Raw genomic sequence first — 57,156 nt, forward strand, 5'->3', positions numbered from 1 at the left:
GGACGGTTAGAACCGTCCTTACCACTCACGAGGTGGGCAGCCAGGTTTCCCCGATCTCCTCGGCGAGGGCCTCCCCGCCGGTGAGGTCGGCGAGCCAGGCGTGGAACGTGTCTCCCTGGTCGGGCGCGAGTCCGACGTCGAAGTGCGCGACGTCTTCGAAGCGGGTCGCGTGCAGGAGATACGGCGACGAGCGGATGTCGTTCTCCAGCCGTCCGGCCCGGTCGTAGTCGACGACGACCTCCACCAGCCGCAGCCGCCGGTACTCCCGGACACCGATGACGTCGACGGCCTCCGCGACGGCCTGCCCGTACGCGCGGATCAGCCCACCGGCGCCGAGCAGCACCCCGCCGAAGTACCGGGTCACCACCGCGACCGCGTCGGTCAGCTCCCGGCGACGGAGCACCTCGAGCATCGGGGTTCCCGCCGTGCCCGCGGGCTCGCCGTCGTCACTCGAACGTTGAGTCCTGCCGTCGGCGCCCAACACGAACGCGTGACAGTGGTGCCGTGCCGCCGGATCGGCCTTCTTCCTGGCGGCGATCACCTCGCGGGCGGCCTCTTCCGAGGTGACCGGAGCGAGCGCGCAGAGGAAGCGCGACCGCCGGATTTCGATCTCGTGGACCCCGGTGCCCGCCACGGTGAGATAACGATCCGCCATCGGCCAAGCCTCTCAAACCGGCCGGGTCACTCTGCCGTTCGGGCGATTCGACGGTCACCAGGGGCCACCGCAACACCGGCGAAACCCACTCTCCCACGCGACCCAGGTCACACTTCTGGACGAGCCTGTCAGCAATAAGCGCAGGTCAGCGCGCCAATGCTCCACTCAGTGGACATGTCATTCCAGCCAGTGGGCAGATGATGTTTGAAGTCAACGCCCGCGTGGCATTTCCCACCCCGACCAAGCGACGTATGTCGATAACAGCGATTTCACACTATCGTCATAAGACCGGCGAACCCGGGAGTAACACGTGTACCCGTCAGCCGCCCACCACAGTGGCCAGACGGCACCCACGTGCACAGCAGTACCGATATGCGCATCGGCCGCCCAGTGCAGTGCGGCTCTACGAGGCCTGCCCCCGTTTCCGCGGGCGGGATCGTTCCCTCTCGACTGACCATCGCGGTCCCGGACCACTCCGTTAACTGGTTCACGCACGAACCACCCGAACGGAGTGGTACCGGTCGCGCCGACGCCTTGGGAGGCGGCCAGCCGTGACCCACCATGCCAGCTACAAGGGCAGCAAGGCCCCCGAAGGCCTGTATGACCCGGAGTTCGAGCACGACGCCTGCGGTGTCGCGTTCGTCGCCGATCTCTCCGGTAAACGCGATCACGGCATCGTCGCCAAAGCGCTGATCGCGCTGCGGAACCTGGAACATCGCGGGGCCCGCGGCGCCGACCCGGAGACCGGCGACGGTGCCGGGATCCTCATCCAGGTCCCCGACGAGTTCTATCGCGAGGTCGTCGGCTTCGACCTTCCCGAGCCCGGCGCGTACGCCGTCGGCACGGCTTTCCTTCCGCAGGACGAAAACGCCCGTGGCCGGGTGATGACGACCATCGAGCGCGTCGCCGCCGAAGAGGGCATGCGCGTCCTCGGCTGGCGTGACCTTCCCGTCCACACCGAACACGTCGGCACCGGCGCGGCCGAGACCATGCCGTATTTCAGCCAGCTGTTCCTTGCCGGACAGGACGCGCTGGAGGGCCTCGCCCTGGAACGCGCCGCGTTCGTGGTGCGCAAACGCGCCGAGCACGCGCTCGTCGAGGACGACGTCTACTTCCCGAGCCTGTCTTCGCGCACGATCGTCTACAAAGGAATGCTCACCGAGCCGCAGGTCGAGAAGTTCTTCGCCGACCTCACCGACGAGCGCGTCACCAGCGCCATCGGCCTGGTGCACTCCCGCTTCTCCACCAACACCTTCCCGTCGTGGCCGCTGGCGCACCCGTACCGGTACGTCGCCCACAACGGCGAGATCAACACCCTGCGCGGCAACCGGAACTGGATGGACGCGCGTGAGGCGCTGCTCGAATCCGACCTGATCCCGGGGGACCTCAAGCGGATCTACCCGATCATCACCCGCGGCGCGAGCGACTCGGCGTCCTTCGACGAGGTGCTGGAGCTGCTCCACCTCGGCGGACGGCCGCTGCCGCACGCGGTGCTGATGATGATCCCGGAGGCCTGGGAGAACCATCAGGAGATGGACCCCGCGCGCCGCGCGTTCTACGAGTTCCACTCGACGCTGATGGAACCGTGGGACGGCCCGGCGCTGGTCTCCTTCACCGACGGCACCCAGATCGGCGCGGTGCTCGACCGCAACGGCCTGCGCCCCGCCCGGTACTGGGTCACCGAAGACGGCCTCGTCGTCCTCGCCAGCGAGGTCGGCGTGCTGGAGTTGGAGCAGTCCACGATCGTCCGGAAAGGACGGCTGGAGCCGGGCCGCATGTTCCTCGTGGACACGGCCGCCGGCCGGATCGTCGAGGACGAGGAGATCAAGGACCGGCTCGCCACCGAGCACCCGTACGACGAATGGGTCGAGGACGGGCTGCTCCCGCTCGACGGGCTTCCCGAACGTGAGCGCGAGATCCCGCCGCACGCCGCGCTCGTGCGCCGCCAGCAGGCTTTCGGCTACACCGAAGAAGAACTCGACGTCCTGCTCCAGCCGATGGCCCGCACCGGCGCGGAGCCGATCGGCTCGATGGGCAACGACTCCCCCATCGCGTCGCTGTCCAGCCGCCCGCGGTTGATCTTCGACTACTTCATCCAGCTCTTCGCCCAGGTGACCAACCCGCCGCTGGACGCGATCCGCGAGGAACTGGTCACCGCGCTCGGCACCCAGCTCGGCGCGCAGCCGAACCTGCTGACGGCCGACGCGTCGTCGTGCCGCCGGATCGTGCTGCCCTTCCCGGTGCTGGACAACGACGAGTTCGCCAAACTCGTGCACGTCAACGACGACGGCGATCTGCCCGAGTTCCAGGCCGTCACCGTGCACGGCACCTACGACGTCCACGGCGGCGGCGAGGCGCTCGTGCGGCGGCTCGACGAGATCCGGGCCGAGGTGTCCGCGGCCATCGCCGAGGGCGCGCGGCTGATCGTGCTCTCCGACCGCGGCATCGACGAGGACCACGCGGGTATCCCGTCGCTGCTGCTCACCGGCGCGGTGCACCACCACCTGGTGCGCGAGAAGACCCGCACGCAGGTCGGCCTCATCGTCGAGGCGGGCGACGCGCGCGAGGTGCACCACATCGCGCTGCTGATCGGCTACGGCGTCGCGGCGGTGAACCCCTATCTGGCGATGGCGACCGTCGAGGAGATGGCCGATCAGGGCCTGATCCCCGGCGTCACCGCGAAGCAGGCGACCGCGAATCTGATCAAGGCGCTGGGCAAGGGCGTCCGCAAGACGATGTCGAAAATGGGAGTGTCCACAGTGGCCTCCTACACCGGCGCGCAGATCTTCGAAGCGGTCGGGCTCGGCGACGAGGTCATCCAGAACTGCTTCACCGGCACCACTTCCCGGCTCGGCGGCGTCGGCTTCGACACACTCGCGCTGGAAGTCGCCGAGCGGCACCGCCGGGCGTTCCCGCGCGACGGTTTCCGCGCGAACCACCGCGAGCTGGAGACCGGCTCGGACTATCAGTGGCGCCGCGAGGGCGAGCCGCATCTGTTCAACCCGCAGACGGTGTTCAAGCTGCAGCACTCAACCCGTGCCGGGAAGTACGAGGTCTTCAAGGAGTACACGAAGGCCGTCGACGACCAGGCGCAGAAGCTGTACACGCTGCGCGGGCTGTTCGACTTCAAGATCGGGCAGCGGCCCGCCGTACCGATCGAGGAGGTCGAACCGGTCTCCGAGATCGTCAAGCGGTTCGCCACCGGCGCGATCTCCTACGGCTCGATTTCGGCGGAGATGCACGAAACCCTGGCCATCGCGATGAACCGCCTCGGTGGCAAGTCGAACACCGGTGAGGGCGGCGAGGATCCGGAGCGGCTCTACGACCCCGAGCGCCGCAGCGCGGTCAAGCAGGTCGCGAGCGGCCGGTTCGGCGTCACGAGCGAGTACCTGGTCAACGCCGACGACATCCAGATCAAGATGGCGCAGGGCGCGAAGCCCGGCGAAGGCGGCCAGCTGCCCGGCGCGAAGGTGTACCCGTGGATCGCGAAGACGCGGCACTCCACGGCGGGTGTCGGGCTGATCTCGCCGCCGCCGCACCACGACATCTACTCGATCGAGGATCTCGCCCAGCTGATCCACGACCTCAAGAACGCCAACCCGGCCGCGCGTATCCACGTGAAGCTCGTGTCCGAGGTCGGCGTCGGCACGGTCGCGGCCGGTGTGTCCAAGGCGCACGCGGACGTCGTGCTCATCTCCGGGCACGACGGCGGCACGGGTGCTTCCCCGCTGTCGTCGATCAAGCACGCGGGCGGCCCCTGGGAACTCGGGCTCGCCGAGACGCAGCAGACACTGCTGGCCAACCGGCTGCGCGACCGCATCGTCGTGCAGACCGACGGCCAGCTCAAGACCGGCCGTGACGTCGTCATCGCCGCGCTGCTCGGCGCCGAGGAGTTCGGTTTCGCGACCGCGCCGCTGGTGGTCTCCGGCTGCATCATGATGCGGGTGTGTCACCTCGACACCTGCCCGGTCGGTGTCGCGACGCAGAACCCCAAGCTGCGTGAGAAGTTCAGCGGCAAGGCGGAGTACGTGGTGAACTTCTTCGAGTTCATCGCCCAGGAGGTCCGGGAGTACCTGGCGGAGCTGGGTTTCCGGTCCATCGCCGAGGCCGTCGGCCACGCGGAGATGCTCGACAAGCGCAAGGCGATCGACCACTGGAAGGCCGCCGGGCTCGACCTGTCGCCGATCTTCCACGTGCCCGACATGGCCCCGGCCGGACTGCGGCACCAGCAGACGGTGCAGGACCACGGACTGGAGAAGGCGCTCGACAACACGCTGATCCAGCTCGCCGAGGGCGCGCTGTCCTCCGGGGACAAGGTGCGGCTGGAGTTGCCGGTCCGCAACGTGAACCGGACCGTGGGCACCATGCTCGGCCACGAGCTCACCAAGCGGTGGGGCGGCGAAGGCCTGCCGGACAACACGATCGACGTCACCTTCACCGGGACCGCCGGTCAGTCGTTCGGCGCGTTCGTGCCCAAGGGCATCACGCTGCGGCTCTACGGTGACGGCAACGACTACGTCGGCAAGGGCCTCTCCGGTGGACGGCTCATCGTGCGGCCGCCGAAGGTGGCGCGGTACAACGCCGAAGAGCACATCATCGCGGGCAACGTGATCGGCTACGGCGCGACCAGCGGCGAGATCTTCATCCGCGGCAAGGTCGGCGAGCGGTTCTGCGTGCGCAACTCGGGCGCGCTGGCCGTCGTCGAGGGCGTCGGCGACCACGGCTGCGAGTACATGACCGGCGGCCGTGTCGTCGTGCTCGGCAGCGTGGGCCGCAACTTCGCGGCCGGGATGTCGGGCGGCGTCGCCTACGTGCTGGACCTGCCCGCGCACCGGATCAACCCGGAGATGGTCGACGTCGACCCGCTGGATTCGTCCGATGTGGACTTCCTGCGCGAAGCGCTCGAAAAGCATTACGACGAAACGGAGTCCGCGGTCGCGCGTGCGCTGCTCGCCGATTGGGACGCCGCCGTCGACCGGTTCGGCAAGGTCATGCCGAAGGACTACAAACGCGTGCTCGCGGCGCAGGCTGAGGCCGAGCGCGACGGGCGTGACGTGAACGAGGCGATCATGGAGGCCGCACATGGCTGACCCCAAGGGCTTTCTGACCACCACTCGCGAGACGCCCAAGAGCCGTCCCGTCGACCTGCGCCTGATGGACTGGCGCGAGGTGTACGAGGACTTCGCGACGTCGAAGCTGCAGAAGCAGGCCGGACGCTGCATGGACTGCGGCATCCCGTTCTGTCACCAGGGCTGCCCGCTCGGGAACCTCATACCCGAGTGGAACACGCTGACCTGGCGTGACGATTGGCGCGACGCGGCCGAGCGGTTGCACGCGACCAACAATTTCCCGGAGTTCACCGGGACCCTCTGCCCGGCGCCGTGCGAGACGGCGTGTGTGCTCGGGATCAACGACGATCCCGTCACCATCAAGCGGGTCGAGATCTCGATCATCGACCGGGCCTTCGAAGAAGGCTGGGTCACGCCGGAATCGCCGGTCGTCAAGACCGGCAAGAAGGTCGCGGTGGTCGGATCCGGCCCGTCGGGACTCGCCGCGGCGCAGCAGCTCACGCGCGCGGGCCACAGCGTCGTGGTCTTCGAGCGGGCCGACAAGATCGGCGGGCTGCTGCGCTACGGCATCCCCGAATTCAAGATGGAGAAGCACCGCCTCGACCGGCGCCTCGACCAGATGCGGGCCGAGGGCACGGAGTTCCGGACTTCGGTGAACGTCGGCGTCGACCTCACCGTCGAGGAGCTCAAGTCGTCCTACGACGCCGTCGTCCTCGCCGGCGGCGCGACCGCGTGGCGCGACCTGCCGATCCCCGGCCGCGAGCACGCCGGTATCCACCAGGCGATGGAGTTCCTGCCGCACGCCAACCGGGTCGCCGCCGGAGAGCTGGACGTCTCGCCGATCAGCGCCGAGGGTCTCGACGTCGTGGTCATCGGCGGTGGCGACACCGGCGCGGACTGCGTCGGGACGTCGCACCGCCAGGGCGCGAAGTCGGTGACGCAGCTGGAGATCATGCCGAAGCCGCCGCTTTCGCGGTCGGACGCGCACCCGTGGCCGACGTACCCGATGATCTACCGCGTCTCGTCCGCGCACGAAGAGGGCGGCGAACGGCTGTACTCGGTCAACACCCAGGAGTTCCTGGCCGACGCCGGCGGGCGCGTGCGCGCGCTGAAGCTGGTCGAGGTGCGCAACGAGGGCGGCAAGTTCGTCCCGGTTCCCGGAACGGAACGCGAACTGCCCGCGCAGCTGGTGCTGCTCGCGATGGGCTTCGTCGGCCCGGAGCGGGAAGGCCTGCTGGAGTCGCTCGACGTCGAACTGGACCAGCGCGGCAACGTCGCCCGCGACAAGTCCTTCAAGACCAGCGTCGACAACGTGTTCGTGGCGGGCGACATGGGCCGCGGCCAGTCGCTCATCGTGTGGGCGATCGCCGAAGGCCGCTCCGCCGCGGCCGGGGTGGACGCTTTCCTCACCGGGCGGGACGTGCTGCCCGCGCCGATCGCGCCGACCGACCGGCCGCTCACCTAGGCGCCTTGAGCGCGTGAAGGCCCCCTTCCCTCGGCTGAGCCGAGAGAAGGGGGCNGTTGCTGGCCGACCGGGTGGGGGAGCGGAACGATCCCACACTGGGGGTGACCGGCGCCCGCCCATTTCGCTTTCTCCCCGGCGTCCCGAGCCTGCCCCTTTCGCGACGCGTAGTACTTTGTCCGGTGCGGTAAGCGACATCGGGCTTCGGGGAGGGAGCTGGGGATGAATCGGCATGAACGACTCACGGCATTATTGGACATGGTGGGCGAGCGGGAAAAAGTCGACGTCGAGGTTTCGGCGGGCGAACTCGGTGTCTCCCCCGCGACGATCCGCCGGGACCTCGATCACCTGGCCGGGCGCAATCTCGTGGTCCGCACCCGCGGCGGCGCCGTGGCGAGCAACGTCGCCTACGACCTTCCGTTGCGGCACAAGGCGGCGCGCAACGCGCCCGAACAGCAACGGATTTCCGCCGCCGCGGCCAGAATGGTCGACCCCGGCATGGTGGTCGGCCTCAACGGCGGCACCTCGAGCACCGAAGTGGGCCGCGCGCTCGCGACCCGGCCGGACATGGGCGAGCCGACCGGCGGGCCGTCGCTCACCGTGGTGACGAACGCGCTCAACATCGCCCACGAACTCGCCGTGCGGCCCAATATCAAGATCGTGGTGACCGGCGGGGTCGCACGGCAGCAGTCGTTCGACCTGTCCGGGCCGCTGTCGCACCTGTTCCTCGACCAGATCTCGCTCGATCTGGTGTTCCTCGGGGTGGACGCCTTCGACCCGGTGCACGGCGCGCAGGCGCATCACGAGGGCGACGCGAGCACGAACCGGCTGATGGCGGCCCGTGCCCGGCAGGTCGTCGTGCTCGCCGACAGCGGGAAACTCGGCGGTCACGCGTTCGCGAAGATCTGCGCGACCACCGACGTCGACGTTCTCGTCACCGATGGCCGCGCGGATCCGGAGCGGGTGCACGCCTTCGAGGAGCAAGGCGTGCGGGTGGTCAAGGCTTGAGCCCGATTGGCGAAGCTGAGAAGGACCCGCTATCGCGGTGGCAGGACGCCTTGCTCGCCATCGTGAGATGGCTGACCAGGCAGCGTCCTGCCGACGTCGATCGCGGACGCGGGTTCACCATCAGACACTGAGCCGGTCCAGCGCCAGCAGCGCCGCGCCGAGCCTGCCCGCCTCGTCGCCGAGCTGCGCGATCCGCAGTTCGGGCATCCGCTGAAATTGCAGGTTCGCCGCCAGCCACGCGCCTACGGGTTCGAGGACGTAGTCGCCCGCGGTGAACAGTCCGCCGCCGAGGACGACCACTTCGGGCGCCAACAGCGTGACCAAGGTCTTGATGCCGTGGCCGAGCCCTTCGAGCGCGTCGTTGACCACGGAGATCGCGGCCTCGTCGCCGTGCCGGGCGGCGTCGACCACCTGCTCGGCGCCGTCGGCGGGACGTCCGGTGTGCTCGCTGTAGCGGCGGGCGATGGCCGACGCGGAGGAGATCGCCTCGAGACATCCCGTCGCGCCGCACCCGCACGCCAGCCGGTGGCCGACGTCGATATGCCCGATCTCGCCGCCTTGCCCGCCCGCGGCGTACAGCTTCCCGTCGAGCTGGAGCGCGGCCGCGATCCCGGTGCCGACCGGGATGAAGGCGGCGTCGGTGCAGCCCTTGCCCGCGCCGACGCGGAACTCCGCGAGCCCGCCCGCGCGGACGTCGTGCCCGAACGCGAACGGCAGCCCCAGCCTGCGGTCGAGCATCTCGCCGAACGGCACGTTCCGGAAGTCGAGGTTCGCCGAGAACCGGGCCACTCGTGCGACTTCGTCGACGATGCCGGGGATGACCACGCCGACGGCGTCCGGCGTCCCGGTCCCCGCCTGCTTGCCCAGCGTTTCCACGATCCGCGCGACCTGATCGGCGAGCGCCTCGCCGTCCGCCCCGCGCGCCGTCGGCTCGCGCAGGCTGGCGAGGTCTTTCAGGTCCGCGTCGTACAAGGCCGCCTTGATGGACGTTCCGCCGACATCGAGTGCCGCCACCGCAGGTGTCATGGCTGGATTTTGGCATGCGCCCCACCGCGGACCGCAAGGATTCAGCCGTCGCCGCACCGTCAGCCGCGCGGTGTCAGATACCCCTGGGAGAACGCCGTGGCCACAGCGGCCGCCCGGTCGTTGACGCCGAGTTTCGCGTACACGTGCAGCAGGTGTGTCTTCACCGTCGCTTCACTGATGAACAGCCTCTTCGCTGCCTCGCGGTTCGTAGTGCCCTGGGCGATCAGTTCCAGGACTTCCCGTTCACGGTGTGAGAGCGGGCCTGAGGTCGGCTGCCGCATCTGCCCCATCAACCGGGTCGCGACGGAGGGAGAAAGCATCGCCTTGCCCTCCGCGGCCGCCTCCACCGCGCGGAACAGTTCGTCCCTCGGCGCGTCCTTCAGCAGGTATCCGGTGGCACCGGCTTGGATGGCAGGCAGCACATCGCTGTCCGTGTCGTAGGTGGTGAGCACGAGGATCCGCGAGGTCACCCCGCGTTTCGCCAGCTCCTCGATGGCGGTGACGCCGTCGATCCGGGGCATCCGCAGATCCATGAGGATCACGTCGGGCCGGAGTTTCACCCCGGCGGTGATGGCCTCCTCGCCGTCCCCGGCCTCACCGAGGACCTCGAAGCGCGGGTCGGCGCTGAACATGCCCCGCAGCCCGTCCCGTACCACGGGATGGTCGTCGGCGATCAGCAGCGAGATCACCGCTCGGCTCCGGCCGGGATCGCCGGCACGGACGCCGAGATCGCGGTGCCCCCGCCCGGCTCCGACTCGATGTCGAGGCGGCCGGCGAGGCGCCGCACGCGCTGCCGCATACCGGTCAGCCCGAACCCGCCGTCGGCAGAACCGTTGGCGCGCTGGGCGGTGGGCTCGAAGCCCACGCCGTCGTCACGCACGTCGAGCGTCACCAGATCCTCCATGTACGACAGGGTCAGGCCGACTCGGCCGGCCTTCGCGTGCTTGGCCACGTTGGCCAGTGCTTCTTGCGCGGCCCGGAGCAGCGTCACCTCGACGTCGGCGTGCATCGGCCGGGGGTCGCCGGTGGTGATCAGCACCGCCTCGATGTGGTTCACCTCCGACCAGCGTCTGGTCACCTCGCCGATCGCGTCCTGGAGCCTGCCCTCGGCGAGCGGCTCCGGCTGCACCGCGTGCACCGTCCGGCGTGCCTCCGTCAGGCTTTCCCTCGCGAGGTTCAACGCGTTCGTCACGTGCCGGTGCGGCACCGAGGGCTCGTCCAGGGTCTGCTCGGCGGCCTGGAGCTGGGTGAGGATGCCTGCCAGGCCCTGGGCCAGGGTGTCGTGGATGTCCCTGGCGATCCGCTGCCGCTCGTCGAGCACCCCGGCTTCCCTGGCCTGGACCAGCAGCTGGGCGTGCAGGCCGGCGTTCTCCTCCAGCGCCGCCTCCAGCCTGGTGTTCGCCTCGTGCAGTTCGGCGAGCGCCTGCTTCTGTTTGAGGTTGCGCTGGTCCGACTGCTCGGCGATCCGGGAGAAGGCCCCGGACAGCACGGTGATGATCACGCTGAGCGCCACCCAGCCCACCCACATGTTCTCGTCCTGGATCCCGGTCAGCCCACCCAGATACGCCACTGCCGAGATCACGGACGTGGCGGCGACCCCGACGTACCGCCAGCGGCCTTTCAGGTAGTGGAATGCCTGGGGGTAGCCGATGAAGGCGAACAGGCCGTACCACGGCGCGACCGCGACCAGGCAGGCCGTCAGCATCATCAGCCCCGTGTAGTACAGGCCCATCAGCGGGCCGTTCCGGTGCCATTCCGGGTGAAGCGTGTGGAACCAGAAAGACCAGGCCAGGATCCCGGCCGAAAGCGCGAGCACGGCCGGCAGGTGCACCGGCACCCGCCAGATCGGCAGCAGCACCGAGATGAGGACGTCGATCGCCAGCAGGACGTACGGAAGGACCTTGAAGACCGTCGTCTCGACCCGTTCCCAGTGGTCGGACTCCGCGCGCAGCTCCGCTTCGATGCCCACGACTCACTCCCAGCGGAAGTACCGGGCGGCCAGCCCGCCTGCCGCGATCGTCCACCCCAGCAAGACCGCCACCTGCAGTGGTTGCGGCCAGTGACCGGCGGCGGCGTCCTGCAATGATTGCACGCCCGCGCCCAGCGGGGTGAAGTCGCTGATCTTCCGCAGGACGTCGTTCATCTCGGCGCGCGGCACCCAGAGACCGGCGAAGAACAGGATCGGGAAGAACAGCAGGGTCCCGATCGCGCCCGCGCTCTTGCCGGTCGGCGCGACGGAGGCGACCAGCAGGCCGATCGCGAACATCGCGAGCGCCGTCAGCAGGTAGGCGATCAGGTACGCGGGCAGCTGCCGGGGCAGGCCCACGTCGTACATCACCCTGCCGATGGCCAGCAGGACCAGCATCGTCGCCACGGACATGATCGTGGACATCAGCAGCTGCGCGCCGAGCATGACGTGCGGTTTGACCGGGGTGGTCCGCATGCGCCGCAGCACACCCTTCTCCCGGTAGGTGGCGAGCAGCTGGGACACGCTGTTGAGCGCGAACATGGCGAGCCCCATCGTGACGATGATCGGCAGGTACAGGGTGATCGCCCTGGCGCCGCCGAGGTCCGTGCTGGGTTCTCGCAACGCGGGGAACGCGCCGAGGACGACGAGCAGGAGCGGCGGGAACGCGAGCACGAAGAACACGAGCATCGGCTCGCGGAAGAAGAGTCTGGTCTCGGCGACGGTGAGCCGGGCGAGGGCGGACATGGTGTTCTCCTCAGGAGTCGATGGTGCGGCCGGTGAGCGCGACGAACGCGTCGTCCAGCGACGCCTGCTCGACCCGCAGGCCGGCCGCGGTGACCTGGTTGCGGGCGAGCACGGTGGTGACGGCGAGTAGCAGGTTGCCCGTGCCGATCACGACGAGCTGGTCGCCCGCGCGGTCGACCGAGGTGACCTCGGGCAGCGCGGCCAGCACGGAGTGGTCCAGCGGGGCGGACGGACGGAACCGGATGCGTTGCCGGTCGTCGACGCCGGCGACCAGCCCGGCCGGGGTGTCGAGCGCGACGACGCGGCCGGAGTCGATCACCGCGAGCCGGTCGCACAGTCGTTCCGCTTCCTCCATGAAATGCGTGACCAGCAGGATCGTGACGCCGCGGTCGCGGACGCGCTCGATCAGGCCCCACGCGTCACGGCGCGCCTGCGGGTCCAGGCCGGTGGTGAGCTCGTCGAGCACCGCCACCCTCGGGTTGCCGATCAGCGCGAGCGCGATCGACAGCCGTTGCTTCTGCCCGCCGGACAACCTGCGGAACTGGGTGTCGATCTTGTCGGTCAGGTCGAGGATGCCGAGAAGTTCCCGCCAGTCGGCCGGTTCACGGTAGAAGGAGCCGTACAGCTCCATCGCCTCGCCGACCTTCAGCTTGTCCGGCAACTCGCTTTCCTGCAGCTGCGCGCCGAGCAGCTGCCGCAGCTCGCCGGTTTCGCTTCGCGGGTCGATCCCGCAGACCCGGATGGTGCCGCCGTCCGGGACGCGCAGCCCCTCGACGCACTCGACCGTCGTGGTCTTGCCTGCCCCGTTGGGGCCCAGAATGCCGAAGATCTCGCCCCGCTCGACGGCGAACCCGACCCCGTTCACCGCGGTGTGGTCGCCGTAGCGCTTGACGAGGTCTTCCACCTCGATGATTGCCATACGAAGACCATGCCGCGCGGCTGGGGTCCGCCGAATCAACCGCGTGGCCACGGCTGAGGCGGGCGACGGTGGAGCCCCCATCAACCGATCGGTGGATGCCCGTGATGTCACGAGCCTGCGCCGATCGGGTTCCGTCACATTGACCGGACGCTTCGTGGCGACCTACGCTCGACCGGCCAGACGACGGCACCCGGAACGCGGTGAGAATCCGCGCGGTCGCGCCACTGTGACCCCGAGCCATCGGGGAAGCCAGACCCGGAGCCGTCGTGACACCCCTGAAGAGGCCGCGCTAGCCCGAGGAGGTCCCACCGCCATGTCCGAAGCGGTAGCCGCAGTACCCGTCCCCGTCCGGATCCCCGTCCGCGAGATCCTGCCCTGGGCGGTGCTCGTCATCCTCCTTTCGCTGATCACGCTGTACTTCGTCAGCGCCGAGCAGGGCGCGGTGTCGGTGTTCGCGAACTCGTACGTCCACGAGTTCGTCCACGACGGCCGGCACCTGCTGGCCTTCCCCTGTCACTAGGGCGGCAAGCGCCCCATGATGAGGACCTTGCTGGTCCGCGGCATGCTCGCGGGCCTGGTCGCTGGTGTCTTGGCGACCCTTTTCGCGTACTTCTTCGGTGAGCCTTCCGTCGATACCGCCATCGGTCTCGAAGGCACCGCCGCTCATTCGCACAATGCTCCGGGTGCCCACGAACACGCCCCGGCCGAGGGCGAGGCAGCGGAGGAAGAGCTCGTCACGCGTGGCGTGCAGAGCACCGTCGGCCTGTTGACCGGCGTCGGCCTGTACGGCGTCGCCGTCGGCGGGCTGTTCTCGCTCGCGTTCGCCTTCACCTACGGCCGTCTCGGCACGCTGCGACCGCGGGTGACCGCGGCTCTGCTCGCGGGCGGTGCCTTCGTGGTCGTGTTCCTGGTGCCATTCTTGAAGTACCCGGGGAATCCGCCTGCGGTCGGCCAGGCGGGCACGATCGGGAGCCGGACTTCGCTGTACTTCGGTTTCGTCGCGCTGTCGCTGCTGATCGGCATCCTCGCCGCGGCGTTCGGGCGGAAGCTGGCCGACCAGCTCGGCGCTTGGCGCGGTGGCCTGCTCGCCGCAGGCGGGTACGTCGTGCTGATCTCGGTGGCGGCGGCGCTGCTGCCGTCGATCGACGAGGTCCCCGACGGGTTCCCCGGTTCCACGCTGTGGACCTTCCGGATCGCTTCGGTCGGCACGCAGGTGGTGCTCTGGACCGCGCTCGGCCTGGCCTTCGGCGCTTTGGCCGAGAAGGCTTTGAAGAGCAGGGACGCCGTTCGGGCCTAGACCCCGGGCGGCACGAAAGGCAGAGAGCCGTCGGCACCGTCCTCGATCAGGCGCAGAAGCCTGGCGGTGTCGACGTGCTCTTCGACGGCGTCGGCGAGCCTGTCGAGCATGGACTCCCGCAGCGCGCCGAAGCCCGGTGCCCCGGCGGCCGGTGACCAGTCCGCCACCTCGCCCAGCCAGGCGCGCCGGAATCCGTCGTTCTCGAAGGCTCCGTGCCACATCGTGCCCCACACCGCGCCCCGCCGGTGTCCGTCCAAAAAGGACTCGGCGGGGCCGGTGGCGGTCACGGTGCCGTGGTGGATTTCGTACGCCTCCACGGGTTGCCCGCGCCAGGAGCCCGTCGGGCGGGCCAGCACCTTGTCCGGGCTGAACGAGACGCGGGTCGGCAGCAGACCGAGACCGGGAACCGTTCCCGCGCCGGATTCGACGTCGTCCTCGATTTCGGCGGCCAGCATCTGGTACCCGCCGCAGATGCCCAGTACCGGACGCCCTGCCCCGGCCCGGGCGCGGACGGCGTCCGCCAGGCCGCGCGCACGCAGCCACGCCAGGTCGTCCACGGTCGCGCGGGAACCCGGCAGGATCACCACGTCGGCGGAAAGGACCGTGTCCGGGTCTGCGGTCAGCGCGACCGAGACCCCGGGCTCGGCGGCGAGCGCGTCGACGTCGGTCGCGTTGGAGGCACGCGGAAAACGCACGACGGCGACCCGGAGCGACCCACCCGAAGCGCCCCAGCCAGCGGCGGCGAGCGCGTCCTCCGAGTCGATCCACACCTGATCGAGCCAGGGCAGCACGCCGAAGACCTCGCGGCCGGTGAGCTTTTCCAGCGTCTCCAGTCCCGGCCGCAGCAGGCCGACGTCACCGCGGAACTTGTTGACCAGCCAGCCCGAAACCAGCGCCTGGTCTTCGGCGGAAAGCAGGGCGAGGGTGCCGAACATCGCGGCCATGACGCCCCCGCGGTCGATGTCGCCGACGACGACCACAGGCAGGCCGAAGCGCCGCGCCAGCCCCATGTTGACGTAGTCGCCTTCGCGCAGGTTGATCTCAGCCGGGCTGCCCGCGCCTTCGCACAGCACGACGTCGAAACGCTTTCGCAGTGCGGCGAAGGTGTCGAAGGCGATCTCGGCGAGCCCGGCCCGTCCAGTGGCGTACTCGCCCGCTTCCAGCGTGCCGAACGGTTTCCCGAGCGCGACGACATGGCTGCGGCGATCGCTCCCGGGTTTCAGCAGCACCGGGTTCATCGCGGCTTCGGGTTCGACGCGGGCCGCCCGCGCCTGGAGCCATTGCGCGCGGCCGATCTCGGCGCCGTCCGCGCACACCATCGAGTTGTTCGACATGTTCTGGGACTTGAACGGCGCGACCCGCACGCCCTGGCGCGCGAGCCAGCGGCACAAGGCGGCGGTGACCAGGCTCTTGCCCGCGTCCGACGTCGTCCCCGCGACGAGCAGGCCGCTCACCGCGTGACCGCCACCGCGACGGCGAGCGCGGCGAGACCGACCGCCCTCGACAACCGGACCGCGCGGCGCACGTCCACCGGTTCCGGCTCGCGGCCGTCGCCGAGGACGCCGCGGCGTTCGGTGCGTCCTCCGTAGCTGTTCGTCCCGCCCAGCCTGATCCCGAGCGCACCGGCGAAGGCGGCCTCGACCTGGCCCGCGTTGGGGCTCGGATGGTGCTTCCCGTCGCGCCGCCAGATCCGGAAGGCGGGTTTGGCGAAACCGCCGGCCAGTGGCGCCGACGCCACGGTGAGCGCCGCGCCGGCCCGGGACGGCACCAGGTTCGCCAGATCGTCGGCCCTCGCCGACGCCCAGCCGAAATTGGCGTACTTCGGGGACCGGTAGCCCACCATCGCGTCGAGGGTGTTCAGCGCGCGGTAACCCAGCAGGCCGGGGATCCCGGCGACCGCGCCCCACAGCAGCGGCGCGATGACCGCGTCCGAGGTGTTCTCGGCGATGGACTCGGTGGTCGCCCGCGCGAGTTGTTCGGTGTCGAGCCCGGTGGCGTCGCGGGCGCACAGATGCGAGAGCCGCTGCCGCGCGGCAGGCAGGTCGCCGTCGTCGAGCAACCGGGCCATGCGGGTGCCCTCGGCCGCGAGCCCCTTGCCGCCCAGAACCACCCAAGTGGACGCCGCGGTGAGCGCGAAGCGCGCGAACGGACGCTTCCGGGTCAAGTACTGGGCCGCGACCCCCAATCCGGTGACGGTGCCCGCGCAGACGGCGGTGTACGCCGCGCCCCGCACCTTCGAATCGGCGTAAACCCGCTGTTCGAGGGCTTGCGCGACCCGGCCGAAGCCCGCGACCGGATGCCTCCTCCGTGGATCTCCGAACACGGCGTCGGCGACGTAACCGGTCACGAGTCCGGCTGCGGTGGCGGCTTGTCGGAGTGGCACGTGGCGAACCGTAGCGCGTGCACGAGAATGCGGGGTATGACCAAGCTGACGCATCGCCTCGCGAAGGTCCTGGAGACCCTCGCGCGGGCACTTCGCCGCTATTCGCGCGACGACGGCAAGGTGCTGATACTGGGCGGCGTCCGCTCTGGGAAGTCACACCACGCCGAGCGGCTCGCGTCCCGCCACCCGCACCTGACCTACATCGCGCCCGGGCTGCCGCCGAGCGCCGAAGATCCCGAATGGGCCGCCCGGGTGGCCGCGCACCGCGCACGGCGGCCGGGCCACTGGAAGACGGTGGAGACCACCGACCTGGCCACGGTGCTGCGCACGGCCACGCATCCTCTGCTCATCGACTGTCTCGGCACGTGGATCAGCCGGGTGCTCGACGAGGTCGGCGCCTGGGAGCAGCGCAAGGGCTGGGAACAGCGGCTCGACGACCGGCTGGAGGACTTCCTGGCGGCGTGGGAGCAGGCCGACGTGCCGGTGATCGCGGTCAGCAACGAGGTCGGCAGCGGTGTGGTGCCCGCGACGGTGTCCGGACGCGTGTTCCGTGATGTGCTGGGCGCGGTGAACAACCGGGTGTCCGCCGTATCCGACCGGACCGTGCTGGTCGTCGCCGGACGGATGCTCGACCTGCCTTAGGAGCTGCCATGCGTATCGCCATCCCGGACGCCGCCGCCGAAGCCGCGGCGCGCACCAGACTGGACGGCCTGGTCAAGCCGCTGGGTTCGCTCGGACGGCTCGAAGACCTGGCCGCCTGGCTGAGCGCCGCGCACGGCGTCGTCCCGCCACGGCCGCTCGACGACGTCCGCGTGGTCGTGTTCGCCGGGGACCACGGGGTTTCCGCGATGTCGGCGTATCCGCGCGAGGTCACCGCGGCGATGGTGCGGGTGTTCCTGGCCGGGAAGAGCGGCGTCGGCGTGCTGGCCAAGCTGTCCGGGGCGACGGTGCGGGTGTGCGACATCGCGGTGGATTGGGACGGCGCGGACGTGCCGGCCGAGGTCACCGCGCACAAGGTCCGGCGGGGGTCCGGTGCGATCGACGTCGAGGACGCGCTCGCCGAGGGTGAGGCGCGGACGGCGTTCGAACACGGGCTGGCGATCGCGGACGAGGAGATCGACGGCGGCGCGGATCTGCTCATTCCCGGTGACATGGGGATCGGCAACACGACGATCTGCGCGGCCGTGGTCGCTTCGGTGCTCGGCCTGGCGGCGGAAGAGGTCGTCGGCACGGGGACCGGGATCGACGAGGACGGTCGCGCGCGGAAGGTCGCGGTCGTCGAGGCCGCGCTGGCGCGGGCCGGAGCGCTGAAGGATCCCTTCTCGGTGCTGACCGCGCTCGGCAGCGCTTGTCTCGCCGCGACGGCGGGCTTTCTCGTGCAGGCCGCGGTCCGCGGGGTTCCGGTGCTGCTCGACGGCGTTTTCTCCGGGGCCGCGGCGCTCGTCGCCCGCGAGATCGCGCCGGGTGCCGAGCAGTGGTGGCTGGCCGGGCACCGGTCGACCGAACCGTCGCAGGCGTTCGCGTTGAAGGCGCTCGGGCTGGAGCCGATCCTCGACCTCGGGCTGCGGCTCGGCGAGGGCAGCGGTGCCGTGCAGGCGGTGCCGACGCTGAGGGCGGCGCGGGCGATCCTCGCGGACATGGGCCTGCTGGCGGATCTGGCTTGATCGCCGACGCGCTGAAGATGGCCGTCGGCACCCTGACCACCGTCCGGGTGCCGGCGCCGGGGGTGATCGACCGGCGGGTGGCGGGCGGCGCGATGGTGCTCGCCCCGCTGGCCGTCGTGCCGCTCGCGGCCGTCGCCTCGGTGCTCGTTTTCCTGGGCGAGTTGGTCGGTCTGCCCGTGTTCGCGTCGGCGGCACTCGCGTTGGGCGCGGTGGCGCTGGGCAGCCGCGGCCTTCATCTGGACGGGCTCGCCGACACGGCGGACGGGCTCGGTGCTTCGTACGACCGCGCGCGGGCGCTGGACGTCATGCGGCGCGGCGATTCCGGGCCCACCGGGATCGCGACCCTGGTGCTGACGCTGCTCGTGCAGACCGGCGCGCTGGCCGGGGCGATCTCGGCCGGGCACGGCATCCCGGCGGTCGCGGCGGCGGTCATAGCCGGACGCGGGGTGCTCTCGCTGTGCTGCGCGCGCGGCGTCCCCTCGGCCCGGCCGGAAGGACTGGGCGCGACCGTCTCCGGTTCGGTGCCGGTGTGGGCGGCGGCGGTGGTGTTCGCCGTGCTCGCGGGCGCGGCCGCGCTGGTACTCCCGTGGTGGCAAGGGCTCGCCGCGGTGGCGTTGGGGTACCTGGCCGCGGCGGCGTTGCTGGCGCGGTGCGTTCAGCGGCTGGGCGGGATCACCGGGGACGTGCTCGGGGGTTGCGTCGAGGTCGCCGTCGCGGGGGTCTTGCTGGCTTCGTCGTTCTGAGGAGCCGCCAGTTTCTCGTCGATGTCCGGCAACCAGAAGCACAGCTCGAAGGTCTTCATCCCGGCCCAGAGACCGAATTTCCGTCCCTGCGTGACCAAGGTGAGCGACGCGAACACGAGCAGCACCGCGATCCCGGCGGCGATGAACGGACGTTTGCCGGCGAAGATCTCGACGATCGCGGCGACCGCGCCGAACAGCAACGGCGGCGCGCAGTTGCGCACCATGAGACCGGACGCGCGCACCCGCGAGACGTCGGCCGCGACCTCCTTGTCCTGCAGTTGCAGCGCGCACAGCAGGAGATGCGGGTTCTCCTTCAGGAACGGGCGGTCCTTCGCCGCAGGCATCCGGCGGACGAACTCCTTTGCCGCGTCCCGGCTCCGCCGTCGCGGCACGATCCGCTCCAGCGCCTCACCCAGCGGATAGGCCAAATAGCCCAGCAGGAAGCTCAGCAGCACGATCACGACGACCAGCACCACGGTGGGTACGCCACCGATGCTCGCCGCGGTCAGGATGTGGAGTTTCGTCCCGAGATAGCCGAAGAACGCGACGTACAGCGCGCCGGGGATGGTGTAGGCGAAGAGATCGAAGACGCCGATCGCGAAGTTCACTCGCCCATCCAACCATTCCGGGCGCGGGTCGTGAGTGGCGTTTCGGGTTACTGAGGGGTAAGGCAAACGTGGCACTGCGGCGGGCGGCCCGCTCGTGGCCCCGTCGGCGATCGTGTCGCGAAAGCCACATTCGGGACATCACACGTCGCGACCAGGGCACGTCGGAGGCGTAGCGAAGGCCTCCTTCCCTACCGTCAGGGTAGGGAAGGAGGCCTTCACCACCTGGGCCGACCACGTGAGCCGCCACGTTTGCCTTACCCCTCAATAGAACCCGAAACGCCACTCACGACCCGCCACGCACCCAAGAACGCGTCCACCGTCTCCCGGTCCCGCACCGCGATCCGCAGGTACCGCGCGTCCAGCCCCGGGAAGGTGTCCCCCCGACGGACGGCGAAACCGTTCTCCCTCAACCGTTCCCGGACACCGCCGGCGCCAGGGAGCCGCACGAGCACGAAAGGCCCCCGAGGTTCTCCCAGCACCTCGACGCCCAGCGCGGTCAGGCCCGAGACCAGGTACTCCCGGTCCGCTTCCGCCGCCACCGCCAGCTTTTCGGCTTCCTCCAACGCCGCCGGACGGCAGCACGCCACCACGGCGACGGCGGCGAGCGACGACACCGACCACGGAGGCTGGACCGCGCGCAGACTGTCCACAACGGACTCATCCGCCAGGACGTAGCCCGCACGCAGCCCGGCGATCCCCCACGTCTTCGTCAGGCTGCGGAGGACGACGAAACCCGGTTGCCCCGCAACGCTTTCGGTCTCGCCGGGGACGGCGTCGAGGAAGGCCTCGTCGACGACGACCAGGCGGCCAGGGCGGCCCAGCCCGAGCAGATCCGCGGCCGGGTGCAACACGGACGTCGGGTTCGTGGGGTTCCCGACGAAGACCAGGTCCGCCTCCTCCGGGACGCCATCGAGCCGGAAGCCGTCGTCGGGCGACAGCACCACCCGGTGCACGGGATGACCGGCCGCGCGCAGAGCGGCCTCGGGTTCAGTGAACTGCGGGTGCACGACGACGGCGTGAGCGGGCCGCAACGCCGTGGCCAGCAACGTGAAGGCCTCGGCCGCACCGGAGGTCACCAACACCTGGGACTCGGGCAACGAGTGCCGGGCGGCCACCGCGGCCGTGGCGGCGGTGACGTCCGGATAGGCGGCCAGATCGTCCAGTGCCGCCGCCAGTTCGGCACGCAGCCAAGCGGGTGGCGCCGGGAGACGGACGTTGACCGCCAGATCGACGAGACCTTCACCGACCTCGCGATCGCCGTGGTGCCAGAGGTCGTAGTCAGCCATGGGCGCGCACCGCGGTGGCGAACCGTTCGGCGAGTTCGGGGTAGCCCGCCCAATGGACGTGCAGGTACGACGCGTGCAGTGACGCCGACGCGAAACCGTCGGGGGTGCGATCCCAGCCCCAGGCCGGTGTCGGGCCGCTGCCGGGTTCGATGATCGTGCGGTGGAATTCGTGCCCGGTGACGCGTTGCCCCGCGACGGCGAGCACGCTGTCCGCGGGCGAGAAAGCCTTGCGGTAGCCGAGTTTTCCGCGTTTCGTCATGGTGGCCGAGGCGTCCAGGACGCCGGTCATCGGTGTCCCGTCGATGTCCTGGCACAGGTACAGCAGTCCGGCGCACTCCGCCACGACGGGCATTCCGTCACCGACCGCCCGCGCGACCGCGGCCCGCAGCGGGACATTCGCCGACAGTTCTTCGGCGTGGACCTCGGGGAAGCCACCGCCGAAGTACAACCCGGCGCAGCCTTCGGGAAGTTCCTTGTCCTGCAACGGATCCACGTCGACGACATCGACACCGGCGGCGGCGAGCAGTTCGACGGCCTCGGTGTAGCGGAAGGTGAACGCGGGACCGGCCGCCGCGGCGACCACCGTACGGCGCCCGTCATACGCGAACGGAGGCCGCCAAGGCTCCCCCGACAGCCGCGAAGCCGACCGGGCGACCTGCACGACCGCGCCGAGGTCCACGCCCTCGCTGATCCATGCCGCCAGCTCCGGCAGCAGCCGTTCCGACTCGCTCGCCCGCTCCGCCGCCGGGACCAGGCCGAGGTGACGGCTCGGCGCGTGGATCTCTTCGTTGCGGTACAGCGTTCCCAGCAGCGGGACGCCGGTCGCTTCCAGCGCGGTGACGATCTCGTCCGCGTGCCGTTGCGAGCCCAGTTTGTTCAGGATGACGCCGGCGAGCCGGACGCGCGTGTCGTACTGCGCGAACCCGAGCACGGTCGCGGCGACACTGCGCGACGCGGCCGAGGCGTCCACGACGAGCACCACCGGCGCGTCCAGCAGCCGCGCCACATGCGCCGTCGACGCGTATCCCTCGGTGCCGAGCGCCCCGTCGAACAGGCCCATCACACCTTCGATGACCGCGATGTCGGCACCGGCGGAACCGTGCCGCAGCAACGGGATCAGCCGATCCTCGCCCTGGAGGAACGGGTCGAGGTTGCGCGGGGGCCGTCCGGTGGCGAGGGCGTGGTAGCTCGGGTCGATGAAGTCGGGGCCGACCTTGTGCCCGGAGACCTTCAGCCCCCGCGCCCGCAGCGCCGCCATCAGGCCCGCGGCGATCGTGGTCTTGCCGTGCCCGGATCCGGGCGCGGCGATGACCACGCGATTCACCATTCGATGCCTCGCTGGCCCTTTTGCCCCGCGTCCATCGGATGCTTCACCTTCGTCATCTCGGTGACCAGGTCCGCCGCCTCGATCAGCTCGGGCGGCGCGTACCGGCCGGTGATCACCACGTGCTGGTGCCCGGGGCGTCCGGTCAGCGTCGAGACGACGTCGTCCACTTCGAGCCAGCCCCATTTGAGCAGGTAGCTGAATTCGTCGAGGACGTAGAAGTCGTGGGTTTCGGCGCCGAGCCGGCGTTTGATCTCGGCCCAGCCCTCGCGGGCGTTGGCGGCGTGGTCCTCTTCGGAACCGGACTTGCGCGCCCAGCTCCAGCCTTCGCCCATCTTGTGCCACTCGACCGCGCCGCCCTGTCCGGTGTCGTCGTGCAGCTTGCCGAGCGCGCGGAACGCGGCTTCCTCGCCGACGCGCCACTTCGCCGATTTGACGAACTGGAACACGCCGATCGACCAGCCCTGGTTCCACGCCCGCAGCGCCATCCCGAACGCGGCCGTGGACTTGCCCTTCATCTCGCCGGTGTGCACGGCGAGCAGCGGGCGATTGCGGCGCTGACGGGTGGTGAGCCCGTCGTTCGGCACCGTTTCCGGTTTGCCCTGTGGCATTACGCCGCCCTTCCCGAGAGATGAGTACGGACGGCGCCCGCGAGGGTGTCCGCGGCGACCTCGGCGACCGGGACATGTTCCGCGCCAAGGTGTTCCGCCAGTTCGGCGGCGAGCCCGAGCCGCATTTTCCCGCTCTCGCAGTCCATCACGATCGAGGTCACGTTCCCGGCCAGCAACCCGGCTGCCTGACGGGCGCGCTGGACGGCGTCGGCGCCGCTGGTCGCACGGCCGTCGGTGACGACGACGAGCAGCGGACGCCGCAACGGATCACGGACCGCTTCGATACGCAGAACCCTTGCCGCTTCGAGAAGTCCCTCGGCCAGCGGTGTCCGTCCGCCGGTCGCGAGACCGTCCAAACGGGACGCGGCGGCATCGACGCTGATGGTCGGCGGGAGCGCGAGTTCGGCGCCGGAAGCGCGGAAGGTCACCAGGCCCACCTTGTCGCGACGCTGGTAGGCGTCGAGCAGCAGCGACAGCACGGCGGTCTTGACCTCGCGCATCCGCTGCCGCGCGCCCATCGAGCCGGACGCGTCGACGCAGAACAGCACCAGGTTGCCCTCGCGCCCTTCCCGCCGCGCGAACCGGAGATCCTGGGGCCGCACCACGAGCCCGGCGCCACTGCGGCCGCGGGACCGCTGGTGCGGCGCGGCCGCGCGCACGGTCGCGAGCAGATGCGGACGCCCGTCCTTGGTCCCGGCGGGCTGGACGCCGATGGTCCGGCCGTTGTCGGTGATCGCCCTCGACCGCCGTCCGGCGGCGCCTTCACCGGTGCCCTTCACCTCGAAACGCCTGGCACGAAAGGCTTCCCCGGCGCCGACCGGCTTCTGGTCGCCGCCGTTCTTGCCGCCGCCCGACGGTTCCTGGCCGCCGCTCTCCGACTGCGGAGCCTCGCCGCCCTCAGGAGGGCCACCGGAACCGGGGCCGTCGTCGTCGGGACCGGGGCCTTCCGGTTCGGCGTCCTGGAGCGCCTGTTCCAGCTGCTCCTCGGAGATCCCGGGCGCGTCGAAGGGATTGCGGCGACGACGATGCGGCAACGCGAGCCGGGCCGCGACCCGGACGTCGTCGGTGGTCACCTCGGTGCGCCCGGCCCAGGCGGCGTGCGCGACCGCGGTCCGCGCGGTCACGATATCCGCGCGCATCCCGTCGACCTCGAAGGACGCGCAGACCTCCGCGATCTGCCGCAGCGCGTCGTCCGGCAGTTTGACCGACGGCAGAAGCCGTTGTGCCGCTTCGATGTCCGCGGCGAGTTCGGCGTCGGCCGCGGCGTACTGGCCGGCGAATCCGTCGGGATCCGCCTCGTAGGCGAGCCGCCGCCGGACGACCTCGACCCGCAGTTCGGGATCCCGGCTGGACGCGACCTCGACGGTGAGCCCGAAGCGGTCCAGCAGCTGCGGCCGCAGTTCGCCTTCCTCGGGGTTCATCGTGCCGATGAGGACGAACCGGGCCGCGTGCGACACCGAGACACCCTCACGCTCGACGGTCGCGCGCCCCATGGCGGCGGCGTCGAGCAGCGTGTCGACCAGGTGGTCGTGCAGGAGGTTGACCTCGTCCACGTACAGCAGCCCGCGATGCGCGGCCGCGAGCAGCCCGGGCTGGAAATCGGTGACACCGTCCGCGAGCGCGCGTTCCAGGTTCAGCGAACCGATCACACGGTCTTCCGCCGCGCCGACCGGCAGCTCCACGAGCCGCGCGGGACGGCGGTGCGCGGGCGAACCTTCGGTGTGCGGACCATCGGGGCAGGCCGGATCGGGCTCGACGGGGTCGCAGGAGAACCGGCACGCGTCCACCACGTCGACACCGGGCAGCAGACCGGCCAGCGCGCGCACCATCGTCGACTTCGCCGTGCCCTTCTCCCCGCGCACCAGGACCCCGCCGACCGCGGGCGAGATCGAGGAAAGCACCAGCGCCAGGCGCAGATCCGGCATCCCCACAACGGCGGTGAACGGGTACGGCTTCACAGCTCTCCTGTCGTCGACGACCTCTGGCCGATCATCGCATAGGAAATCCGTCATCTACCGTGACCGAGGTGCGCGAAAAATCACCCCTGACGGTCGTCGGGATCGGGGCCGACGGCTGGCCCGGCCTGTCCGAGCGGGCCAAGGAAGCACTGCTCGGCGCCGACGTGGTCGTGGGCTCGCCGCGTCAGCTCGCGTACCTGCCCGCCGGGATGAAAAGCGAACCCTGGCCCAGCCCGCTCCTTCCCGGCCTGGACGCCTTCCTCGCCGAGCGGGAAGGCCGTGTCTGCGTGCTGGCCAGCGGCGATCCCCTGCTGTCCGGCATCGGCACGACGCTGATCCAGCGCGGCTACGACGTCGAGGTCCTGCCCGCGCTCTCCTCGGTCACGCTCGCCCGCGCGAAACTCGGCTGGCCGGCGGAGGAGACCGAAGTGGTCACCGTCGTCGGCCGCGCGATCGGCAGGGTGAACCGCGTACTCACGCCCGGCCGGAAGATCCTCGTCCTCGGCGCGAACGCCGAAGACCTCCTTGACCTGCTCAAAGCCCGCGGTTACGGCAAAAGCCGCGTCACCGCGCTCTCCGACCTCGGCGGCCCGGACGAGCGTGTGGGCCCCGGCACGCTGACCGTGTTCGCCATCGAGGCCGACGGAACCGCGCTGCCGCTGACCGGCCTCCCTGACGACGCCTTCGAGCACGACGGGCAGCTCACCAAACGCGACCTCCGCGCGTCCGCGCTGGCCAGGCTCGCGCCGACACCCGGCGAACTGCTGTGGGACGTCGGCGCGGGTGCGGGCAGCGTCGGTATCGAGTGGTCCCGTGTGCATCCGCTGAACCGGGCGATCGCGATCGAACGGTCGCCCGAGCGAGCCGCCAGGATCACCCGGAACGCGCACGCTCTCGGCGTCCCGGAACTCGACGTGGTGATCGGAGCGGCACCGGAAGCCCTCGAAGGGCTGAGCAGGCCGCATGCCATCTTCCTCGGTGGCGGGCTGACCGTGCCCGGTGTGCTGGACGCCTGCCTGGCGACCGGCGCGCGGATCGTCGCGCACGGCGTGACCCTCGAATCCGAACAGCTGCTGGCCCGCGCGTACGGCGAGCACGGCGGGGAGCTGGTCCGCGTCGCCGTCGAACAGGCGGCGCCGCTGGGCGGATTCACCGGCTGGACCCCGGCGCGAGCCGTGACCCAATGGAGCAAACCGTGACAGTGCACTTCATCGGCGCGGGTCCCGGCGCGGCCGACCTCATCACCGTGCGGGGCCGTGACCTGCTCGGCCGCTGCGAAACCTGCCTGTACCCCGGGAGCATGACACCGACAGCGCTCTTGGAGTACTGCCCGGACGACGCGGTGCTCGTCGACACCGCGAACCTCGACCTGCCCGCGATCGTCGAGCGCATGGTCGAGGCCCACGAGAAGGGCCACGAGATCGCGCGGCTCTGTTCCGGCGACCCGTCGATCTACAGCGCCGTCGCCGAGCAGATGCGCCGCCTCGACGCGGCAGGAGTTCCCTACGACGTCACGCCGGGGGTGCCCGCGTTCGCCGCCGCGGCCGCGCTGCTCAAGCGTGAACTGACCGTGCCCGAGGTCGGCCAGAGCCTGGTCGTCACGCGGGCACAGGCCCGGTCGACCGCCATGCCACCGGGGGAAACGCTGGCGAACTTCGCGCGCACCGGCACCACCCTCGCGCTGCATCTGGCGATCAACCGCGTCGAGCAGGTAGTCGACGAATTGCGGCCGTTCTACACCGACGACTGCCCGGCGGCGGTGGTGGCGCTGGCGAGTCAGCCCGGTGAGCAGGTGCTGCGCGGCACCCTCGGCACCATCGCCGCCCAGTCCCGTGCGGCCGGGATCAGCCGCGCGGCGATGATCTTCGTCGGACAAGTCCTTGCCGCCGAAGGGTTTCCCGACAGTTTCCTGTACTCGGCCACCCGAGATCGCGCCAACCAACCGGAGTCGCTGTGAAGAACCTGCGCTGGGGCCTGCTGGCCGCCGGGACCATCGCCGCCGAGTTCGCGGCGGGCGTCGATGAGAGCGAACACGGTGTCCTCGAAGCCGTCGCCGCGCGATCCGGTGACCGGGCGGCCGAGTTCGCGAGCCGCTTCGAGATCCCGAAATGCTATGGCGCGTACGAAGACCTGCTCGCCGATCCGGACGTCGACGCGATCTACATCTCGACGCCGCATCCGCTGCACGGCGAATGGGCGATCCGCGCGGCCGAAGCGGGCAAGCACATCCTGTGCGAGAAGCCGCTGACGATGTCCGTCGCCGAGGCGGAGAAGGTCATCGAGGCCGCCCGCGCCAACGACGTCTTCCTCATGGAGGCGTTCATGTACCGGCTGCATCCGCAGATCCGGCGGCTGGCCGAGCTGATCTCATGCGGCGCCATCGGCGAGGTCCGCGCCGTGGACGTCACCTTCAGCTACCACTTCGCCGTACCCCGGCTCATCGATCCCGCGCTGGGTGGTGGCGGGATCTTCGACGTCGGCTGTTACTGCACGTCACTCGCGCGGCTGGTCTCGCAGGCGGCGACCGGGCAGGACGTCGTCGAGCCCGAAGAGGTGCTCGGGATGGCGAGGCTCGACGAGAACGGCGTCGACGAGGTCGCGTTCGGGCTGCTGCGGCTGCCGGGCGGGATCCTCGCGCAGCTGGCCTGCGGCTTCCAGCTGACGCAGGACGACCACATCCGCGTGTACGGCTCGGAAGGGCAGCTGTACGTGCCGAAACCCGCGTGGATCCACGAAATGCGCAAGCCCAAGACGTCGCAGATCATCCTCACGCCGGAAGGTGGCGAACCTGAGGCGATCGAAGTCGAAGCGACTCAAGGCCTCTTCGCTCGCGAAGCCGACCACGTCGCCACGCACCTCGAAGACCGCCAGGCGCCCGAACTCACCTGGGCGGAGACGCTCGCGAATCTGCGCACGCTGGAACGGTGGCGCGAGGCTGTGGCCCGATGAAGCTGCTGATCCTGGGCGGCACCGGCGAAGCACGCGAGCTCGCGAAGGCCCTCGTGGCGCGCGGCGAGCACGTCGTGTCCTCACTCGCGGGCCGCGTCGCGCGCCCGAAGCTGCCCGACGGCGAGACCCGCGTCGGCGGCTTCGGCGGCCCGGCGGGTCTCGCGCGCTGGCTGACCGAGAACGACGTCGACGCGGTGATCGACGCCACGCATCCCTTCGCCGAACGCATCGGCTCGAACGCGGCCATCGCGGCGGGGGAAACGGGTACACCGCTGCTCAGGCTCGCCAGGCCCGGCTGGACCGAACAGCCCGGCGACACCTGGCACTGGGCCGACGACCTCGACCACGCCGCGCGGCTGCTCCCGGCGCTCGGCGAACGCGTGTTCCTCACCAGTGGACGCCAAGGGCTCGCCGCCTTCGCCGGGCTGGACCTCTGGTTCCTGATCCGCTGCGTCGACCCGCCCGAGGTGCCGCTCCCCCGCCGTCACGAAATCCTGCTGGACCGCGGGCCGTACACGGTGGAGAAGGAACGCGCGCTCATGGAACGGCACGGCGTCGAGGTCCTCGTCACCAAGGACAGCGGCGGCGAGATGACCGCGGCGAAGCTCACGGCGGCCCGCGGGCTCGGCCTCCCGGTGGTCGTCGTCCAGCGGCCGCGGCGACCGGAAACGGCCAGCGTAACGACAGTTCAGGGCGCCATAACCTGGTTGAGCGGCACGGTGAAGGGCAGCCCTGCGTAAGCCGTTCGGACCAGACCCGTTAGCGTTGCGCCGATGCGTCTGATCGCTGTCACGCTGGGGTTGCTGTCCGCCTTGTGCGCGTTGGCTTTCCCCTTCCTGCCGGTGGTGCAGGACACAGCGGAGGTCGTCTGGCCAACGGGCGGCGACACCCGCTCCGTCAACGCGCCCTTGACCGGGTACTGGGCGCAGGATCTGCGCGTCGACCTGCCGTGCACGACCGTCCGGTCGCTGGACGCGCGTTCGCAGGGCCAGGCGCTGTTGTTCTCCACCGTGCCCGACGGCCGCACCGACCCGCGCGCGGGCAAGGGCGTCGGCCTGCAACTGCGGATCGACAACGGCGTGCTGCTCGCCTCCAGCCAGGGTCAGCAGATCGTGCAGCAGCCCCTCCCGGAGAAGAACTGCGACGTCAAGCTCCGTGCGGACGCGAACCAGATGACGGTGACCGTCGCCGAGACCGTGGTGTTCCACGCCGAGGGCGACGTCCGGCCGCGGCTGGTCGGGATCTACTCCTCGATCAACGCGGCCAAGGACCCGATCGCCGGCCTGCACGTCTCGGTCGTCCCGGACACCCGCTACCAGACTTCGCCGACCGTGTGGAAGTGGATCATCGGCGTCATCGCGGCGCTGTCGTTCATCGGCTGCCTGATCGCGGTGTGGCGGATGGACTCCGGCTTCGCCCGCCGCGCGCCGCGCTGGGCGCCGGTCGGCTGGTGGCGGCTGACCGCCCGCGACGCGACGGTGATCATCGCGCTCGGCGCGTGGGTCTTCATCGGCCCGGTCACCTCGGACGACGGCTACATCCTCACGATGTCGAGAGTGGCCGAAGAGACCGGCTACCTGACGAACTACCACCGCTGGTTCGGGGTCGCCGAGGCGCCGTTCGGCTGGTTCTACCACGTGTACCAGCTGATGGCGCACGTCAGCACGGTGCCGCCGTGGATCCGGCTCCCGTCGTTCCTGCTCGGCGTGCTGAGCTGGCTGCTGATCAGCCGCGAGGTCATGCCGCGCCTGGGCACGCAGGTCCGCACGAGCCGCGCCGCGGGCTGGGCCGCCGCCGCGGTCTTCCTGGTCTGGTGGATGCCGTTCAACAACGGTGTCCGGCCCGAACCGGTCGCCGCGCTGGGCTCGCTGCTGGCGATCTGCGCCGTCGAACGCGCGCTGGTGACCCGCCGTCTGCTGCCGTTGTGCCTCGGGCTGACCGCCGCCGGGTTCACCCTGGCCGCGACGCCGACCGGGCTGATCGCGGTCGCGCCGTTCCTGGTCGCCGCGCGCCCGCTGTACAAACTGGTCCGCCAGCGCGCCGAGAACGGCTGGCTGCCGGTGCTCGCGCCGGTGCTGGCCGCCGGGCTGCTGGTGCTGGTCGTGGTGTTCGCCGACCAGACCTTCGCCACCGTGCAGGAGGCGACCCGGATCCGCACCCTGGTCGGCCCGAACCTGTCGTGGTTCCAGGAACTCGCGCGCTACCAGCTGCTGTTCGAAAGCCTGCCGGACGGCTCCGTGCCACGCCGGTTCCCCGTGCTGCTGGTGCTGCTGTGCACCGGGACCTGCCTGGTGGTGCTGCTGCGCCGCGGCCGGATCCCCGGCGCCGCGCTCGGCCCCAGCCGCCGCCTGATCGGCACGGTCGCGCTGTTCTTCCTGCTGCTGGCGCTGACCCCGACCAAATGGACGCACCACTTCGGCGCGTTCGCCGCGGTCGGCGCGGCCATGGCGGCGTTGACCGCGCTGGCGACCAGCTCGACGGTGCTGCGGTCACGGCGTAACCGGGCGGCGTTCCTCGCCGGGCTGCTCGTGGTCGGCGCGCTGGCCGCGACCGGGCCCAACTCGTACTGGTTCGTCTCGAAACTCGGCGTGCAGTGGACGGCGGTGGCGCCGTCGATCGGCGGGATCCCGCTGTCGACGATCCTGCTGATCGCGGCCGCGATCTCCGGGGTGTACGCGTTCGTGGAGAACGTCCGCGCGCACCGGCCAGGTCTTCAGGCGGGACCGCAGGAGGGGCGGAGCCGGTCGCTGCGGCTCGGTTCGCTCTCGCTGGTGGTCGTCTGCGGTCTGATGGCCACGGGCGAATTCGTCAGCATGGCGTGGGCGATCCACAACCAGCAGGGTTCCTACAGCCTCGGCGCCGCGAACTTCGGGCACCTGTTCGGCAAGAGCTGCAACCTCTCCGACCACGTGATGGTGGAACGCGACGCCGCGACCAGCATCCTGCGGGCCCAGTCCGAACAGCGGACGGTGCCGGTGAAGAAGGAGGAGCCGCCCGCCGGGCAGACCCCGCCGCCGCTGCCCGATCCCGAGCAGGACAACGGCCGGGTGCAGACCGGGTTCCACACCCGCGCGATCGACGACAAGGATCCGCTGGCCGAGCCGCCGCACGGCTTCAAACCCGACGAAGTCCCGATGTGGAGCAGCTTCCTCGACCCCGAGACGCGGGCCGGGCGGCTGCGCAGCGACTGGTACGCCCTCTCCGAAAAGCCGGCCGACGGCCAGATCGTGGTCGCCACCGCGGGCGCGGCCCGGCGCCCGACGTCGGTCAGCCTCGACTACGGCGTGAACACCAGCGAAGGCGTGAAGGTCGTCCGCAGCCAGTTCGTGCTGCCGCCCGGCGCCGGGACCAACGGCTGGAACGACACCCGGATCAACCTGCGCGACCTCCCGGCCGAGACGACGTCCGTGCGGATCAACATCGTCGACAACGACCTCACCGAGGACGGCTGGATCGCCGCGTCCGCGCCGCGCGTGCCGACGTTCACCACGCTGACCGAAAAGATCGCGGGCAAGCAGGTGTACATCGACTGGCCCGCGTCGTTCGTCTACCCGTGCGTGCAGCCGGTGACCTCGCACGACGGCATCTCGAAGGTGCCGGACTACCGGATCACCCCCGGCGCCGTCGCCGACGAGGCGAACTGGGCGTCCAGCACCAACGGCGGCCCGATCGGCTGGCTCGAAGAGGTCGCGGCCGAACCCGAGGTGCCCAGCTACCTGATCGGCCAGCCGAGCCAGTCCTGGGGCCAGCTGCTGCAGGTGGAACCCTTCACCGAGGGGATCGCGCCGACCATCGTCCACGGCGAGAAGGTCGTCCCCGGCTGGTGGTCGCCGGGTCCGGGACCGCGGCAGCCGAACGGCAAGGACCCGACCCGCTAGTGGGCTGAAAGCGTCCTTCACCGCATCAGACGCGGTGAAGGACGCTTTCGTCACGTCTCATGCGGGGAAAGCGTCCTTCAGCGCCTCCGGCAGCTCCCCTTCGTACAGGACGCCGAGCCGCTGCGTAGCGCGCGTGAGCGCGACGTACAGCTCAGCGGCACCGCGCGGGCCGTCGGCGAGGATCCGCTCCGGGTCCACGACGAGGACGGCGTCGAACTCGAGCCCCTTCGTCTCCGAGGCGGGCACTGTGCCCGGCACCCCGGGCGGGCCGATCACGACGCTGGTGCCTTCACGCCCGGCTTCGTCCTTGACGAACTCCTCGATGGCGCCCGCCAGCGAATCCGCGTCGACCTGCCGTGCCCACGGACGGACCCCGTTGGACCGGACCGACTCCGGTGCCCGGACCTCGGGCGCGAACTCGGCGAGCACCGACGCGGCGACGGCCATGATCTCCGCCGGGGTGCGGTAGTTCACCGTCAGCGACCGGTAGACCCAGCGGCCCGGCACGTACGGCCTCAGCATCGCGTCCCACGATCGCGCCCCGGCCTCGGACCGGCGCTGCGCCAGATCGCCGACGACGGTGAACGACCGGTTGGGACAGCGCCGCATCAGCACCCGCCAGTCCATTTCGGACAGTTCCTGCGCCTCGTCGACCACGACGTGCCGGTACGTCCAGTCCCGATCGGCGGAGGCGCGTTCGACGAGGCTGCGCGTGTCGTGCTCCACGAACCGGTCGGCGAGTTCGTCGGCGAAGAGCAGGTTCTCCGCCGACAGCATGACGTCCTCGTCCATCTCCTCGCGGTCGAGCTTCATCGTGTCGAGCACACCTTCGGCGTACTCGGCCTCGGCCTTCTTCTCCCGAGCCAGCGCCTTCTCCGCCGCCTCGTCCGCCGCCTTGTCGCGGCCGAGCAGGTCGACGAGTTCGTCGAGCAGCGGCATGTCCGACACCGTCCAGGCTTCCCCGTCGGCGCGCAGCAACGCCTGGTCGGCCCCCGCCGCGCGAAGCCGTTCCGAGGACGAGAGAAGCGAGCCCAGCAGGCTTTCGGGCGTCAGGATCGGCCAGAGCTCGTCGAGCGCGGTGGTGAACGTCTCGCTCTCCGCCAGTTCCTTCAGCAAATCCTTCCGCAGCCGCTCCCATTCGTCGCGGTCGTCCCGGCTGAGCCAGCCGCGGCCGATCCGCGCGATCGCCCGCTCCGTCAGGACGTACGTGACGATGTCGGTGAACGTCCCCCGCGCCTCGTTGTGCGGCAGACCGCTCTTGCGCGCCTCGTCCCTGGCCCATTCCGCGGTCTCGGCGTCGATCCGCACGGTGACGTCGGCGAGGTCGATCAGCACCGGCTCCTCCGGCAGCCGCTGGCGATCGGCGACGGCGGCCTTGAGGACGTCCAGCATCTTCAGCGAACCCTTGAGCCGGGTGGCTTCCGGCCCGTCCTCGGCGGTGACGTGCTTGCCGGGGACGAAATCGCCGGTGGTCATGAACACCACATCGGTCTCGCCCAAGGACGGCAGGACCCGGCCGATATGGTGCAGGAACGCCGGATTCGGCCCGACCACGAGCACGCCGTGGCGTTCCATCCGCTCGCGCTGGGTGTAGAGCAGGTACGCGACGCGGTGCAGCGCCACCACGGTCTTCCCGGTACCCGGCCCACCTTCGATCACCAGCACCCCGGGGTGCTCGTGCCGGATGATCTCGTCCTGTTCGGCCTGGATCGTCGCGACGATGTCACGCATCCCCTCGCCGCGCGGCGCGTTGACGGCCGCGAGCAGCGCCGCGTCACCCTCCGCGTCGCCGCCGGGACGGCCGAACATCTCGTCGGTGAACCCGAGCAGCTCACGTCCGTGCGTGTGGAACTGGCGGCGACGGCGCATCTTCTCCGGCGTCGCCGCGGTCGCGGTGTAGAACGGGCGGGCGGCGGGTGCCCGCCAGTCGAGCAGCACCGGCTCGTAGTCGTTCTCCTCGTCGAAGAGCCCGATACGGCCGATGTACGAGGTCTCCCCCGCGAGACTGTCCAGCCTGCCGAAGCACAGCCCGTTGTCGACGACGTCCAGCCGCCGCGACTCCCTGGCCAGCGCCCGCACCTCGACGTCGCGTTCCATGGCCGTCCCGCCGGTTCCGCCCAGCGCCGCCTGGAACTCCCCCTTCACCCGCGCGCGTTCGGCGTCCAGGCGCGTGTAGAGCCCGGCGACGTATTCGCGTTCGGACCGCAACTCTTCTTCATGACCCTGAGTTGACACAGACTCCCATTTCACCAGGTTTCGGCTACGGCGAGTGAGTTTGAGGCATGACCGGGGTCTTGTGGCAAGTCCCCCCATGCGCTATATGTTTATTACGGAGGGAGTTGCCTTCGTTCACTTCTCGGCCCGTCGGGCCCTTTGTCCACCGCATTTTCATGCCCAGGGTCGTTGGCGTTCTATCGAGCCGTAAGGCAAAAGGTGGCGGGTTGCGAAAGCCACTTTCGCACGTCAGCGGAGGCGTGGAGCGCGAGCCGCCAGCCCAGGCGGTAGCGAAGGCCTCCTTCCCTACTCTGACGGTAGGGAAGCGCCACGCCGCATCGGCCGCGGCGTGCCGGCGGCGACGTCCGGAGAGTCGGGAGCGCCGACGGGCACCTGGCTGTCCGGCGTGGTCGCGACGCCGCCGCGGTAGGCGACCGCCCACCGGATCACGGTGTCCACATAGGACAGTGAGTGGTTGTAGCGATACACGGCCACGCGCTGGGTCTGCTCCGACGTCAGGTCGACACCGCCGGAGCAGAGGTACCGGCCCGAGGCCAGCGTCGCGTCGTAGATGTTGTTCGGGTTCGACTCGCCGTCGCCGTTGCCGTCCGAGGCGTAGCCCTTCCACGTCGACGGGATGAACTGCGTCGGGCCGACCGCGCGGTCCCACACCGTGTCACCGTCGTACTTGCCGCCGTCGGTGTCGGAGATCGCGGCGAACGGCCCGGCGCCGTTGAGTTGCGGGCCGAGGATCGGTTCGAGGGTGTTGCCCTTGGCGTCGACGTAGCCGCCGCGTGCGTGGTTGGACTCGATCCGGCCGATGCTGGCGATCAAAGCCCAGTCGATGTGGCAGCCGGGCAGTTCCTTCGCGAGGATGTCGGCCGCGTTCTTGTACGCCTTCATCATGCTGGCGGGGATGCCGAGCGCGCCCGACGGCGCGAACGCGCCGCCGACGTTGCCGCTGTGACCGGGGACGGTCAGCGGGTCCGGCGTCGGCGGCTGGGGGAGGCTGCCGTCGACGGCGATCTCCGGGACCGTGCCCGCCGGCGGTTGCCAGGCCGCGGCCTGGTTCTGCGGTGCGGCCGGTTTCGGCGCGGCGACCGGGGCGTCCGGTCCTGCCGACGCGGTGACCGCGGGCAGGACGGCGAGCGCCCCACCGGCGAGCGCGAAGGCCGTCCGGTGCCGGGCGGACAACTTGTCCGTCTGTCGAGGACGGTGCTTCGGCATGTTCTCTCCCGCAAGGTCGACTCCGGGCAAAACTATCCGATATCACCGAATTTCGGGGGCGGCACAACGAAAAACCCGCGATCCTGTCGAGTTTTCGTCCGCCCGGCACAAGACCTTCGTAGTGAAGTTGTCAATTTCACGCTGAGTTCACCGAATCGTCAGCAGAATCCCCGCTCCCCTCCGGGGTGGTCCGAACCGCGTGCAAAGAGACCTTTGCACAATCTCCTTTGCATGGCTACCTTGGTGTCATGACCGGTCCGCCGCCACCCGAAGAGATCGCCGACGCCGCCGTGCTGAAGGCGGTGATGCACCCGCTGCGCCGCCGGATCATGGAGGCGCTGGGCCGCGGACCCGCGACGGCGACGAAGCTGGCCAAGGAACTGGGGGAGAGCTCGGGCGCGACCAGCTACCACCTGCGGGAACTGGCGAAGTACGACTTCGTCGACGAGGCACCGGAACTCGCGCACGGCAAGGAGCGCTGGTGGCGTGCCCGGCCGCGCGACATCCGCTGGCCTCGGCACAGCGAGCAGAACGACGAGATGCGCGCCGTGTTCGACGAGGCGCAGCGCGCCGCGTTCACCGAAGACCTCGAACAGCTGGCGCGTTTCCTCGAGCGCCGCGGTGAGCTGGGCGAATGGGGTGACGCGCTGGTGTTCTCACGCGGCTCGGTCTACCTGAACCTCGAAGAGCTCAAGGAGTTCTTCGACGAGTACCTGGACCTGCTGCGCCGCTATTGGCGGCCGGAACCCGGCCCGGACGCGCGGAAGGTGCTCGTGCGCTGGACGGCGTTCCCGGATGCCGACGGGGAGGTGGGCGAAGGGAAGTGAAAACCGGTGGGAGAGCGGCCACTCGACCACCGGGATCGCGTCACCACGCCGGACGGCGTGTCTTCACGAACGACTCCACAGACAAGGGGGAGCAGCATGCTGCTCTGGAAGAGAATCGCGGCCGCCTGCGTCGCGGCGAGTCTGCTCGCGGCGGGGACCGCGGCGGCCGCGCAACCGCCGGACGGGGCAACCCGGGCGGACGCCACCATCCGCTACACCGAATACGGCATCCCGCATATCGTCGCCAACGACTGGGTGAACCTGGGCTTCGGGCAGGGGTTCGCCGCGGCCAGGGACAACATCTGCGCGATCGCGGACGTCGCGGTCACGACGCGGGCCGAGCGTTCCCGCTGGCTCGGGCCGGACGCGCCGCCGACGAGCGGGGTGAGCCAGGCGAGCACGAACCTCGCGAGCGACCTGTACTTCCAAGGTCTGAACGAAAGCGGCGTGATCGAGCGGCTCCTTTCGGCGCCCGCGCCGCGCGGGCCGTACCGAGAGGTCCGCGAACTGGTCCGCGGCTACGTCGAGGGGGTCAACAAGTACCTCCGCAGCGGTGAGATCACCGACCCGGCTTGCCGGGGCGCCGGCTGGCTGAAGCCGATCACCGAACTCGACGTCTACCGGCACAGCCACGCGGTCGGCATGATCTTCGGACAGGGCGGCGTCGCGGACTCGATCACCGCGTCGCTCCCGGGTGCGCCGCCCGCGGGCGGCGGTGCCGGACAGATGCTCGGGGAGACCGGGATCGGCAGCAACGCGATCGCGATCGGCTCGGCCGCGTCGGCGAACGGACGTGGTGTCTCGCTGGCCAACCCGCACCTGCCGTGGCAGCTGAGTGGGACCAGGCTGTGGCAGTCGCAGGTGACGCTGCCCGGCAAGCTCAACGTCAGCGGAGCCGGTATCCCCGGTATTCCGCTCATGTGGCTGGGACACAACGAAACCGCCGCCTGGAGTGGAACCGCCACCGACACGACGCGGACGTACACGCTGTTCGAGCTGAAGCTCGCGCCCGGCTCGCCGACGACGTATCTGGTCGACGGGAAGCCCGAGCGGATGCGCCGCCACGACGTGAGTGTCCTGTCGCGCAAGGCGGACGGCACTCTGGAGCGGGTCGTACGTCCACAGTGGACGACGCGGTACGGCCCGGTGACGACCCGGCTCGGGCAGCGGGAACTGCCGTGGACGGCGTCGAGCGCGTTCGCCATCGCGGACGCCAACGCCACGAACCTCGGGATGACGAACTCGATGTTCGCGATCGCCCGCGGCCGGACGGCGGGGGAGATGATCGGCGCGGTCCGCGAGACCCAGGGGCTGCCGTGGATGAACATCCTCGCCACCGACGACCGCGGCCGGGTGGAGTTCAGCCAGATCCACGGGGTCCCGCACGTCACCGACGAGAAGGCGGCGCGCTGCAACACGCCACTGGGCAAGGAGCTGTTCGACGCTGACGGCGTCGCGGTGCTCGACGGTGCCAAGACGGCCTGCGCGTGGGGCCGGGATCGCGACGCGCTACGGCCTGGCGTCTTCGGCCCGTCCAGCCTGCCGAGCCTGAGCCGGTCCGACTACGTGGCGAACTCGAACGACAGCTACTGGCTGCCCAACCCCTCGGCCGCGACGACCGGTTTCCCCAGGATCGTGGGCCCGGTCCGCTACGAACAGAACATGAGGACCCGTGGCGGCTTCGTCGAGATCGCCGATCAGCTGAAGAAGGGCGGCTTCACGGGGCAGGCGATGCGGGACCTGATGTTCTCGCACCGGGACCACGCCGCCGAACTCGTGCGGGCCCACGTCGTCGCGATGTGCCGCACGATGCCGGGAATGGAGGCCGCGTGCGCCGCGCTGGCGGGCTGGGACGGCCGTTCGGACGCGGAGAGCAGGGGCGCTCTGCTGTTCGACCGGTTCTGGTCGGCCGTGGATCGCGTGGGGCCATCGATCTGGAAGGTTCCGTTCGACGCCAAGGACCCGGTCCGCACGCCGAACACCCTCGACACGGGCAACGCGGCGGTCCGCAAGGCGCTTTCCGATGCCGTCGCGGAATTGCGAGCGGCGAAGATCCCGCTCGACGCGCCGTACGGCGACAACCACCATGTCGTCCGTGACGGCCGGAAGATCCCGTTGGGCGGCGGAACCGCGGGCCGTGGGGTCTACAACACCCTGGGCGGGCCTTGGGATCCGGCACGCGGCTACACCGAGTTCACGCATGGCGGGACGTACCTGCACGTCGTGGCGTTCGACGGTACGGGCTGCCCGGATACGACGACGCTGCTGACCTACTCGCAGTCCGCGAACCCGGAGTCCGCACACCACAGCGACCAGACGGAGTTGTACTCGCGCAAGCAGTGGGTCACCGAACGGTACTGCGAGAAGGACATCCTCGCGTCACCGTCGCTGGAGGTCGTCCGGGTGAGCAGGCGATGATCGCCGCGCTGCTCGCGGCCGTCGTGGCGGTCTCGTCACCGGTGCCCGCCGCGGCTCCGGACGGCGAAGTCTCGTTCACCAGCCACGGGGTCACCTTGCGGGGAACGGTGGTCGCGCCGGAGGGCGGCGGTCCGGCGCCGGGCATCGTCATGGTGCACGGATCCGGCGAACACGACAGGGACGACTATCGCGCCGAGGCGGAATCCTTCGCCAAGGCGGGGATCGCGACCCTGATCTACGACAAACGGACCGAGGGCTATTCGCTGTTCGAACGGGACTACTCGGTCCTGGCCGACGACGCTCTCGCCGCTGTCCAGGCGCTGCGTTCGCGTCCGGGGGTGGATCCGGCCCGCGTCGGCGTGTGGGGACTGAGCGAGGGAGGCTGGGTCGCGCCGCTGGCGGCGTCGAAGTCGAAGGACGTCGCCTTCGTGGTCACCGTCGGTGCCAACGGCGTTTCGCCCGACCGCCAGCAGTCGTGGGCCTTCGAGACCTATCTGCGCCGCGGCGGTGTCACCGGTTCGATGGTGGACATGGTGTCGTCGACGAACATGCGCACCCTCGCGGGTGCGGGCGTGTTCCCCGAGGCCGGATACGACCCTGTTCCGGTGCTGGAGAAGGTGCGGCAGCCGGTGCTCGGCCTGTGGGGCGAGCTGGATCGGCTCACCCCGCCCGGCGAGGCCGTCCGGATCTTCCGGGAAACGCTGGACAGGGCCGGGAACCGGCAGTACACGCTGAAGGTGTTCCCGCAAGCGCAGCACGGGCTCCGGCGGACCACCGATGGTTTCGACAAGCTCGACGGGTTCGCTCCCGGCTACCTCGACCTCGTCTCGGACTGGGTGAACGGAGCGAAGGGCGGGCCGTCGGCAGACCCGCCTCCGGACCAGGAGAGCCAAAGTGCCGCGCCGGCACCGCTCGCCTGGTACGAGGCGCCGTGGGTGCAGATCGGGGTCTGGGCGCTGGCTTTGCTGGCGTTCGCGGCCTACCCGGTGACAGCGTTGTTCCGCCGTCGTAAGGAGGTTCCGCTCGGCAGGCCCGCGCGGTGGCTGGCGTCGGCCGGCCTGCTCGGCACGGTGGGATTCCTCGTCTACTACGTCGTGCTGACGACGGGGGCGGCGATGGCGCCGGGCCCGGTCCTTTTCGGACGGACCTTGCCGTGGCTCGCGTTGCAGCTGATCGCGGTCGGGGTCGTCGTCGCCGGGGCGGTGACCGCGGTTTCGTGGTGGCGGAAGAAGGAAGGCGCGGGTGTGCGCGTCGGCCTGCTGCTGGCCGGGACCGTATTGTTCGTCCCCTGGGCCGTCCACTGGGGACTTTTGGTGCCGTGAAATGAGCCTGGGTGCCGGGCGGCCACCCGGCACCCAGGCGAACGGAAGCCGCGTCACCACGCCCGAGGGCGTGTCTTCACGAACGGGACCTCCGGGTCAGAAGATACTCAGGACTTCGGGGTGACGGCGAACCGGCGCAGTTCCAGCGCCGGGTTCTTGGCGCGTACCTCGGAGATCCGCTCGGCGGAGACCTCGCCGGTCGCGGTCCCCGTGCGCTCGCCGAGCGAGGCGACGACGACGCCCATCGGGTCGACGATCATGCTGTGTCCCGAACCCGCGGGCGCGGCCTGCCCCGCCGCGACGAGGTAGATCGTGTTCTCGATCGCCCTGGCCCGGACCAGGGTGGTCCAGTGGTCCTCCTTGAGCGGGCCGGGCATCCACTCCGCGGGCAGCAGCACCGCGTCCGCGCCCGCGTCGACCAGGCGGCGGGTGACCTCCGGGAACCTCAGGTCGTAGCAGGTCTGTAGACCGAAGGTGATGCCGTCGACCTCGAACGTCTCCGGGGCCTCGATGTCTCCGGGCCGGACCAGTTCCGATTCGCGGAAACCGAAGGCGTCGTACAGGTGCAGCTTGCGGTAGAGCGCGGCGATCGCGCCGTCGGGGCCGGCCGCCACCAGCGTGTTCGAGATCCGCTCGCCGCCGGGGAGTGCTTCGTTGATGCCCGCGACGACGGTGATTTGCCGGTCCTTCGCGAGGCCGCGCAGCTCGGTGACGAAGGGCCCGTCGAGTTCTTCGGCCGAGGTCACGAATTCCCGGCTCATCGTCGGTACGGTGAACAACGAGTACTCGGGCAGCGCGACCACCCGCGCACCGCGGTCGGCCGCTTCGCCGACGAGGGAGGCGACTCGGGCGAGGTTGGCCTGTTTGTCGTTGCCGGGCGCGAACTGCGCCACCGCGACGTGCACCATGGGACCCCTTCCAATCAGTGGAACTCTTGTATACATGATGGATACTTGGGTGGTCCAGGTGTAGGCTCTGTCGCGAAAAGTAAGGGAACAGAGGGGGAACGAGATGACTGTGACCGCCGAAGGGGGCGGCCCGGCGCGCGAGCGGGTCTACACGTGGCTGCGCGACGGAATCATCTCGGGCGAGCTGGAGGGCGGCCGCTTCCTCGACGAAATGTGGGTTTCCGGCGTCGTCGGCGTCTCCAGGACCCCGGTACGCGAGGCGTTCCACCGCCTGGCCGCCGAGCGGTTCATCAGCCTCCTGCCCCGCAAGGGCGCCCAGGTGCGCACGGTCACCGCCAGGGAACTGGAAGAGGTCTACCAGAGCAGGCGGCTGATCGAAGGGCACGCCATCGCGGCGCTCTGCGCGAACCGGGCGGGGGCCCCCGCCGAACTGCCGGAACTCATCGAAGCGATGGCGAGCTCCGGCGCCGAACGTGACTGGTTCGCCGTTTCGGGTTTCGACCGCCGGTTCCACCGCGCCATCGTGAACGCCGCGGGGAACACCGTCCTGACCGAGCTGTACGACACGCTCCGTTCACGGCAGCAGCGGGTCACGGTCCGCGCGCTGGAGGCACGCCCGGAACGGCTGACGGTGATCAACGAGGAGCACCGGGCCCTGGTCGCTGCCCTGAACGCCCATGACGTCAAAGAGGCGTCGCGGCTGCTGGAGGAACATCTGCGCCCGGTGTCCGAAGTGATGTCGGCGCTGCCACAGGAAGGCTGACCTCGATGGGACTCGAAAAGGTCGTCGGCGTCATGCGCGACAACCTCACCGTCCGGCGTGTCTACGGCGAGCCCGTCGAGAAGGACGGCGTCGTGGTCATCCCGGCCGCGAGGGTGATCGGCGGCGGAGGCGGCGGGCACGGCGCCGAACAGGACAAGGAAGGCGAGGGCGGCGGTTTCCTCCTCGCCGCGCGGCCCGTCGGCGCGTACGTCCTCAAAGGCGGCGAGGTGCGCTGGGTCCCGGCGGTGGACGTGACCCTCCTCGGTGCGGTGTTCGCGGTCATGGTCGCCGCGATCCACCGGCGCCGGCCATACCGGCGAGGATCAGATCGATCCCGATGAGGAACTGTATCCGGTCGTCGTGATCGCGGGCCTCGGCGGCGACTGTCCGGAGGAAGGGGAATTCGCCCGGATCGAGTTCTTCCCACACGTCCGCCGCGGCGTGGAGGAATTCGGCACGGTCCACCCGGGCCCGAGCACCCGGGCGTTCGCGGCGTTCTGGCCCGCGGCGCCGAAGATGTAGAGCACCAGCGCCGAGGTCGCCGTGAACCAGGTGGTTTCGGGGGCGCCGAGCGCACTGACCCGCTGTCCGATGGTTTCGAAGATCCGCGGCGTCACGGAGCCCCGAGGGCTACGGGAAAGCTGGAGAGCGAGCTGCGGGGAAAGCCACGGGTGCCGCTCGATCGCTTCGAACAGACCGAGCCCGATGGCCCGTATCTCGTCCTGCGGTGAGCCCTCGGCCACGACTCGCAGCGCGGCGACGATGACGGACGCGGTCGCGGCGTCGAGCAGCGCGCCCTTGTTCGGCACGTGCCAGTAGATCGCGCCGGGGCCGGTGGCGAGGCGTTCGGTCAGCGTCCGGAAGGTCAGCCCGCGCTCGCCCGCCGCGTCGAGGAGTTCGACGGCGGCCTCGACGATGCGCTCGCGGGACAGTGCCTCCGCGCGTGTCCGTGGTGCCATGTCGTTCATCCCGGCAGAGCGCGGATAGGCGGCTTTCGGGTTAGTTTCCCTGTATGGCGAAAAGCTCGGCGGTGGAGATCGAGGTCGGCGACCGTACGGTGCGTGTCTCGAATCCGGATCGTGTCTACTTCCCGGCACGCGGCGAGACCAAGCTCGACCTCGTCCGGTACTACCTCGCCGTCGGCGACGGGATCGTGCGGGCACTGCGGGAACGGCCGTGCATGCTGCATCGGTTCCCGTCCGGCGTTTCGGGGGAGAAGGTCCATCAGAAGCGGGTGCCGAACGGTGCTCCCGACTGGTTGCAGACCGTCCGCGTCGACTTCCCCTCCGGCAGGCACGCCTACGAACTGTGCGTCACCCATCCCGCGGACGTGATCTGGGCGGTGCAGATGTCGACCGTCGAGTTCCACCCGTGGAACTCGCGCCGCGCCGACACCGAACGCCCCGACGAATGGCGGATCGACCTCGACCCGATGCCCGGCTGCCCGTTCTCCACCGTGCGGAAGGTCGCCCACACGGTCCGCGAGATCCTGGACGAGCTCGGGATCACCGGCTGGCCGAAGACCTCCGGCGGGCACGGCCTGCACGTCTACGTCCGGATCGAACCACGCTGGGGTTTCCAGGAGGTCCGCCGGGCGGCGCTCGCGTTCGCGCACGAGGTCGAGCGGCGGATGCCCGACGAGGTCACCACCACCTGGTGGCGCAAGGACCGCGACCCGTCGAAGCTGTTCGTGGACTACAACCAGAACGCGCGCGACCACACCATCGCGAGCGCGTATTCGGTTCGTGGCGTGCCCGAAGCCGTCATCTCGACCCCGATCCGGTGGGACGAGATCGACGACGTCGAACCGCGTGAGTTCACCATCGCAACCGTGCCCGCGCGCTTCGCCGAACTCGGCGACCTGCACGCGGGCATCGACGACACGGCGTACTCGCTCGAGACCCTGCTCGAGTGGGCGGACCGGGAAGGCCTCGACACGGAAGGCGAGTGAACCGCCCGCATTTAGAGGACTAAATGCGGGCAGAGGGTCACTTGCCGACGTAGGCCGCCAGGTGTTCGCCGGTGAGCGTCGAAGCGCTCGCGACGAGGTCGGACGGCGTGCCCTCGAAGACGATCTTGCCGCCGTCGTGGCCGGCGCCCGGGCCGAGGTCGATGATCCAGTCGGCGTGCGCCATGACCGCCTGATGGTGCTCGATCACGATCACGGACTTGCCCGCGTCGACGAGCCGGTCCAGCAGGCCGAGCAGGTTCTCGACGTCGGCGAGGTGCAGACCGGTGGTCGGCTCGTCGAGGACGTAGACGCCACCCTTGTCACCCATGTGCGTCGCGAGCTTCAGCCGCTGCCGTTCACCGCCGGAAAGCGTGGTGAGCGGCTGGCCGAGGCTGAGGTAACCGAGCCCGACGTCGTCGAGCCTGCTGAGGATCGCGTGCGCGGCCGGGATGCGCCCGTCGCCCTCGCCGAAGAACTTCACGGCCTCGGACACCGGCATTTCGAGTGCTTCGCTGATGTTCTTGCCGCCGAAGGTGTACTCCAGCACCGACGCCTGGAACCGCTTGCCGTCGCATTCCTCGCAGGTCGTCGCGGTGCCCGCCATGATGCCGAGGTCGGTGTAGATGACGCCTGCGCCGTTGCAGTTCGGGCAGGCACCTTCGGAGTTGGCGCTGAACAGCGCCGGCTTCACCCCGTTGGCCTTGGCGAAGGCTTTGCGGATCGGTTCGAGCAGGCCGGTGTAGGTGGCCGGATTGCTCCGCCGCGAGCCGCGGATGGGGGTCTGGTCGACCGAGACCACGCCCTCGGCGGCGGGGATGGAGCCGTGGATCAGCGAACTCTTGCCGGAACCCGCGACACCGGTGACCACGCAGAGGACACCGAGCGGGACGTCGACGTCCACGTTCCGGAGGTTGTGGCGGTCCGCGCCGCGGATCTCCAGTTTGCCGGTCGGCTTGCGGACGCTGTCCTTGAGCGACGCCCGGTCGTCGAGGTGCCTGCCGGTGATGGTGTCGCTGGCGCGCAGGCCTTCGACGGTGCCCTCGAAGCAGATCGTCCCGCCCGCGGTACCCGCGCCGGGCCCGAGGTCGACGACGTGGTCGGCGATGGCGATGGTCTCCGGCTTGTGCTCGACGACCAGCACCGTGTTGCCCTTGTCGCGCAACTGCTGGAGCAGGTTGTTCATCCGCTGGATGTCGTGCGGGTGCAGACCGATGGTGGGCTCGTCGAAGACGTAGGTGACGTCGGTGAGCGAGGAGCCGAGGTGCCGGATCATCTTCGTGCGCTGCGCCTCGCCACCCGAAAGCGTGCCGGACGGCCGGTCGAGGGAGAGGTAGCCGAGCCCGATGTCGACGAAGGAGTCGAGGGTGTGCTGGAGCTTCTCCAGCAGCGGCGCCACCGACGGCTCCTTGAGCCCGCGGACCCAGTCGGCGAGGTCGCTGATCTGCATCTTGCAGGCGTCGGCGATGTTGATCCGCTTGATCTTCGACGATCGCGCGAGCTCGCTGAGCCTGCTTCCGTCGCATTCGGGGCAGGTGGCGAAGGTGACCGCCCGGTCGACGAACGCGCGGATATGCGGCTGCATCGCCTCGCGGTCCTTGGACAGGAACGACTTCTGGATCGTGGGGATCAGTCCCGAGTAGGTCAGGTTGATGCCCTCGATCTTGAGCTTGACCGGCTCCTTGTAGAGCAGGTCGTTCATCTGCCGCTTGGTGTACTTCTTGATCGGCTTGTCGGGGTCGAAGAAACCGCAGCCGCGCAGGATGCGGCCGTACCAGCCGTCCATGGAGAAGCCGGGGATCGTCAGCGCGCCCTCGTTGAGGGACTTCGTGTCGTCGTACAGCGCGGTGAGGTCGATGTCGTTGACCTGCCCCCGGCCTTCGCAGCGGGCGCACATGCCGCCGGTGATGCTGAACTCGCGGCGTTCCTTCGTCGTCCGCCCGCCCTTCTCGACGGTCACCGCGCCCGCGCCGGAGATCGACGCGACGTTGAAGGAGAACGCCTGCGGTGAGCCGATATGCGGCTTCCCGAGCCGGCTGAAGAGGATGCGCAGCATGGCGTGGGCGTCGGTGGCGGTGCCGACCGTGGAGCGCGGGTCGGAGCCCATCCGCTGCTGGTCGACGATGATCGCGGTGGTCAGGCCGTCGAGCACGTCGACCTCGGGCCGGGCCAGCGTCGGCATGAAGCCCTGAACGAAGGTGCTGTACGTCTCGTTGATCAGCCGCTGCGACTCGGCCGCGATCGTGTCGAAGACCAGGGAGCTCTTGCCCGATCCGGAAACCCCGGTGAACACCGTCAGCCGTCGCTTCGGCAGCTCGACGGCGACGTTCTTGAGGTTGTTCTCGCTCGCGCCCAGCACGCGGATCAGGTCGTGGCTGTCGGCGGGGTGCTGCTCGGGCGGCCGCGGCCTGGTGGTCTTGCGCATCTTCTCTCCATCCTCATGTGGGCCGCGTGTACGTTCCGTCAGCCTCACCGGGCTCGATCTAACCAGCTTCGAGCTGTTCGTCCTCGATGATGGTCACGCTAGGTGAGTCCGGGGGCCAAGTGCTTCTCGATTCCTGATCCGTCTTCCCGAAGCAGGGTCGCGAGCAGCTTCTCGCCCTCGGGCCACGGCCCGTGCGCTCCGGTGAGATGCCCGACGAGACCGATGTCGGCGAACTCGGCACCCCAGCTTCCGGCGAAGGACCGCGCGCGGGCCGGGGTCATCCAGCGGTCGTCCGCGAACAGAAGTGCCATGGACGTCAGCATTCAGACGCTCCAGCCCTCGCTCTTCGTCGCCTTCAGGTAGTCCTCGACCGGTGGGCCGACCGGCCTGCCCTCGTACTGGGTCGACAGCACCACCGACGACCGGATCTCGCCGTGTTTGCCCAGCCGTTCGAAGAGGCCTTCGAGGTGTTCGAGCGACACGGCCCGCACCTTCAGCATGGTGCAGCGGTCGCCGCTGAGCCGGTGCAGCTCGACCACCTCGGGGTAGTCCTCGGACTTGCTGGTGCGCAGGAGGCAGCTGCCGAGCGAGCAGCGCATCTCGACGAACGCCTGGAGGCCGTACCCGGCGCGGCGGGCGTCGACCTGGGCGCGGTACCCGGTGATGACGCCCGCCTCCTCCAGCCGCCGGACCCGTTCGGCGACGGCCGGGGCAGAGAGGTTCACGCGGCGGCCGAGTTCCTTGAACGAGAGCCGCCCGTCGCTCTGGAGCGTTTCGAGGAGCCGCCAGTCGAGATCGTCCAGCGCCCTTTCCGATCGTAAGGTCATCGCGCCCGGATTCCTTCCATGATGCGCCTCGCACCCCCGCGAGGCCTTCGTCAGCCTATTCGCCGGAGCACCCGGAATCCCTAGGTTTGAATCATGAAACCGATGTTCGCGCTCTTCATGGGCGTCGCCTGTCTCAGTACCGCGGTCGTCGGTCTGTCCACCACGGCGGCCCTGATCGTGGTCGAGCACGCCGGCGCAGCGTGGAGCGGGCTGCCGAACGCCGTGCTGGTACTCGGTTCCGCGGCGGGTTCGCTGTGGTCGGGGGCACTGGCCGCCCGCTACGGCAGGCGGCTCGTCCTGGTGCTGATGTACGGCGCCGCGGTGGCGGGCGCGCTGATCTCGTTCGCCGGCGTGCTCGGCGGATCCGTGCTCGCGCTGGTGGCGGGGATGCCCTTGATCGGCTTCGGCAACAGCGGCGCGCAGCTGTCCCGGTACACGGCCGCCGACCTGTCGCCCGAGCACCGCAAGGGGTTCGCACTGTCCACAATGGTCTGGGCGGGGACCGTCGGCGCGGTCGCGGGGCCCGCCCTGATCGCACCGGCCGCGGCGAGGGCGGAAGCCGCCGACCTGCCCGCCCTGTCCGGCCCGATCGCGGCGGGGGCGATCGTCGTGGCCATCGCCGTGGTCGCCGTCGCCACCCTGCCGCGTGGCCTCGCCGCCCCGGCGGAGGGGGTGGCGAGGACGGAGCGGATGTCCGTGCGGAACCCGGTGATCCTCGGGCCGCTCGTGGCGATGGTCGGCGCGCAACTGGCCATGGTGGCGGTGATGACGATGACGCCGGTCCAATTGCACCAGCACGGTCAGGGACTGGACGTCGTCGGCTGGGTGCTGAGCGCCCATCTGGTCGGGATGTTCGCGCTGGCACCGCTGTCCGGCTGGATCACCGACCGCTGGGGCGGCCGCGCGGCGATCTTCGGCGGGATCGGCACGCTCACCGTCGCGGCGGTCACCGCGATCGGCGCCCCGGATTCGCATCACGTGGGAATCCCGGTCGCGATGTTCCTGCTGGGCTACGGCTGGAACCTGGTGTTCGTCGGCGGCAGCAGCATGCTCAGCCGCGATCTCCCGCCCGCTCAGCGGACGAGGGCCCAAGGCACCGTCGACGCCTTCGTCTGGGGGACCTCGGCCGCGGCGAGCCTGCTCGCCGGGCAGCTGTTCGGCCTGGGCGGATACGTTCTGGTCGCCGTCGCGGGCGGACTGTGCGCTCTCGTCCCGCTCGCGGTGATCGGCCGACGGGCGGCCGAGCCGGAATCCGTTGAAAAAGCCGGGCTCCGCTGATCTGCGAAACCCGGGGCCTGCCGTCATACTGCTTCACTCCGACACGAACGAACCCGTGATGACGCAGATCACGTGGGTGACCGATTCGGAGGGTCCTAGGGTGAAAGCAGACAAGGTGCGGGAGATCGGGGGTGCACGATGAGCGAGTTCGCGGTGAATCTGCGGGACCGGGTACGGCAGGCGAGGGAGGACGTCCAGATCGCCAAGCAGGCCTCGGACGAGGACAGGGCTTCGGCCGTCGGCGCCGATCTGGCCAACCTGGAGCGACTGGCCGCCGAGCACGGCGTGGAGCTGCCGGAGCAGTCTTCGGGTGACGTCCGGGCGTGACCCGGGTTCGGAGCCGATGATCGGGCTTTGACACCCTGGGGCGTGTGACCGCAAGCCTGAACCGGATCCGCGCCTTCCTGGCGGACCGCGAGCCGCCGACACCGTGTCTGGTCGTCGACACCGACCTGGTCGCGGAGAGTGCGGCCGCGGTCTCGGCGGCTTTCCCGGACGCGCTGATCCGCTACGCGGTCAAGGCGAATCCGGCTCCCGAGGTACTCGACGCCGTGGCGTCGACCGGCGCGGGCTTCGACGTGGCGGGCACGGCGGAGATCGAGCTGTGCCTGTCCCGGGGCGCGCGGGCGGCGGACCTGGCCTACGGCAACACGATCAAGAAACCGGCGGACATCGCCTTCGCTCACGAGCGCGGGGTCCGTGAATTCACCACGGATTCCGCCGGTGATCTGGCGAACCTTGCCGAGCACGCGCCCGGTTCGCTGGTCTCGGTCCGCCTGCTGACCGGCGGTCCGGACTCGGTCACGCCGTTCGGCCACAAGTTCGGCTGCGAGCCCGCGGTGGCCGCGACCCTGCTGCGCCAGGCCGCGGAAGCCGGGCTGCGGCCGGGAATCGCGTTCCACGTCGGCTCGCAGCAGCCGGATCCGGCCGCCTGGGAGATCGGGATCGCGACCGCGGCCAAGGTCGCCGCCGACGCGGGCGTCGTACTGGAGCGGCTCAACATCGGCGGAGGGTTCGCCACCGAGCATCGGGAACCCGTGCCGTCGCTGACGGACTACGCCGCGGTGATCCACGCCGCCCGCCGGGAGCATCTGCCGGAGCCGGAGTTGCTGCTGGAACCCGGTCGCGTGATCGTCGGCGACGCCGGGCTCATCAGGACCGAGGTCGTCCTGGTGACGACTCGCGCCGCCGCGGACGAACGCCGCTGGGTCTACCTCGACGTCGGCAGGTACAACGGAATGGCGGAGTGCGAGAACGAAGCCGTCGCGTATCGGCTGGAGGCCGTCGGCGTCAAGGGGCCGCAAGGACCGGTGGTCCTCGCCGGGCCGACCTGCGATGGTGACGACGTGCTCTACCAGCGGACGCCATGCGCCCTGCCGATGTCGTTGAAGGCCGGCGACCGGCTGGACATCCCGGGCACCGGGGCGTACACCGCCAGCTATTCGTCCGTCGCGTTCAACGGAATCGAGCCGTTGCGTACCTATTGTGTGGGGAGGTTCGCCGATGCCGGGTGAAGTACCACTCGTCGGCCGGTTCGCCGGCCGCCACGTACTCGCGGAGTTCGAGGGGATCGAGCCGTCGTTGCTCGACGATGCCGTGCTGCTCAAGAAGACGCTCGCCGAAGCGGTGACCGAGGCGGGCGCGACGGTCTGCGAAGTCGTGTCGCATTCCTTCGCCCCGCAAGGGGTCACCGTGCTCGCGCTGCTGGCGGAATCGCACGCGTCGGTGCACACCTATCCGGAGATCGGCTCGGTGTTCGTGGACGTGTTCACCTGCGGGGACCGGGCGGATCCGGAACGCGCGGTCACACTGCTGGCGAAGATGCTGGGCGCCGGTACCGTCCGGATGTCCACCGTGGAACGAGGAGAGAACTGATGGTGCAGCGAGTGATCGTCGAGCCGATGGGCGCGGGGCTCACCCGGAACTGGGACGTCGAGGAGGTCCTGTTCGAGGGCCGCACCGCGTTCCAGAACGTCCTCATCGGACGGACCGCGCAAGGGATCTCGTTGTTCTGCGACGACGAACGGCAGAGCACCGAACTGAGTCAGCTCGTATACCACGAGGCGCTGATGATCCCCGCGCTGCTGCTCGCAGAACGCGTCGAGCGGGTACTGATCATCGGCTCCAGCGAAGGGGTCGCCTCCGAACTCGCGGTCGCCGCGGGCGCAGAGGTGGTCGATCACGTCGACATCGACGCCGAAGCGGTGCGGGCCTGCGCCGAGCATCTTCCCTACGGCTACACGCTCGACGATCTGGCCCGTGCCGAGCGCGGGGAGGGGAAGATCCGGATCCACTACCGCGACGGCTGGGAGTTCCTCGCCGACGCGCGTGAGCGCGGGGATTCCTACGACGTGGTCGTGATCGACCTGCCGGACGAGAACGACGATCCGGAGGCGCAGCACAACCGGTTGTACGGTGCCGATTTCCTCGCCCGGTGCACGGCGTTGCTCACCGACGGCGGAGTGGTCGGGTGTCAGGCGGGTTGCCCGACATTGTGGCGCAACCAGACGTTGACCACGTCGTGGCGCCGGTTCGGCGAGTCTTTCGGGACCGTTCTCTACTACGGTTCGGACGAGCACGAGTGGGCGTTCCTGAGCGGCAGGGCCGACGCGCTCGAAGAGCCCGGCGCGCTCGTCGCGGAAAAGCTCGGCAAGGCGGGCATCGGGGAGTCCACTTTAGACGAAGAGGCGTTGAGGGCGAATACGATGCCGCCGTTTTCCCTGCGGCGGCACTGAGAACCCCGCCCGTCGTTATCCATCCGAGATCAACGGTCGTCGCCGTGTGTGACGTCGTCGGAACAGGATCCTCCATCTGGTCGTTGCCGGTGATCGCGGTGAAGGCCAGAATCGCTCGGGTGAACAGCTGGCGAACGGACCGGGAGCCCGCAGTCTGTGCCGCCTTCGCGAGTTTGACCGCGAGTGTCACGGAAGACCTCGGGCCGGGCCGGGTGGTGGACACCTTGTCCAGCGAATGCACGCGACTGCTGCCGATCGATTCCACCGAGGTCTTCCTGCCGGGTCTCGAACTCGAACGCCATCCCTCGGCGGTGGCGGAAGGGCCCGCGCGAGAGTCGTTCGAAACCGGGAACGACATCGCCGTCCGTGACCTTTCCGCGGAGGCTTCGCGCTGGCCGGGTTACGCCGCCAGAATGGCGGGGAAGGGTTATGCCGCGGTTTCCGCGCTGCCATTGCGGACGGCGGACGAAACCGTCGGCGCGATCGCCTTCCTCAGTGCCGAAACCGCGGTCCTGAGTGCTGAAGACCGCCGTCTTGGCCGGGCGCTCGCCGACGTCGCGACGTTGTGCCTTCTGCGCCAGCGGGAATTGCGTCATTACCGGACGCTTTCGGAGCAGTTGCAGACCGCGCTCGAAAGCCGGGTCGTCATCGAACAGGCGAAAGGCATGCTCGCCGAACGCGCCGGTGTCGATGTCGGCACCGCCTTCCGTCGTTTGCGTTCCCTCGCCCGCGGTACGAACAGGAAGCTGGCGGAAGTCGCGCGCGGCGTCGTCGAAGGCACACTGGACGCCCGCGAACTCCGGTCGCGAGGCCGGTGACGGCTGCCGGGAAACGGCAAGCGTGGGCTGATAGGGCCGTTGGTCACCGGAACCGGGGACTTGTCCCGGACAGCGCGCGACCGTGCGGCCCTAGGGCGCGAGGTCGTCATCGGAAAGGCTTCACCGCACCAGAAGGGTGCGGTGAGGTCATGGCGTTGCTGGGAGGTCTGCGCGGGAGGGGCCGGTCGGTGCGGCCGAGCATGCTTCCGTTGCTGGAGTTGAGGTCCGCGGCATTGACCCTGCGGTCCGGGTACGGGCTGGCGTCCACCGGATCAGGGACGGTCTGCTTCGTCGCGGAGGGCCGTCCGGGCCAGGGGACGGAGGCGGAGATCGTCGCCGGGCTCGCCGGGGACTCTATCCGTCGTAACGTGGTCAATCACGACGCGCTCGGGCGGACGATCGTGCGCTGCTGGCGGGAGAACGGCGACCTGGGCTGGTTGCTCGACGACCTCGCCGACGTCAACGAGCGGTTGACTCAGGCCGGGTTCGCGTCCTGGCTGCTGCACACGACGGTCGACTTCGCCGAGCTGCGGGACATGCGCCATCCCAAGCTGACCATGGTCTATCGCCGGGAGCGCGGCACTTTCTACCCGTACGCGCCTCGTGGGACCCAGGGCCGGGACAGGGCTATGGAACTGAGGATCCGCTCGTCGCTGAGCCGGATCGTGCCGATGGAGTCCGACATCGGCCGGTGGCGCCCGGTGTGACGGGCGCCGGCCCGGTCAGCCGAGCGCGCCGCTGAGCCAGCCGCGCAGCCGCTGGACGCGCCGGTCTCCCGGGGTCCACGCCGGGAGACGGCGCCGCGACCGCGTGGCCAGGGCCGCGCCGTCGAGATGCCGGATGGCGGTGAGCACGTCGTCGAGCAGCGAAGCATGCGTTTCGGGTTCGGTCACGACCCTCGGCAGCCGCTCGAATTCGGCCGCGACCCGCGCCCGGCGGGCGACCGCGTGCGTGCCGGGACGGCGGCGGGTCTCGCAGATCCTCGTGGTCACGTCCCGGTCACCCTTCCCGTGCTCTCGGTCCGGCAGTCGTCGCGTACGACGATGAGCCACCGAGGCCGTTCCGGTGAGCGCCGAAGGTTGTGCCATCGAGGGCACAAAGACCTCACTCGGTCGCAAGACGGGTACAACGGGTCACGGGTTGGCCTCGAAAACGACGGTGGGACCGGAGGCAGTGGGAAAATGCGCCGGTCTCCAGCCGGATCTCGCGTGCTTGAAGCCGGAAGACACCGCGCGATCCGGTTTCGGGTGTGTTCCGTCTTCGGACACGCGAGTTCGCACCAGGGTGAATGCGGCCGTGGCGGGGTTGATTTCCGGGAATCTGCCGGACAATGGTCAGGGCGAGAACACGATCGACGGAGAAGGTGCATGCCGAACCCGACCTCCCCGCAGCCCGTGCCCCCGGAGGCGGCCCCGATCCGGGTGCTGCTCGTCGAGGACCACAAGATGGTGGCCGAAGCGCTGGGCGCGGCCTTCGAGGAATTCCCGGAGATCGACCTGGTGGCGTCGGTGGAGTCCTTGGCGCACGGGATGATCGCGGCGGAAGAGCACCTGCCCGACATCGTGCTGCTCGATCGGCGGCTGCCGGACGGCGACGGGATCGAGGCGATCGCAGGGTTCCGCGCGATCTCGCCGTCGAGCAGGGTGCTGGTGCTCACCGGTGACGCGAACAGCGCCATCGTCGCCAGGATCCTGGAGGTCGGCGGGGCCGGGCTGCTGCTGAAATCCGGTCTCCTCGACGAACTGGTCACGGCGATCCGGACCATCGCGGCGGGCGACATGGTCATCGACCCCGACCTGCTCAGCGGCGCGCTGGCGATGCTGGGGGCGGGCAGTCCCGGCGGGCTCGGGCCGGTACTCACCCTGAGAGAACGTCAGGTGCTCGGGCTGATCGCCGATGGAGTGGGAACCGACCGGATCGCCGAAGAGCTGCGGCTGGCGCGGAATACCGTGCGGAATCACGTGCAGCGGATCCTGGTGAAGACCGGGACCCATTCGAAACTCGAAGCCGTGGCGCACGCGCGTAAGAATGGCCTCCTCGAACGGCCGTAGCGGGGAGACGTATCCGAGTGCCAAGCTGCACTATGGCCATGCTGCCATCGGAACAGACGCCTGATCACCGCAGCGCTGTGCTCTTCGAGTTGTTCATGCACAGCGTCGTCGACTACGCCATTTACCTGCTGGACGTCGAGGGTCGCGTGATCAGCTGGAATCCGGGGGCGGAGCGGATCAAGGGCTATTCCGAGGACGAGATCCTCGGCCGTCATTTCTCCGTTTTCTACACCGAGAACGACGTCGCCGACGGCAAACCCGCCTCGGAGCTGCTGGTCGCCGCCGAGATGGGGAGTCACGAGAACGAGGGCTGGCGCGTCCGGCGCGGCGGCGAACGGTTCTGGGCCAACACCGTGATCACCGCCTTGCGGGACGAACAAGGCGGCCTCGCCGGTTTCGGCAAAGTCACCCGTGATCTCACCGAACACCGGAAAACACTGGAGGAAAGGACCGAACGCCGCCAGGCCTTCGCACATTTGGTCCGGGCGCAGGAAACCGAACGTCGCCGTATCGCGTGGGATGTTCACGACGATTCCATTCAGTCGATGATAGCCGTCAGCATGCGGTTGCAGATGCTCGCCGCGCAACGGCGGGATCCCGCTTTGAAGCAACTCGACGAAGCGATTCAAGGGGCGATCCGACGATTGCGGATCCTCGTCGCCCAATTGCGGCCGCCCGCGTTGAACGACGAGGACCTGATCGCGTCCGTCCGCGACTACCTCGACGAGGTCGTGGCGGGCTGGGGGCTCGAATGCACACTGCGGCACGATCTCGCTGTCAAGCCGCCGCCCCACCTCGTCGTCACCGCCTTCCGGATCCTGCAGGAGGCGTTGGTGAACGTGCGTAAACACGCGAACGCCACTTCCGTCGCGGTCTCGCTGACCGGCCAGGACGGCGGTCTGCTGGTGACGGTCGCCGACGACGGCGATGGGATGAAACCGGACGGCGAGAACGCGCATGAATCGTTGTCGGGCGAGCACATCGGCATGGCGTCGATGCGTGAACGTGCCGAAGCGGCGCAAGGCTGGTTTCGGATCTCCAGCAGACCCGGCGAAGGTACGTCGGTGACCTTCTGGATTCCGTTGGGTCCTCCCCGCGGGTAGTCAGGACAAGGAGCCATTTCGATGCCGGAACCGGGAAGCAAGCGCGGATCACGAGAGACGGTCCGGGTGGGCGGGGCGATCGACGACCAAGGCTTGCAGCGGCTGCTGGAGGGCCTGAAAGCCGTTCGCGACGGTGATTTCAGCACCCGGCTGCCCCAGGTGGACGACGTCCTGATGGACGAGATGGCGCTCGTCTTCAACGGGATGGTCGATCAGCTGGCGTTGTTCACCTCCGAGGTCACCCGGGTCGCGCGTGAGGTGGGGACCGACGGAAAGCTCGGCGGCCAGGCGGCGGTGCCCTCGGTTTCGGGGACCTGGAAGGACCTCACCGATTCGGTGAACGCGATGGCGGGCAACCTCACCGGCCAGGTCCGCGACATCGCCGAGGTCGCGACGGCGGTGGCGAAGGGTGATCTGTCGCAGAAGATCACCGTCGACGTCAAGGGCGAGATGCTCGAGTTGAAGAACACGATCAACACGATGGTGGATCAGTTGTCGTCGTTCGCGGACGAGGTCACGCGGGTCGCGCGGGAAGTCGGCAGCGAAGGCCGGCTGGGTGGGCAGGCGGAAGTCCCTGGGGTGGCGGGGACCTGGCGGGATCTGACGACGTCGGTGAACTTCATGGCAGGCAACCTGACCGATCAGGTGCGGTCGATCGCCGAGGTCACCACGGCGGTGGCGAAGGGTGATCTGTCGCAGAAGATCACGGTCGACGCGCGGGGCGAGATCCTGGAGTTGAAGAACACGATCAACACGATGGTGGATCAGTTGTCGTCGTTCGCGGACGAGGTCACTCGGGTGGCGCGCGAGGTCGGCACGGAGGGGCGGTTGGGTGGTCAGGCGGACGTCAAGGGGGTGTCGGGCACGTGGAAGGGTTTGACCGAGTCGGTCAATGTCATGGCCGACAACTTGACCGATCAGGTGCGGTCGATCGCCGAGGTCACCACGGCGGTGGCGAAAGGCGATCTGTCGCAGAAGATCCGCGTCGACGCCCGCGGCGAGATCCTGGAACTCAAGGACACCATCAACACGATGGTCGGTCAGTTGTCGTCGTTCGCGGACGAGGTCACTCGGGTGGCGCGCGAGGTCGGCACGGAGGGGCGGTTGGGTGGTCAGGCGGACGTCAAGGGGGTGTCGGGCACGTGGAAGGGTTTGACCGAGTCGGTCAATGTCATGGCCGACAACCTGACCGATCAGGTGCGGTCGATCGCCCAGGTCGCGACCGCGGTCGCCAGGGGTGATCTGTCGCAGAAGATCACCGTCGAGGCCAAGGGCGAGGTCGCCGCGCTCGCGCAGACGATCAACACGATGGTCGACACGCTGTCGGCCTTCGCGGACGAGGTCACGCGCGTGGCGCGCGAGGTCGGCACCGAGGGCATCCTCGGCGGGCAGGCCAGGGTGCCGAACGTCGCCGGGACCTGGAAGGACCTCACCGACAACGTCAACTCGATGGCGAACAACCTCACCGGCCAGGTCCGCAACATCGCCCAGGTGACCACCGCGGTCGCGCAGGGCGACCTGTCCCGCAAGATCGACGTCGACGCCCGCGGCGAGATCCTGGAGCTCAAGACCACCATCAACACGATGGTCGACCAGCTCTCCGCGTTCGCCGCGGAGGTCACCCGCGTCGCGCGCGAGGTCGGCAGCGAGGGGCGGCTCGGCGGCCAGGCCGAGGTCGAAGGCGTTTCGGGCACCTGGAAGCGGCTGACGGAGAACGTCAACGAGCTGGCGGGCAACCTGACCCGCCAGGTCAGGGCGATCGCCGAGGTCACCAGCGCGGTGGCCACCGGCGACCTCACCCGGTCGATCTCCGTCGAGGCGCAGGGCGAGGTCGCGGAGCTGAAGGACAACATCAACGCGATGGTCCAGTCGCTGCGCGAGACCACGCGGGCGAACGAGGAACAGGACTGGCTCAACAGCAACCTGGCGCGGATCTCCGGCCTGATGCAGGGGCACCGGGATCTGCGGGTGGTGGCCACGCTCATCATGAACGAGCTGACCCCGCTGGTCGGCGCCCAGCACGGGACGCTGTTCCTCACCGAATCCGGTGAACACGGCACCCGGCTGAGGCTCATCACCAGCTACGGGCACAGCGAGGACCCGGACACGCCCTCGGAGTTCGCGATGGGGCAGTCGTTGATCGGCCAGGCCGCGCAGACCAAGAAACCGATCGTGGTCGACCGGACGCCACCGGGTTTCGTGAAGATCTCGTCGAGCCTCGGTTCCGCCCCGCCGGTCACCCTGATCGTGCTGCCGATCGTCTTCGAGGACCAGGTGCTCGGCGTCATCGAACTGGCCACGTTCGGCCAATTCACCGCCGTCCGCAAGGATTTCCTCGAACAACTGATGGAGACCATCGGGGTCAACGTCAACACGATCATCGCCAACGCGCGGACCGACTCGTTGCTGGAGGAGTCCCAGCGGCTCGCCGAGGAGCTCCAGGCCCGCTCGGAGGAACTCCAAGCGCAGCAGGCGAAGCTCCAGGTCTCCAACGCGGAACTGGAGGAGAAGGCCGAACTCCTCGCGCGGCAGAACCGCGACATCGAGGTGAAGAACTTCGAAATCGAGCAGGCGCGCCAGGAGATCGAGGAACGCGCGCAGCAGCTCGCGCTCGCTTCCAAGTACAAGTCGGAGTTCCTGGCGAACATGTCGCACGAGCTCCGTACGCCGTTGACCAGCCTGCTGATCCTCGCCGGGGTCCTCTCGCAGAACACGACCCAGAACCTGACGCCCAAACAG

48 protein-coding genes and 2 pseudogenes (1 of these 50 cut by a window edge) are annotated in these 57,156 nt (G+C 69.7%); 29 read left to right on the forward strand and 21 right to left on the reverse strand.

Going from position 1 to position 57,156, the window contains the following annotated elements:
- Positions 1-25 precede the first annotated feature (25 nt).
- The gene (locus LCL61_RS22575; RefSeq protein ID WP_340681534.1) at positions 26-655 is read right to left on the reverse strand and encodes a YigZ family protein; all 630 of its coding nucleotides are present in this window, start codon (positions 653-655) and stop codon (positions 26-28) included.
- 551 nt (positions 656-1,206) lie between these two features.
- Between LCL61_RS22575 and gltB the strand changes: the two genes are divergently transcribed.
- The 3 genes from gltB to LCL61_RS22590 all read left to right on the forward strand — a co-directional run bounded on the left by gltB (position 1,207) and on the right by LCL61_RS22590 (position 8,194).
- Positions 1,207-5,745 carry a glutamate synthase large subunit gene (gene gltB, locus LCL61_RS22580; protein ID WP_340681535.1) on the forward strand — a complete coding sequence of 1,513 codons (4,539 nt, stop codon included), beginning with the start codon at positions 1,207-1,209 and terminating at the stop codon, positions 5,743-5,745.
- A complete protein-coding gene (locus LCL61_RS22585; RefSeq protein ID WP_340681536.1) occupies positions 5,738-7,189 on the forward strand; it encodes a glutamate synthase subunit beta in 1,452 nt (483 codons plus the stop codon). Before gltB ends, LCL61_RS22585 begins: the two co-directional genes overlap by 8 nt.
- A 219-nt stretch (positions 7,190-7,408) precedes the next feature.
- On the forward strand, positions 7,409-8,194 hold the full coding sequence (locus LCL61_RS22590) for a DeoR/GlpR family DNA-binding transcription regulator (protein ID WP_340681537.1): 786 nt from the start codon (positions 7,409-7,411) through the stop codon (positions 8,192-8,194).
- 120 nt (positions 8,195-8,314) lie between these two features.
- Here LCL61_RS22590 and LCL61_RS22595 read toward each other — a convergent pair whose 3' ends face one another.
- The 5 genes from LCL61_RS22595 to LCL61_RS22615 are packed head-to-tail and all read right to left on the reverse strand — an operon-like array spanning position 8,315 to position 12,852.
- Positions 8,315-9,220 (reverse strand): ROK family protein, encoded by a 906-nt coding sequence (locus LCL61_RS22595; RefSeq protein ID WP_340681538.1) that lies wholly within the window; start codon positions 9,218-9,220, stop codon positions 8,315-8,317.
- 59 nt (positions 9,221-9,279) lie between these two features.
- Entirely contained in the window at positions 9,280-9,909 is a 630-nt protein-coding gene (locus LCL61_RS22600; protein ID WP_340681539.1) for a response regulator transcription factor, read from the reverse strand.
- Positions 9,906-11,189, reverse strand: coding sequence for a sensor histidine kinase (locus LCL61_RS22605; protein WP_340681540.1), 1,284 nt, complete (start codon positions 11,187-11,189; stop codon positions 9,906-9,908). The genes LCL61_RS22600 and LCL61_RS22605 overlap by 4 nt, the downstream gene beginning before the upstream one ends.
- A gap of 3 nt (positions 11,190-11,192) precedes the next feature.
- The gene (locus tag LCL61_RS22610) at positions 11,193-11,933 is read right to left on the reverse strand and encodes an ABC transporter permease (RefSeq protein WP_340681541.1); all 741 of its coding nucleotides are present in this window, start codon (positions 11,931-11,933) and stop codon (positions 11,193-11,195) included.
- A gap of 10 nt (positions 11,934-11,943) precedes the next feature.
- Positions 11,944-12,852 carry an ABC transporter ATP-binding protein gene (locus LCL61_RS22615; protein WP_340681542.1) on the reverse strand — a complete coding sequence of 303 codons (909 nt, stop codon included), beginning with the start codon at positions 12,850-12,852 and terminating at the stop codon, positions 11,944-11,946.
- 313 nt (positions 12,853-13,165) lie between these two features.
- Here LCL61_RS22615 and LCL61_RS22620 point away from each other — a divergent pair, with 313 nt between their 5' ends.
- Both LCL61_RS22620 and LCL61_RS22625 read left to right on the forward strand, forming a co-directional pair.
- Positions 13,166-13,372, forward strand: coding sequence for a CbtB domain-containing protein (locus LCL61_RS22620; RefSeq protein WP_034312940.1), 207 nt, complete (start codon positions 13,166-13,168; stop codon positions 13,370-13,372).
- 15 nt (positions 13,373-13,387) lie between these two features.
- Positions 13,388-14,149, forward strand: coding sequence for a CbtA family protein (locus LCL61_RS22625; RefSeq protein WP_340681543.1), 762 nt, complete (start codon positions 13,388-13,390; stop codon positions 14,147-14,149).
- Here LCL61_RS22625 and LCL61_RS22630 read toward each other — a convergent pair.
- On the reverse strand, positions 14,146-15,603 hold the full coding sequence (locus tag LCL61_RS22630) for a cobyric acid synthase (protein WP_340681544.1): 1,458 nt from the start codon (positions 15,601-15,603) through the stop codon (positions 14,146-14,148). The genes LCL61_RS22625 and LCL61_RS22630 overlap by 4 nt on opposite strands.
- A complete protein-coding gene (locus LCL61_RS22635; protein ID WP_340681545.1) occupies positions 15,600-16,532 on the reverse strand; it encodes a cobalamin biosynthesis protein in 933 nt (310 codons plus the stop codon). The genes LCL61_RS22630 and LCL61_RS22635 overlap by 4 nt, the downstream gene beginning before the upstream one ends.
- A gap of 36 nt (positions 16,533-16,568) precedes the next feature.
- Between LCL61_RS22635 and LCL61_RS22640 the strand changes: the two genes are divergently transcribed.
- Genes LCL61_RS22640 through LCL61_RS22650 form a run of 3 tightly spaced genes read left to right on the forward strand, consistent with a single transcriptional unit; the run spans position 16,569 to position 18,939 of the window.
- Positions 16,569-17,174 carry a bifunctional adenosylcobinamide kinase/adenosylcobinamide-phosphate guanylyltransferase gene (locus LCL61_RS22640; RefSeq protein ID WP_340681546.1) on the forward strand — a complete coding sequence of 202 codons (606 nt, stop codon included), beginning with the start codon at positions 16,569-16,571 and terminating at the stop codon, positions 17,172-17,174.
- Between the two features lie 8 nt (positions 17,175-17,182).
- A complete protein-coding gene (gene cobT / locus LCL61_RS22645) occupies positions 17,183-18,196 on the forward strand; it encodes a nicotinate-nucleotide--dimethylbenzimidazole phosphoribosyltransferase (protein WP_340681547.1) in 1,014 nt (337 codons plus the stop codon).
- The gene (locus tag LCL61_RS22650; protein ID WP_340681548.1) at positions 18,193-18,939 is read left to right on the forward strand and encodes an adenosylcobinamide-GDP ribazoletransferase; all 747 of its coding nucleotides are present in this window, start codon (positions 18,193-18,195) and stop codon (positions 18,937-18,939) included. Before cobT ends, LCL61_RS22650 begins: the two co-directional genes overlap by 4 nt.
- Here the strand turns inward: LCL61_RS22650 and LCL61_RS22655 are convergent.
- From LCL61_RS22655 to LCL61_RS22675, 5 genes are all read right to left on the reverse strand, one after another.
- Positions 18,852-19,547, reverse strand: a complete 696-nt coding sequence (locus LCL61_RS22655; protein ID WP_340681549.1) for a hypothetical protein — start codon at positions 19,545-19,547, stop codon at positions 18,852-18,854. The genes LCL61_RS22650 and LCL61_RS22655 overlap by 88 nt on opposite strands.
- A gap of 254 nt (positions 19,548-19,801) precedes the next feature.
- A complete protein-coding gene (gene cobC / locus LCL61_RS22660) occupies positions 19,802-20,833 on the reverse strand; it encodes an Rv2231c family pyridoxal phosphate-dependent protein CobC (protein WP_340681550.1) in 1,032 nt (343 codons plus the stop codon).
- Positions 20,826-22,160: a cobyrinate a,c-diamide synthase gene (locus LCL61_RS22665; protein ID WP_340681551.1), complete on the reverse strand. Its 1,335-nt coding sequence runs from the start codon at positions 22,158-22,160 to the stop codon at positions 20,826-20,828. The genes cobC and LCL61_RS22665 overlap by 8 nt, the downstream gene beginning before the upstream one ends.
- Positions 22,154-22,768 (reverse strand): cob(I)yrinic acid a,c-diamide adenosyltransferase, encoded by a 615-nt coding sequence (gene cobO, locus LCL61_RS22670; RefSeq protein WP_340681552.1) that lies wholly within the window; start codon positions 22,766-22,768, stop codon positions 22,154-22,156. The genes LCL61_RS22665 and cobO overlap by 7 nt, the downstream gene beginning before the upstream one ends.
- Entirely contained in the window at positions 22,768-24,726 is a 1,959-nt protein-coding gene (locus LCL61_RS22675) for a putative cobaltochelatase (RefSeq protein ID WP_340681553.1), read from the reverse strand. Before LCL61_RS22675 ends, cobO begins: the two co-directional genes overlap by 1 nt.
- A 59-nt stretch (positions 24,727-24,785) precedes the next feature.
- Between LCL61_RS22675 and cbiE the strand changes: the two genes are divergently transcribed.
- From cbiE to LCL61_RS22700, 5 genes are read left to right on the forward strand one after another with little or no spacing between them, the layout of a single operon-like run.
- Entirely contained in the window at positions 24,786-25,925 is a 1,140-nt protein-coding gene (gene cbiE, locus LCL61_RS22680; protein ID WP_340681554.1) for a precorrin-6y C5,15-methyltransferase (decarboxylating) subunit CbiE, read from the forward strand.
- Complete coding sequence (gene cobM / locus LCL61_RS22685; protein ID WP_340681555.1) at positions 25,922-26,683, forward strand: precorrin-4 C(11)-methyltransferase; 762 nt, start codon at positions 25,922-25,924, stop codon at positions 26,681-26,683. Before cbiE ends, cobM begins: the two co-directional genes overlap by 4 nt.
- Positions 26,680-27,675 (forward strand): Gfo/Idh/MocA family oxidoreductase, encoded by a 996-nt coding sequence (locus tag LCL61_RS22690; protein WP_340681556.1) that lies wholly within the window; start codon positions 26,680-26,682, stop codon positions 27,673-27,675. The genes cobM and LCL61_RS22690 overlap by 4 nt, the downstream gene beginning before the upstream one ends.
- Positions 27,672-28,415 carry a cobalt-precorrin-6A reductase gene (locus LCL61_RS22695; protein ID WP_340681557.1) on the forward strand — a complete coding sequence of 248 codons (744 nt, stop codon included), beginning with the start codon at positions 27,672-27,674 and terminating at the stop codon, positions 28,413-28,415. Before LCL61_RS22690 ends, LCL61_RS22695 begins: the two co-directional genes overlap by 4 nt.
- A gap of 33 nt (positions 28,416-28,448) precedes the next feature.
- A complete protein-coding gene (locus LCL61_RS22700) occupies positions 28,449-31,553 on the forward strand; it encodes an arabinosyltransferase domain-containing protein (protein WP_340681558.1) in 3,105 nt (1,034 codons plus the stop codon).
- 57 nt (positions 31,554-31,610) lie between these two features.
- On the opposite strand, the gene helR is transcribed toward LCL61_RS22700, so the two are convergent.
- Positions 31,611-33,788, reverse strand: coding sequence for an RNA polymerase recycling motor ATPase HelR (gene helR, locus LCL61_RS22705; RefSeq protein WP_340681559.1), 2,178 nt, complete (start codon positions 33,786-33,788; stop codon positions 31,611-31,613).
- 318 nt (positions 33,789-34,106) lie between these two features.
- A pseudogene (locus tag LCL61_RS22710) lies at positions 34,107-34,994 on the reverse strand (lytic transglycosylase domain-containing protein); the annotation flags it as partial.
- Positions 34,995-35,242: 248 nt separating this feature from the next.
- Here LCL61_RS22710 and LCL61_RS22715 point away from each other — a divergent pair.
- From LCL61_RS22715 to LCL61_RS22725, 3 genes are all read left to right on the forward strand, one after another.
- On the forward strand, positions 35,243-35,821 hold the full coding sequence (locus tag LCL61_RS22715; RefSeq protein ID WP_340681560.1) for an ArsR/SmtB family transcription factor: 579 nt from the start codon (positions 35,243-35,245) through the stop codon (positions 35,819-35,821).
- Positions 35,822-35,917: 96 nt separating this feature from the next.
- Positions 35,918-38,239, forward strand: coding sequence for a penicillin acylase family protein (locus tag LCL61_RS22720; protein ID WP_340681561.1), 2,322 nt, complete (start codon positions 35,918-35,920; stop codon positions 38,237-38,239).
- A complete protein-coding gene (locus tag LCL61_RS22725) occupies positions 38,236-39,561 on the forward strand; it encodes an alpha/beta hydrolase family protein (RefSeq protein ID WP_340681562.1) in 1,326 nt (441 codons plus the stop codon). The genes LCL61_RS22720 and LCL61_RS22725 overlap by 4 nt, the downstream gene beginning before the upstream one ends.
- A gap of 107 nt (positions 39,562-39,668) precedes the next feature.
- On the opposite strand, the gene LCL61_RS22730 is transcribed toward LCL61_RS22725, so the two are convergent.
- Positions 39,669-40,469, reverse strand: coding sequence for a carbon-nitrogen hydrolase family protein (locus LCL61_RS22730; protein WP_340681563.1), 801 nt, complete (start codon positions 40,467-40,469; stop codon positions 39,669-39,671).
- A gap of 103 nt (positions 40,470-40,572) precedes the next feature.
- Here LCL61_RS22730 and LCL61_RS22735 point away from each other — a divergent pair, with 103 nt between their 5' ends.
- Positions 40,573-41,232: a GntR family transcriptional regulator gene (locus LCL61_RS22735; protein ID WP_340681564.1), complete on the forward strand. Its 660-nt coding sequence runs from the start codon at positions 40,573-40,575 to the stop codon at positions 41,230-41,232.
- 5 nt (positions 41,233-41,237) lie between these two features.
- Complete coding sequence (locus LCL61_RS22740; protein WP_340681565.1) at positions 41,238-41,573, forward strand: sporulation protein; 336 nt, start codon at positions 41,238-41,240, stop codon at positions 41,571-41,573.
- On the opposite strand, the pseudogene LCL61_RS22745 reads toward LCL61_RS22740, so the two are convergent.
- Positions 41,512-42,191: pseudogene (locus tag LCL61_RS22745) on the reverse strand (TetR/AcrR family transcriptional regulator). The gene LCL61_RS22740 and the pseudogene LCL61_RS22745 overlap by 62 nt on opposite strands.
- 53 nt (positions 42,192-42,244) lie before the next feature.
- Here LCL61_RS22745 and ligD point away from each other — a divergent pair.
- Positions 42,245-43,183 (forward strand): non-homologous end-joining DNA ligase, encoded by a 939-nt coding sequence (gene ligD, locus LCL61_RS22750; protein ID WP_340681566.1) that lies wholly within the window; start codon positions 42,245-42,247, stop codon positions 43,181-43,183.
- A gap of 37 nt (positions 43,184-43,220) precedes the next feature.
- Here the strand turns inward: ligD and LCL61_RS22755 are convergent, their stop codons facing one another.
- The 3 genes from LCL61_RS22755 to LCL61_RS22765 all read right to left on the reverse strand — a co-directional run bounded on the left by LCL61_RS22755 (position 43,221) and on the right by LCL61_RS22765 (position 46,432).
- Entirely contained in the window at positions 43,221-45,605 is a 2,385-nt protein-coding gene (locus LCL61_RS22755) for an excinuclease ABC subunit UvrA (protein WP_340681567.1), read from the reverse strand.
- A 98-nt stretch (positions 45,606-45,703) separates the two neighbouring features.
- Positions 45,704-45,916 (reverse strand): alpha/beta hydrolase, encoded by a 213-nt coding sequence (locus tag LCL61_RS22760; RefSeq protein WP_340681568.1) that lies wholly within the window; start codon positions 45,914-45,916, stop codon positions 45,704-45,706.
- Between the two features lie 12 nt (positions 45,917-45,928).
- Positions 45,929-46,432, reverse strand: a complete 504-nt coding sequence (locus LCL61_RS22765; protein ID WP_340681569.1) for an Lrp/AsnC family transcriptional regulator — start codon at positions 46,430-46,432, stop codon at positions 45,929-45,931.
- A gap of 93 nt (positions 46,433-46,525) precedes the next feature.
- Between LCL61_RS22765 and LCL61_RS22770 the strand changes: the two genes are divergently transcribed.
- The 7 genes from LCL61_RS22770 (at position 46,526) to pspAB (ending at position 51,970) form a co-directional block, all read left to right on the forward strand.
- A complete protein-coding gene (locus tag LCL61_RS22770; RefSeq protein WP_340681570.1) occupies positions 46,526-47,710 on the forward strand; it encodes an MFS transporter in 1,185 nt (394 codons plus the stop codon).
- Between the two features lie 138 nt (positions 47,711-47,848).
- The gene (locus LCL61_RS22775) at positions 47,849-48,037 is read left to right on the forward strand and encodes a hypothetical protein (protein WP_125683248.1); all 189 of its coding nucleotides are present in this window, start codon (positions 47,849-47,851) and stop codon (positions 48,035-48,037) included.
- Positions 48,038-48,081: 44 nt separating this feature from the next.
- Entirely contained in the window at positions 48,082-49,224 is a 1,143-nt protein-coding gene (locus tag LCL61_RS22780) for a type III PLP-dependent enzyme (RefSeq protein ID WP_340681571.1), read from the forward strand.
- Positions 49,214-49,585: an adenosylmethionine decarboxylase gene (gene speD, locus LCL61_RS22785; protein WP_340681572.1), complete on the forward strand. Its 372-nt coding sequence runs from the start codon at positions 49,214-49,216 to the stop codon at positions 49,583-49,585. Before LCL61_RS22780 ends, speD begins: the two co-directional genes overlap by 11 nt.
- Positions 49,585-50,445: a spermidine synthase gene (locus LCL61_RS22790; protein WP_340681573.1), complete on the forward strand. Its 861-nt coding sequence runs from the start codon at positions 49,585-49,587 to the stop codon at positions 50,443-50,445. The genes speD and LCL61_RS22790 overlap by 1 nt, the downstream gene beginning before the upstream one ends.
- A gap of 119 nt (positions 50,446-50,564) precedes the next feature.
- Complete coding sequence (locus LCL61_RS22795) at positions 50,565-51,263, forward strand: GAF and ANTAR domain-containing protein (RefSeq protein WP_340681574.1); 699 nt, start codon at positions 50,565-50,567, stop codon at positions 51,261-51,263.
- 149 nt (positions 51,264-51,412) lie between these two features.
- Positions 51,413-51,970, forward strand: coding sequence for a PspA-associated protein PspAB (pspAB, locus tag LCL61_RS22800; protein WP_340681575.1), 558 nt, complete (start codon positions 51,413-51,415; stop codon positions 51,968-51,970).
- A gap of 15 nt (positions 51,971-51,985) precedes the next feature.
- Here pspAB and LCL61_RS22805 read toward each other — a convergent pair whose 3' ends face one another.
- Entirely contained in the window at positions 51,986-52,255 is a 270-nt protein-coding gene (locus LCL61_RS22805) for a hypothetical protein (protein ID WP_340681576.1), read from the reverse strand.
- A gap of 375 nt (positions 52,256-52,630) precedes the next feature.
- Between LCL61_RS22805 and LCL61_RS22810 the strand changes: the two genes are divergently transcribed.
- The 3 genes in view from LCL61_RS22810 to LCL61_RS22820 are tightly spaced (at most 32 nt apart) and all read left to right on the forward strand, a layout consistent with a single transcriptional unit that may run on beyond the window.
- Positions 52,631-53,314 (forward strand): response regulator transcription factor, encoded by a 684-nt coding sequence (locus LCL61_RS22810; protein ID WP_340681577.1) that lies wholly within the window; start codon positions 52,631-52,633, stop codon positions 53,312-53,314.
- Between the two features lie 32 nt (positions 53,315-53,346).
- A complete protein-coding gene (locus tag LCL61_RS22815; RefSeq protein ID WP_425341928.1) occupies positions 53,347-54,417 on the forward strand; it encodes a PAS domain-containing sensor histidine kinase in 1,071 nt (356 codons plus the stop codon).
- 21 nt (positions 54,418-54,438) lie between these two features.
- Positions 54,439-57,156: the 5' portion of a HAMP domain-containing protein gene (locus LCL61_RS22820; RefSeq protein ID WP_340681579.1), read on the forward strand. The gene runs 1,512 nt beyond the window's last position; the window shows 2,718 of its 4,230 coding nt (coding positions 1-2,718); it begins with the start codon at positions 54,439-54,441; the stop codon falls past the right edge of the window.

Source organism: Amycolatopsis coloradensis (genome assembly GCF_037997115.1).
Taxonomy (GTDB): Bacteria; Actinomycetota; Actinomycetes; order Mycobacteriales; family Pseudonocardiaceae; genus Amycolatopsis; species Amycolatopsis coloradensis_A.

Excerpts from the sequence above, each read along its gene's own strand:
- LCL61_RS22815 (WP_425341928.1), top strand. The coding sequence starts at position 53,347 with ATGGCCATGCTGCCATCGGAACAGACGCCTGATCACCGCAGCGCTGTG.
- pspAB (WP_340681575.1), top strand. The coding sequence starts at position 51,413 with ATGGCGTTGCTGGGAGGTCTGCGCGGGAGGGGCCGGTCGGTGCGGCCG.
- LCL61_RS22640 (WP_340681546.1), top strand. The coding sequence starts at position 16,569 with ATGACCAAGCTGACGCATCGCCTCGCGAAGGTCCTGGAGACCCTCGCG.
- LCL61_RS22765 (WP_340681569.1), bottom strand. The coding sequence starts at position 46,432 with ATGACCTTACGATCGGAAAGGGCGCTGGACGATCTCGACTGGCGGCTC.
- LCL61_RS22715 (WP_340681560.1), top strand. The coding sequence starts at position 35,243 with ATGACCGGTCCGCCGCCACCCGAAGAGATCGCCGACGCCGCCGTGCTG.
- LCL61_RS22620 (WP_034312940.1), top strand. The coding sequence starts at position 13,166 with ATGTCCGAAGCGGTAGCCGCAGTACCCGTCCCCGTCCGGATCCCCGTC.
- LCL61_RS22610 (WP_340681541.1), bottom strand. The coding sequence starts at position 11,933 with ATGTCCGCCCTCGCCCGGCTCACCGTCGCCGAGACCAGACTCTTCTTC.
- LCL61_RS22770 (WP_340681570.1), top strand. The coding sequence starts at position 46,526 with ATGAAACCGATGTTCGCGCTCTTCATGGGCGTCGCCTGTCTCAGTACC.
- LCL61_RS22740 (WP_340681565.1), top strand. The coding sequence starts at position 41,238 with ATGGGACTCGAAAAGGTCGTCGGCGTCATGCGCGACAACCTCACCGTC.
- LCL61_RS22790 (WP_340681573.1), top strand. The coding sequence starts at position 49,585 with ATGGTGCAGCGAGTGATCGTCGAGCCGATGGGCGCGGGGCTCACCCGG.
- LCL61_RS22775 (WP_125683248.1), top strand. The coding sequence starts at position 47,849 with ATGAGCGAGTTCGCGGTGAATCTGCGGGACCGGGTACGGCAGGCGAGG.
- LCL61_RS22595 (WP_340681538.1), bottom strand. The coding sequence starts at position 9,220 with ATGACACCTGCGGTGGCGGCACTCGATGTCGGCGGAACGTCCATCAAG.
- speD (WP_340681572.1), top strand. The coding sequence starts at position 49,214 with ATGCCGGGTGAAGTACCACTCGTCGGCCGGTTCGCCGGCCGCCACGTA.
- cobC (WP_340681550.1), bottom strand. The coding sequence starts at position 20,833 with ATGGCTGACTACGACCTCTGGCACCACGGCGATCGCGAGGTCGGTGAA.
- LCL61_RS22700 (WP_340681558.1), top strand. The coding sequence starts at position 28,449 with ATGCGTCTGATCGCTGTCACGCTGGGGTTGCTGTCCGCCTTGTGCGCG.
- LCL61_RS22730 (WP_340681563.1), bottom strand. The coding sequence starts at position 40,469 with ATGGTGCACGTCGCGGTGGCGCAGTTCGCGCCCGGCAACGACAAACAG.
- cobO (WP_340681552.1), bottom strand. The coding sequence starts at position 22,768 with ATGCCACAGGGCAAACCGGAAACGGTGCCGAACGACGGGCTCACCACC.
- LCL61_RS22760 (WP_340681568.1), bottom strand. The coding sequence starts at position 45,916 with ATGGCACTTCTGTTCGCGGACGACCGCTGGATGACCCCGGCCCGCGCG.
- LCL61_RS22575 (WP_340681534.1), bottom strand. The coding sequence starts at position 655 with ATGGCGGATCGTTATCTCACCGTGGCGGGCACCGGGGTCCACGAGATC.
- LCL61_RS22615 (WP_340681542.1), bottom strand. The coding sequence starts at position 12,852 with ATGGCAATCATCGAGGTGGAAGACCTCGTCAAGCGCTACGGCGACCAC.
- LCL61_RS22720 (WP_340681561.1), top strand. The coding sequence starts at position 35,918 with ATGCTGCTCTGGAAGAGAATCGCGGCCGCCTGCGTCGCGGCGAGTCTG.
- cobT (WP_340681547.1), top strand. The coding sequence starts at position 17,183 with ATGCGTATCGCCATCCCGGACGCCGCCGCCGAAGCCGCGGCGCGCACC.
- LCL61_RS22665 (WP_340681551.1), bottom strand. The coding sequence starts at position 22,160 with ATGGTGAATCGCGTGGTCATCGCCGCGCCCGGATCCGGGCACGGCAAG.
- LCL61_RS22590 (WP_340681537.1), top strand. The coding sequence starts at position 7,409 with ATGAATCGGCATGAACGACTCACGGCATTATTGGACATGGTGGGCGAG.
- LCL61_RS22755 (WP_340681567.1), bottom strand. The coding sequence starts at position 45,605 with ATGCGCAAGACCACCAGGCCGCGGCCGCCCGAGCAGCACCCCGCCGAC.
- LCL61_RS22735 (WP_340681564.1), top strand. The coding sequence starts at position 40,573 with ATGACTGTGACCGCCGAAGGGGGCGGCCCGGCGCGCGAGCGGGTCTAC.
- LCL61_RS22695 (WP_340681557.1), top strand. The coding sequence starts at position 27,672 with ATGAAGCTGCTGATCCTGGGCGGCACCGGCGAAGCACGCGAGCTCGCG.
- LCL61_RS22585 (WP_340681536.1), top strand. The coding sequence starts at position 5,738 with ATGGCTGACCCCAAGGGCTTTCTGACCACCACTCGCGAGACGCCCAAG.
- LCL61_RS22625 (WP_340681543.1), top strand. The coding sequence starts at position 13,388 with ATGATGAGGACCTTGCTGGTCCGCGGCATGCTCGCGGGCCTGGTCGCT.
- ligD (WP_340681566.1), top strand. The coding sequence starts at position 42,245 with ATGGCGAAAAGCTCGGCGGTGGAGATCGAGGTCGGCGACCGTACGGTG.
- LCL61_RS22810 (WP_340681577.1), top strand. The coding sequence starts at position 52,631 with ATGCCGAACCCGACCTCCCCGCAGCCCGTGCCCCCGGAGGCGGCCCCG.
- LCL61_RS22725 (WP_340681562.1), top strand. The coding sequence starts at position 38,236 with ATGATCGCCGCGCTGCTCGCGGCCGTCGTGGCGGTCTCGTCACCGGTG.